The sequence below is a fragment of the Microvirga rosea genome, from assembly GCF_020595095.1.
GTDB lineage: Bacteria > Pseudomonadota > Alphaproteobacteria > Rhizobiales > Beijerinckiaceae > Microvirga > Microvirga rosea.
This window is the reverse complement of record NZ_JAJDOP010000013.1, coordinates 1-55,763: the sequence shown is the minus strand read 5'-3', so window position 1 is coordinate 55,763 and position 55,763 is coordinate 1. Positions and strand designations below refer to the sequence as shown.

Here is a 55,763-nt window from a genome sequence, read left to right as displayed (position 1 = left end):
GCCACAGGTTCAAACATTCTGTATCGCGGAGAGGGTCTCTGCCGCCACGATGTTGCTAGGCCGCGTCCTATTGCGCGATGACGTTAAGCTTGAATCGAATGTCGAAGATAATCTTTGGCACGTTCAAGCCGATCCGAACGATCTGGAACTGGCCATCATAGCCTTGTGCCTTATGCTCCGCGACAATCTCAGTCAAGGCGGCACACTTACTCTTGAGGCCCAGAATGTAGATGTATCGAAGGGAACGACTTCCGGGGCAAACCTTGAAGGCGATTTCGTGCGCATCACGATCGCAGCAAGCTCTCTCGGCAACGGGCCGGGTGCTTCGCAGGTGGATGGGGATAGCATCTTCACGATGCAGGATATGGATCTTGCGAGCTGGCTCGAGTTTAACAGTTTTTTCTATTTCTTACAGCCTCTTGGCGGAACGGCTGAAGTCACAACCAGAGGAGAGCAAACTGTCGTTGCAATCTATCTTCCGAGGGCTGTCGCTTCGATCCAGACGCCCTGCTCAGCACGGCAAGATGAGCGGCATGCTGAAGAGCGTGTTGCTGATCATAAGGACATTCTGATCTTTGATCCGGAGATTGAAGTGGCTCTCGCGTCGCAGGCGATGCTTGAAGAAATTGGATACGCGGTGCGCACAGCGACAAGACCAGATCAGCTTATGAGGGCATTAAAGGCCAAAACGCCCGACTTGCTTCTCTTGGATGTGGCCATGACCGGAGCTAAGAACGGCGTTAGGCTTGCGCATGACGTAAGGCAGATTCTTCCAGACCTGCCGATCCTCCTCATCTCCGGGGACACATCCGCAGCGGTAAATGAATTCCCGCTTTTGTATAAGCCTATCGTCAGTCGTGAACTTCAAACTGCAATAGAAAAGCAGATTGCCTCGATGAGCGGAAAAGTTGTCTCGCTTTCGTCACGAAGGTCACGACGCAGTCAATAATGTCATAGATTCGCAGCTGCGGCTTCGATTTTAGCTTTTGATACGGTGGCAGCCTGAGATAATGCCTGAAATAGGCGCTGCTGCTGCTTTTTCCAAAAGAGTAGCTCCGGATGCCACTGAACGCCAAGAAGGAACGCTGCGTTCGGATCCTCAATTGCCTGGACGATCCCGTTCTCGTCTTCTGCGGCGATGCGGAGGCCTTCGCCAAGGCGGTCTACGGATTGATGGTGCAAGGCATTCACTCGGCATGGATTGCAGCCGAGAATTTGGTCGAGTTTAGATTCAGGTAAAATCCGGATGCGCTTCTTCGGAAGGACTGTCCGCATTTTCGGTGCTTGGATATATACTTCATAGATGTCCGTATGCAGCGTCCCTCCCAATGCGATATTGATCATCTGAGAGCCTCGACAAATTCCCAGAACCGGCAGGCTCATCGGTAAAGCCATCTTCAGCAAGCTGAGTTCAAGCTTGTCCCGCTCTGGATCAATGCGCACGTCAGGCAGAACCTTGCCGCCATAAATTTCAGCTCCGATGTCATCTCCTCCACCGATAATAAGCCCCTGTAGCGGTTCTTGAGGAAGAGGCGTCCCGGCCATCAGCCTGACAGCGCGCGCTCCTGCACGTGCAAGGGCGAGGCGATGCATGAGGTAGCTGCGCCAACCACCCACACGCGAAGTTGTCACGCCGATCAAAGGTCGCGTCATGACAGAGCGATATGTTCGACAAGGTCGGCCCAACTTTTGCTCTCTCCTTCAAATGAAAGAAAGACCGAACCGACTGCGTTCAAGTGTTCATGGTCCTCCGCTAGACGTTCCACTGTGACCCATCGGTTCCAATCAGGCGCGATGCTCCAGCCGGCGTCGCTGATCCTCGCGTCTGGCAGACGGTAGTGAAAAGTTGGGCGACCGTTGATCTTTTCATTGGGGAGAGCTTTTCTGACTCTTACGCAATCAAAATGATACAAGAGTGGAAGAAGATCGAGATCGCGGTTCCGTGTTGGATTGGCGATGAGGTAATCGTCTATAAATTCATCGATTTCAGGCCAGTAATCAGGCGACACGATTCGACGCACATAGTCCTCTGGAAAAGGTGCGGCGAAGCCTAGAATATCGCGAGTTCTATCGGGAGCCACTTCCCGGCGTAGCCAGGAGTTCAGAAGAACGAAACTCTTCAGAAACGCAGCCGCCGTGCGAGCGTTTTGCCGCGGAATCTCTGGGTTGAAGTGCAAACCAAAAGCATAGAAAGGGGCGTCCTGGGTGCCTTTTGCACCAATGCCTCGCAAAATGGAGAGGACTTGATCGACTTCGCGAAGTCGATCGAAGGGAATTGGCTCGGTAACAAGCTCACACGGGATAACATAGCTCGCGGCTGAGCCGAACCATGAGGCAAGACGAGGGAGGAAGCCCAGTTTATTATTGTTTGGGCTAGGGTGTAACATCCGGCTGTCAAGTCCGATCGCTATGCTTCCTATGCTGGAACCGTCGAGTCGGTAAGCATGGGGGTCCTCTTCAATAACTGTGCCGCCCAATGCCTTTTGAAGCGTCCGCGCTGTTTCTTCCGCCGAAGGACCCGCAAATTCAACCTCAACCCCAACCGTTCTCGTTTCGCCAGCCTCGTTAAGGAGTGCCGGCGGTAGGGAAAACGCGATTTCGGTGGGTAGCGCCGGTTGCGCCATTGGGAACTCCTGACCAATTGCTCAGGTGAACGAGTGCAGCGCCGGGAGGTTCCGGCTAAATGCAACAATGATCCAGGCGAGAAGGATATGGCTTTTCGGCCGCGAGTCGGGCTAAAAGCACGCCATGAATGCCATTGATATATCAAAACCTGGAAAGTCTGCGTGGAGCGAAGAACTCCGTGCGATGCTCGCCCTGAGTTGGCCCCTCGTCTTGACCAATCTGGCGCAGAACGCGCTCATGACATCCGATGTCATTCTGATGGGGTGGCTGGGATCCGGCGCTCTTGCAGCAGGGGCCTTAGGAACCAATCTTTACTTCGCGTTCCTGATTTTTGGGATCGGATTGGTCAATGCAACCTCTCCTTTGATCGCTGAGGAGCTGGGCCGTAAACGGCATTCCGTTCGAGATGTGCGGCGCACAGTGAGGCAGGGATTCTGGGCGTCTATCACAGTGGCCGTTCCGATCTGGCTTCTGGCTTGGAATGGCGAGACGATGCTTCTCCTGATGGGCCAGGAGGCAACCCTTGCGCATGATGCCGGCATATACATCCGCGCCCTGCAATGGAGTCTGCTGCCTTTCCTGTTTTCCCTTGTTCTGCGTTCGTTTTTATCCGCCCTCGAAAGGCCCGGCTGGGCACTCGTCATTGGTGTGCTGGCAGTTCCGGTCAATTTCGGGGCTGCATACGTCCTCATGCTCGGCAAGTTGGGCCTCCCGGCACTCGGCCTCATCGGTGCCGGGATCGGTACGGTGATTTCAAGCATCTTCATGTTCGTGAGCCTTGCCTTGGTCGTCAGCTGGGACAAGCGCTTACGACGCTATCACCTCTTCGGCCGCTTCTGGCGACCGGATTGGGCCCGATACCGAACTTTATGGCGTATCGGCGCACCGATCGGTCTGACAGTGGCCTTCGAAGTGACGATCTTCAATGCTGCTGCACTCATCATGGGGCGCATTGGAGCCAATGAACTCGCGGCCCACGCGATTGCTCTGCAAATCGCATCGTTATGCTTCATGGTGCCGTTTGGGATCGGTCAAGCTGTAACCGTCCGCGTCGGCCGGGCACTTGGCGCGCAGGACGCCGGCGGCGTGGCTCGTGCCGGATGGACGGCCTTCGTGCTCGGGGTCGGATTCATGATAGTGACGGCGCTCTTGATGTTGCTTGCTCCCCAGCTATTGATTGCAGCGTTCCTTGATATCAGGGATCCCAGCAATGCAATCGTTCTCCAATTCGCAGTGTCGTTTCTGACCCTGGCAGCCATATTTCAATTGGCAGACGGGGCCCAGGCGGTGGGGGCAGGGATGTTGCGCGGTCTGCAAGACACCCGCGTTCCGATGATGTTCGCAGCTTTAGGCTACTGGGGAGTGGGTCTTCCCCTCGGTGTCATTCTGGCGTTTGGAACAAGTTTGCGAGGGGTCGGAATCTGGGTCGGGCTCGCGACGGGCCTTGCGGTTGTGGCGTCGCTTATGCTGTGGCGCTGGTTGCGTCGCGATCGGCTCGGATTGCTGCACCCGGCTCCTCAGGAGGCACTCTCAAGATGAGTGCTGAACTTCGAGAGATCGACAGGTGCGAAGCGCGTTCCTTCCTCCGTGACGCGAACTTCTTCTACCGTCACACTTCTCCAATGGGACAGTTGCTCAAGAGCTTGACGGATCATCTCTTCCGGTGCCGACGCTCCAGATGTCAATCCGATGACCGCAGCACCATCGACAAAGGACAAGGTTAGGTCGCTTGGACATTGCATGAGCAGCGCTGGCAGGCCGCTCTTTGCGGCAACCTCGCAAAGGCGGTTCGTGTTGGATGAATTGCGAGCGCCGCAAACGATAAAGCGATCTGCATGTTGGGCGATAACCTTCACGGCAAGCTGACGGTTATGCGTTGCATAGCAAATCGTTTTTGTGTCAGGCCCTTGAATCCCCGGGAACCGCGCGCGAAGAGCAGCAATGACTTGCCGGGTGTCGTCGACTGAAAGCGTCGTCTGCGTGACGTAGGCGACATCATTGGGATCGGAAACCTCTAGAGCTTCAACCTCGTCGGGGCCGAAAATGACATGGACTGTGCCATCAACCTGACCAAGTATACCTTCGACCTCGACATGGTCCCGATGGCCGATGAGGATCACCTCGCGCCCTGCCTGCACATGCCGCCGCGCCTCCAAATGAACGCGGCGCACAAGAGGACACGTCGCATCCAAGACGTCGAGTTTGCGTCCAGCCGCCTCCTCTTCCACCACGCGGGAGACCCCATGGGCGCTGAAAATCGCGATCGCCCCATCGGGAATATCGGATAGTCTATCGACAAAGACAGCGCCTTTAGCCTCTAAATGCCTGACGACTTGTTCATTATGTACGATTTGATGCCGCACATAGACCGGTCTGTTCGTATGCTCGATCGCATCTTCAACCGCCTTTATGGCGCGCTCGACACCTGCGCAGAAGCCTCGCGGCGCTGCAAGTAGGACCTTAAGAGGGGGAAGGACCGTGGTCACACTGCCTCCATATGAACAGAGTTGTTCTTTCCTGGGAGGTGCCTGCTGTAATCGGCAGAACTTAGAGCTGATATGGCCTCCTCTCCAGATGTCACAGCGCTCTCTATGGTCGCCGGCAAACGCCCGAGCCAGTCACCCGCAAGAGCAAGGTTGAGAAGAGGCCGGACAGGCGTCTGCGGAATGAGGCCTGCACTTTGCCGGATTGTGGCACGCCTTTCCTTGACAAGCTTCGCTGCGGGTTCTTCTCGACAAAGACCGCTCAGGCCCAGGTGCCTCAGAACAGGTACAATTTCTTTCCAGGTTCGCTTTATCAAGGTTCCCGGGTCTTGCTCGATGACCGCGCGGGCCGCGGAAATTGTGACGCTCACATGATCAGAGCGCACGAGAACCCACTGCGCCATTGTCCCAAGGAGCCCGACAAAGCGGGGGCGGGGAGCGCCGTCACAACGGAAATGGATGTTGATGATGGATTCAAACTCTGTGGGAACCGGAATCTTCGGAAGGAGGCGTTGGATCTCCCATGGCGGGAGAGCCAAGATAACTTGATCCTCCGGCCGAAGGATGAGAGTTCGATCGTTGAAAGCAAGTGCGACCGCACGTCCATCAGCCGTGTGTATTTGTCGAAGCCGCTGGCGAAGAAAAATCTTTGCCCCACGCGCTTCAAGCTCATGAGACGCAGGATCCGCAAGATCTTGAGAAAGGCTACGCTCAGCAACGAGCAGCTTTACAGACCCAGGGTACAATAAGCGCCGCAGTACTTCTCCCAAGCGCTGTGAGGACGCCTCTTCAACGGGCGTGTTCAGAACGGAAACAGTCAGTGGTTCCAGCAGATTTTTCAAGATCGGGCGGTTGCCAACCAAGGATTTGACGGGGCGGTCCGTCCTGCTGAATGCAAGCCGTACAAGCAACGGTAGGTCCGAAGCAGATAGGCCAGAGGGGCGTTGCGATGCCAAAAGCCAGGACCATGGAGACAAGCCTACCCGCTCTACCGAGCCAGTCGTCGAGTTATAAAGCGTGATTCCCTCCGGCTCCGGTTCCAGCCAGTGTTTCCTTGCTCCAACTGTCTTCAAGAATGCAAGTGTGCGTCGGTTGGCCGACAGTAGAGCATGTGTGCCGTTATCGTGTTGAAATCCGCCCGAGGTTTGAATCGTTCTGCAACGCCCGCCTATCTGCGGCGCAGCTTCGTAGAGGACCACCCTTCTGCCAAAGGATGTTGCTGAGAGAGCCGCGCTCAATCCCGCGATGCCTGCGCCGACGATGTGGGTTTGTCCAGCCATTAAGCTGCTCCCATAGCACGGCCGAGCAGATAAAGGCGGTCAAAGGTCTTGAGACGAAGTTTGTCCCCGCGTGTTCTCCAGCCGCGCGCTTGTAAGCGCCCTAAGATGCGCCGGTAATTTTCCATCATCAGGATAGCGGGCTTAACGGCTGTCCGATCAATTCGGGAAAGCGCCTCATCGGCTCTCGCGAAGCCGCAACTTGCTTCTGCAGCAAGTCCCTCGCAAAGGCTACAAAAGCGTGGGTCCGCTATCAAAACATGAGCGGGTGCATCTGCCAGACCTGCTTGAGAGAGACGAGACAGGGGGACATACACTCTATCGAGCTTGGCGTCCTCATCGATATCGCGAAGTATGTTGACGAGCTGCAGGGTCTTGCCAAGTTCAATGGCGAAACGCGTTTCTTGCGGCAGGCCGAAAATGTAAATCGACAGCGCTCCAACGGATCCGGCGACCTGTCTGGTGTAGCGCTCCAGGTCGTCTTCGGATTCGAGTCTCACTTGATCGCTGCAGTCTGTCTCCATGCCGTCGAGTAACGTGTGGAACTCGTAGGTCGGTAAATTGAAGTTCGCTGCTGCTCGTTGAAGTTCCCTGCCGACCGGCGACCTAGGAGACTTATGAATGGCATCGATCTCGCGTCGCCATTCATCCAGAAAACGACGTTTCTCATGAGCCGGCATGCCTCCATCTGCAATATCGTCCATACGTCGACAGACCGAGTAAACTGCATAGATCGCGCGGCGCCGTTCCTGGTCCAGGCTCCGCATGGCCACCTGGAAGGAGGAATGCGAGCCGGCAACAGTCGCTGCGACAAGCGAAGCGTCACGATTGAAGGTGTAGTTCAGACTGCCGGCGAGGCCTTTTAGAAATGCAAACCCAGCCTGAAGTTTGCTTGCCGAAACCCGTTGAATAAGCGGATCATGAACTCTCAGCTTTCGATGAAGGGATCTCGCCAGGTCGAGAGTTGCAATACTCTGAGCTCTTAGGCGCGGGTTCGAAAGATGGTTCGGGAGGCTTGCCGCAACATGCAGGAGGTCAGTGATGCGATCCAATACGGCATCAATAATCTGGCGTCGGGGAGCAAGTTGCGATGGATCGAAGAAGATCGCTTCCCCTCCGATCTTTGAGATCCATGTCGCGGGTATGTAAACACGATTCAGTCTCTTCTTGTCAGAAGAAAGATCCTGAAGATGATTCAGGATCTGAAGAGTGGTGCATAGCGCGTCTGCAGGACCGTTTGCTGTATGGCTCTCCTTATGGATCCTTAACAGAAACCGCCCAACTGGATTCGCAGACAGGCGACAATAATCGATCAGGTCATCCCAGTCATTGTAGCGTGAATGAAAGGCATCCTGCTTGAAAGCCTGCAAGAGAGCATACGCCTCTGCAACACCCGTTCCGAAACGCTCATTCACGGCATGGAGTGCGGAAACCTTGGGCTGCGGGCTTCCCGTATCAATTAACGCCGCTTCAAGGTCAGTTAGCCTTTCCAGCTTCTCTTGCGAGGAAAAATGTGGTGAATCCGCGATATCGTCGGCAAATCGGGCAAAGTTGTAAAAGGCCAGCACGGCGCTTCGATGGGAACGTGCAAGGATGAGTGAAGCGACGGGGAAACCCTCATCACTTGGTTGCTTTCCCGCGGAGTCGCTACTGCCTCTCATGAATCACCCGATGCGGATAATGTCGGCCTTTCCATCCTACTTTTCCGACGGCGCCAACTTTGAATAGAGCGCTCCATTGGATGCCTAAGCTCACCAGGATTGTGAGAGGATGAAACGGGATCGACAACATGTTCTCACGGGTCGCCACGGTCACGGCTGCACGGGTGCCGAGCGAGAGAACAACGGCTAAAAATACGAGAATAGATTCTGTATAGAATACGAGAGCGATTGGCAGTACATGCCCGCCGCACAGGAACATCGTCCAGATCGGGAGGCTCACGGGCGTCGCCATTCCCTCATGAGCATTTTTGCTAAAGCCGGCCCACGCCTCTCTAAGATTTGAGTACATCCGGCACGAGGCCAGTGACTCACCTGAAATCAGATCGGTCATGCGCCCTTTGCGACGAAACAGCCGAGCCAATTGAATGCCATCGTGAAGATGGAAGCGAATGGCCTTGTGCCCGCCGACGGCATGATACGCATTTCTTTCAACGCATATTAACTGTCCGCAGGCCGCGCCGAGCCCAGGATCAAGAGATAGCCGCATCAACCCTATGGGTAGGTAACCCAGCAGCACCAGATTGATGGTGGGAACAGTCAGAATTTCGCCAATTGACGCCATGACTTGTCGCGGAACGGCACTGACCAGTGCAGCGCCTGTGGCTTCAGAATGGCCGACGAGGTCGGCCGCGGCACGCGGCGAGATCCGTACATCGGCATCCACAAACAGGAGGTGGGTTCCGCGAGCGGCGAGAGAGAGATGATGGCAGGAGTGGATCTTCCCCGTCCAGCCTTCTTCGAGTGGTGGTGCCGTGAGAAGGCGAACCCGCCTATCTTTAGCACAATAGGCTAGGACAATTTCTGCCGTACTGTCTGTTGAGCCGTCATCCATGACCAAGATTTCGATCGGCACCCCAACACTGGCAAGAGCGGCATCAAGTGCTGCTCCGATGTTTTTCTCTTCATTGCGTGCGGGAATCAGAATGGAAACAAGCGTGCTTTCGGTCGGCCGGTAGCGGGCCGTGCGACGCAGGATCGTCAAGTTCGCCGCGACGAGGAGAGCCGGAATGGCAGAAAGCGCAAGGAGCATCACCTCAAGATAAATCATGTGGACCGGCCCTCATGCGAGGCGTCGAACCGACGTCCATGAAGAGCGGCCATCACGCGGCGCCAGCCGTCGTAAACGCCTCCAATTCCGGCTTTTCCTCCAGCGAGCGACGAGAAGCGTCCCGGATCTCGGCTTTCGACATCGGCGCTCAGACGCTCCATGGTTGCGGCTAAATGCTCCTCGAGGTGTCTCAGTCGCTCCTTGCGCGACATTTGGAGGAGATCATGGCCACGAAGGGAAGGGCCGAAAGCAAGAAAAGCTTCCGGGCCACGCTCGAGCCAAAAGCTATATTCGATCGCCAAGGGCAAGACTTGGCAGCCGGGCGCGAACTCGATCAAACGCGTCAGCCCAGCCTTCAGATCGAGGGGCCTCTCACGGACGTCTGCGAAGCGACCTTGGGCTGTGAGCCATAATGCTCGCTGCGGAGACGATAAAACGACACGACTTGCGTGAAGGAAGTCCGAAGTTCCACGGGAGGTGCCGGGTTGGACTGCGAAAGCTCCAATCCGTCTAAAGATGCCATATTGCTTTAGCATGTCTGCGTCGATCGGAGCGTAGCATTCGTACTTATGGAAAAGTACGTCTGAGCCAATGATATAGACGACGGCGTCCCACCAGGATGAATGGTTGGAATAGACGATGATAGGTCCCTTTGCGGGAATATCGGGAGCCCCCCACTTCGTAAGGCGCAGGGAGTTCATGTGCCGAGCAAAATAGCGGCGCATGTATCGGGCCATGAATTTTGAGATGATGGGCGAACGTTGTTCAACCGGAGATGCTATGCCTGATCCCCAGGGTCTGGCTTCTACGGTTTTGACAGCGTGGTTTTTCAAGAGACCTTCCGCATTGCACTGTTCTTGAGATCTGTGTCCATTGCGTCTGCGGCGATCCAGCCGGACATCATGACCATCGGCATTCCTGGGCCTGGATGAGCGGCCCCACCTGCCAAGTAGAGGCCTCGTACCTGTCGGCTTCGATTGCCTGGCTTGAAAGCGCCCATGAATTTGCCGTGGCTCGCAAGCCCATAAATAGCGCCATTAAGCACTTTGTATCGGTCATGAATGTCTTGCGGTGTGAGATGCCGCTCCATGACGATTCGATCTTCGAGATCTCTCATGCCGGCTGTCCGCTTCAGCTTGTCGAGGATCACCTGGCGATAATGGGGAAACATCTTTGACCAGTCATGATGCGGTCGAAGGTAGGGTGTGTGAACGAGCACATAAAGCGCTTCGCCGCCGTCTGGCGCGACGCTCGGATCGGTCACAGAGGGTGCCGCAATGTAACAGGTCGGATCCGGAGCAGGTTCACCCTGGCGGTAAATATAGTCGAATTCTATTTCCGGATCTTGCGAGAAGACAAAGTCATGGTGAAGAAGGTGGTCGTAGCGCTTCCGCAGGCCGAGATAGAGCACGACTCCCGAGCACGCCGGCTCGAAGTCTTTCTTGGTGTAGTGATCTCCAACCTTGCCCCCGATCAGCTCCCGGTAGGTCCTGATGGAATCCATGTTGGAAATGACGCTATCAAATGAGGTCGCCTTCCCATTTGCGGTCACTATTCCCTTCACTGCTCCAGCCTCTATGAGGAGCTCACGTACGTCCGTACTGGGGCGGATCACAACGCCGAGTTCTTCGGCGAGCTTGATCAAGGCGTCGGCGACCGCGCGGGTGCCGCCTATCGGATACCATACCCCTTCCGCCGCTTGCATATGAGCGATGGCACAGAGCACGGCCGGAGAGCCATAGGGAGATGAACCCACATATTGAGTAAAGTGATCCAGCATCTGCGCAAGGCGCTCATCTTTGACCTTGGAGCGGATTGTGCCGGCAACCGTGGACCCCATGCGCAGAGAGAGGACGTCGCGCAACGTCGCAGGATTCATGTTGGCGCGGAGGTCGATTGTGTCGAAGAGATCTTCGACCGGCTTCCAGAAAAAGAAGCGGTCTGAGATCTTATGCAAGTTCTCGGCGATGTTCTGAAATTTGCGGTATCCGCTCCCCGCTCCTTTGCCTGGAGCGAACCTATCCATGGTGTCCGCCATGGTACCGATATCCTCCACGAGGTCTATTCGCGATCCATCATCGAAAAAGCACCGCCACTGAGGGTCCAATCGGACAAGTTCCAAGTAAGCGGAGAGCTTCCTGCCTGCCTCCCCGAAAATGCGTTCAAGCACACGTGGAACGGTCAGAATGGTTGGCCCCATGTCAAACCGAAAGCCGTCTTGCTGGAGGATGGCCGCCTTGCCTCCAAGCCATTCGTTTTTGTCATAGAGGGTGACACGATGGCCGCGAGCGGCGCTTACGCATGCCGCGGCCAGACCTCCCAGGCCTCCACCGATGACCCCAACCGAGTGTGCCACAAGAGGTCTCCCATGATCCAGCGAGCTCTGAAGCACCGCTTTAGCGTCATTCCCGATATGTTGGTTCTAGGAAGCATGAAACCTAGTTCAAGACATTCGGGTCAGAATGGCGGTCGCCGTGCGCAGATCATCTGTACGGCCTGGCTGCCTGGGGCTCGGATTACTGGATTGAAGCCAACAGCCGCGAGCCGTGGTCTCAGTTTCTCGACGGTGCGCGTATTCCCGCCCCAAACAAGGTTCTTGAGGCGTACGATAACAGATGAAACATCGTGCCCTTCTCTGCCTAGGACGGCCATGAGCATCCAGGCTCCAGGACGCATGGCACGATAGAGACGGGCAATCGCTTCCTCAATGATGCTATCCGGCAGAAATATCTGCGGGACAAAAACCAGATCAAAGGCAGCAATATCCTCAATGTTCTCAACGTATTGCTGCCGGAAACGGACCCGATGCTCGAGCTTTGCGGCTTCAACACGCGCCGCTCCGAGCTTCGCTGGGTGAGGAGCGGGCTCCAAAGCGACCGCCGATAATTGAGGAAAGTTTTCGCACAAGATTATAGAAAGGCCCGCCGCACCAGCCCCGACATCCAGCAAAGCTGCGCCAGGGCTTTCCAGACGTGAGATAAGACCGGGCAAATAGCGAAGCTTAGAAAGTGAGTGTCGCGCCCACATCTGAGTGAGGTCAGCTTGCGCTTCAATGATGGTATCATCCGTATGGGTCCAACCCTCCAGAGTGAAGGATCCTTCTCGGACGCGACGATGGAAGGTTGCGGACTGCAGAAGCGGGGCGCGTAGTGACGCTCGGAACGCTCTGAAATTTTCAGATGCGGTAAACGGAAGAAGAGCCGTTCCCGAGACGACTTGCTCATCATCTTCATAAACCAGCCCAAGGCCGATCAGCAGATCGATGAAATTTCTCACAAGCGGCTGGGGAAGCGAGTGCTTGCGGGCCAAGACGTCAATCTTGATCGGCTCCGACAAGCTTAGGAGTAAACCGCATTCAGCGCAGAGCGACAGTGCACTCGCGAGCCAAATTGCCTCGTCGGCTTTCTCAAGAATTCGTAGAATGTCTTTCTCATTCTTGACGAGGGGCGGCCTCCGAGACGATCTACGCCTTTGCATTCCAATTCGATCTCTCCCATGAGAAAGGAATGCATAAGCGCGCCACAACATGGCTGCCTACCGGACCGGGATCGTAACAGTTGTTGAAGGCTCCTGAATAGTGACGAGAGCCTCCTGGAACGACGGGGGACCACGCCTGCCGGTATCGTTGGAGAAGCCGTAGGGTTCTCGAGGGAGGCCGATCAGATTGCGGTCAAGACTTCCGTTGCCATTGAGATCTTGGAAGACGGCGACTGCGTAGACACCGGGTTTGACGTTGCGGATGCGCATTTCCACAACGCCTGCCCGAGCAGGCTCGCGGTCCTTATAAGGGCATGAGGTTTCATCAAAGCTCTTGTCGCAGACACCTGCATAGACGGTTCCGTTTCCAGGCTGGATCCCTTCTGCCCGGATGACCAGGGTGGCAGCGTTCGACGGGAGAGCAGTAAGGAGGCATAGCCCAAGGTAGCCGGTCCTCAGCATAGTATTTCTCCTAAGCCAATGCTTCGCCTGCTGATGGCGTTTTCCGACGTGAGTCTACGCTCTTTGATTTTCGAAACCCCAGATCCTTTAAGAGCAAGCGGGTCGTAATGCGTGCACCTTCGAAGATAACAGGAAGGCCGCTGCCTGGATGCGTGCCGCCGCCGACAAGATAAACATTACGGCCAAAGCGGTTATGAGGGCGGAAGTAGAGCATCTGGGCCAAATTATGCGCGAGATTGAAGGTGGCGCCTTCATAAACCGAAAAGTCCTCTTCCCAGGATTGAGGGGTAATCATTCGTTCGAATTGAATGCGGTTCTCGATATCGCTCAATCCAAGCTGTCGGAGCCGATCGAGAATAACTTTGCGAAAGCGCGGAGCTTCCTGCGTCCAGTCGATGCCGCTTCGCAAATTCGGAACCGGCGCAAGAACATAGAGGCTGGTGCCATTCTCCGGCGTCAGCGAAGGGTCCGTGACGCCGGCGTTTTGGATATAAACAGACGGCTCGTCAGAAAGGATACCCTCTGTGATCTCTTGGATATTGCGTTCATAATCGCGAGCAAGAAAGATCGTATGATGAGCAAGGTTGTCGATCGATCCTTCAACTCCGAGATAGAGCATGAAAGTCGAACATGAGAGCTTGGCCCGATCAAGCTTCTTGTCCGGCCACGATTTCCGCATCTTTTCAGGTATCAGGCGGCGCATGGCCTGACCAAAGTCACCATTTACAATAACAGCTCGTGCCGCAATTCTCTCACCGTTTGTCTCAATGCCAATGGCTCTTCCGTTATCATAGAGCACGCGCTCGACAGCCGTGTTGAGACGTATGTCGACACCGAGCTTTCTTGCGACGGCCGCCATGGCCTCTGAGACAGCACCGCAGCCGCCGATGGGATGATAGACGCCATGCTCATATTCCAGGAACGACAGAATCGTAAATAAACTCGGGCACTGAAACGGCGACATGCCGAGATATTTTGTTTGAAACGAAAAGGCTAAGCGAACCCGGGGATCTGAAAAGTATCGACGAAGATCCTGATCGACGCTTGCGTGTGGTCGCAAGTGTGAAAGGGCAGCCAGCATGGCAGGAGAAAAAAGGTCGCGGACACTCGAAAAGGATTGTTCGAGAACTGGGCGAAATGCTTCCAGTTTACGCCGATTGTCGGCAAGGAAGCTGCGAACGTTTCGCGCATCGTCCGGCGATAATCGTGCGACTTCGGCTTCGAGGCGTGTCAAATCCGGTGTGGCTCGAATTTCACCACCTTCGCCGAAAATCAGGTGATACTGCGGGTCGAGTTTTCTTAGTTCGACATAATCTTCAAGACGTTCGCCGCAGGATTCGAAGATGTCTTTCAGAACACGGGGGTAAAGAAAGAAGGTCGGGCCTATGTCGAATTTATAGCCCCCAGGAGTCTGAATGGTCCTTGTCCGCCCTCCGACGGCTGCCTCTTTCTCAAAAACTGTAACTCGCAGTCCCTCTCGAGCGAGGAGCATGGCTGCAGCCAGCCCGCCCGGTCCTGCCCCAATAATGGCAACATGCTCCGGCGTTGGGGGCTGAGGCATGGGATTTGGTCCTTTTCCCTGGGGAGGTGCTTATGCTCCTGCCAAAGAACTAGTTCTGCCATGAGCAATGACCAGTGGGCCGCCGTTGGTTATGGCAATGGCCACGCGCCCAGATAAAAGAAACATTATCCAAGTTATTAAATTACAGTTTAACAGAGTTTTAAGCTATTCATTAGAACTAGCCCGTTGGAAAAAAGTAAGGTGCAGTAAGGGAAAAATGGTCTCGCCTTATTATTGCCTCTTTATCCGTCAGCTTCGCAGCAAGCATAAAAGGAAGGGGAGACAAATCCTTGAAGAACATCCTCGCCCGAGTGCCGCTCATAGCGCCACTTCTTTTCGTTGCTGCGTGCAACACGACTGCCGGCGGTCCAGCGACAACTGGATCGATCTCTCAGGTTGCTGACAAGGCGTTCCAGTCAGGGACGGCTTCTTGGTATGGGCCTGGTTTCCATGGTCGCCGCACCGCGAGCGGCGAAAGATTCAATTCCTTTGCCATGACGGCCGCTCATCGGTCTCTTCCGTTCGGTACGAAGGTTCGGGTCGTCAACGAGAAAAACGGCCGCTCAGTCGTCGTAACAGTGAACGACCGAGGTCCTTTTTCGCGGCGTCGCATCATCGATCTTGCAAAAGGTCCTGCTCAAGAACTCGGTTTGACGTCGAGCGGAACTGCCTACGTGTCGTTGCATCGGATCGGTGAGAATTAGGCGCTTCTTAATCCCTTCCCGCGATCCTTGGGCTGATTCGGACCAAGGGTTGCGTAGATGGAATCCCTATCTCTTCAGTCATCGAACGTCGTTCGCTTTCCAGGGGCGCGCTCGATGGCTTCCCCCCAATATGATCAGAAGAGCTTGATGGATGCCATCTATGCGGCAGGCTCTCTTCCAATCGCTGCAGAAGATTGCAAAACCAAGACACTTGCAACGCGTCTCACGATCTTTGGTTTCGTCGTGCTGGACGAAGTCCAAGGAGACGGAACGGTCCGCAGGTTACGTCCCTCGGAGGCGATCCATCTCTCCACGGCCCATCCCTGGCGTGTTTCCCGTCGCTCAAGCCGCTATACCGTCGACAACGACCTTCCCAGCTCGGATGTAGAGCTATTCCATAGCCAGATGGCTTGAGAAACTCGCCTTTTCGCAGACGCGCCCTAATCTGAGCTTCGGTGCCCATTCCCCATAGGATGGCGCCTTGATAGGGCAGGGTCATGCATTTGGTGCAAATTCTTCTACCATTGACGGACAATGCCGGCCGCAGATTCGCCGGATCGGACTATGGCCGTGTTCGCTCCGAACTATCGGAGCATTTCGGCGGGATCACCAGTTTCACCCGCGCGCCGGCCGAGGGCATGTGGAAGGAAGGCGGACATACGGCCCACGACGATATCGTCGTGTTCGAAGTTATGGTGCGAGAGCTGGATCATGCCTGGTGGGAAGAATACCGGGCCGATTTGGAGCGGCGTTTCAGCCAAGAGACAATCATCGTTCGAGCCCTGAAAGTCGAGATGCTTTGAGTGCGGAACATTCACGGCCCCGCTTCGCTTATTTTAAGACGGAAAGCAGAGTGTTCTCATGGCAAAGCCTCTTGTGGTATCGATCCCCCATAACCTCGGAAAAGTTGAAGCGACCCGGCGGCTTCACGGAGGCCTCTCCAGCCTGAAATCCCAGTTTGGCGACAAGATCGCGTCCATTGAAGAAACGTGGACGGGAGACACGATGGCGTTCAGAGTCGGGGCTATGGGACAGACGATCGCAGGGCATTTGGATGTGCTGGACGATCATGTGCGAGTGGAAGTCCAGTTGCCTTGGCTCATGTCGATGATTGCCGAGAAAGCCAAAGGGTTCATTCAGAAGCAAGGAACCCTGATGCTCGAAAAGAAGTGACCGTTTCGTTCCTGAACGGACGTTCATTTTTAGTGGCCGTTATGGAACCAAATTGCATCCTTGGCATTGATTAAGGGATTGCGACTGCGACCCACCTTGGCGGTCCAGTCCATCAAACACGATGATCTCATAATCCCCCGGACTGAGCGTTCTGTCCGTTCGTAACAACTTGTCTCATTTGAGGATCGCGCCATGCTTGAGCGTTCGACAACGCAGTCGCATGCCCATTATTCATCATTCAAATCTGCTGGTCGAATGCCCCTCCTCGTCTGCTTTTCCCATTTGCGATGGGATTTTGTCTGGCAGCGGCCACAACACTTGCTTAGCCGAGCGGCCAAGCACTTTAATGTGCTGATCATTGAAGAACCCCAAATCAAGGCGGGGGCGAAGCCCCATATGGATGTAAGCGAGCGTCCGCAAGGCGTTACGATTGCGGTGCCGATTCTGCCCGAGGGTTTAAGCCACCAGGATGCTATCGCCGAGCAGCATGATCTTATCGAGGAGCTGATCGGGCGTGAGGCAAGGACGCCGCGTGTTTTCTGGTACTACACCCCTATGGCGCTCGCCTTTACGAGCGATCTTGAGTGCGACCTGTGCATTTACGACAACATGGACGAGCTTTCTCTCTTCCGTGGCGCATCGCAGGAGCTTCTTTCCCTTGAGGAAGATCTATTTGCACGCTGCGATCTCGTGTTTACAGGAGGCATGAGCCTCTACGAGGCGAAGCGCGGCCGCCATCACAGCGTTCACGCATTTCCTTCATCCATCGATTTCAAGCACTTTTCCAAGGCGCGAAACACGAAGCAGGATCCCTCCGACCAGGCTGGGATTCCCCATCCGCGCCTCGGCTTCTTTGGCGTCATTGACGAGCGGATGGATATCGACCTTGTCGCCGCGGTTGCAGACCTGCGACCAGATTGGCAGCTTGTCATGATCGGTCCCGTGGTGAAGATCGATCCCGCCTCGCTGCCCCAGCGTTCGAACATTCATTGGCTTGGCGGCCGGTCCTACGCTGAACTTCCGCAATACCTTTCAGGGTGGGACATCGGCTTTATGCCGTTTGCTCTCAATGAATCGACCAAGTTCATCAGCCCGACCAAGACTCCGGAATTCCTTGCCGCTGGTGTTCCGGTGATCTCAACCCCCATCACGGACGTGGTGCGCCCCTACGGAGAGAAGGGGCTGGTTGAAATCGCCAGAGACGCGTCTGAGGTCGTCGAGAAAGCGGAGCTGATCTTCGGACGTCCGAACGAGGCTTGGCTCAACAAGGTTGACCGGCACCTTGCGACAGGATCCTGGGACAAGACATGGTCCTCCATGCACAAGCTGATGCTGGACGTCCTCGATGGCGCGGATGACAACCGTGTTGACACGAGCCTTCCGACATACGCAACGACACCTGCGGAGTGAATTGAATGTACGATTGGCTAATTGTCGGTGCGGGATTCGCAGGCAGCGTTCTGGCGGAGCGACTTGCGAACGAACGCAACGAGCGTGTTCTTCTCATCGATCGGCGGAATCATATCGGTGGCAACGCCTATGATCGCTACAATGACGATGGGCTCCTGATTCATCAGTACGGCCCGCACATCTTTCACACGAACTCGAAACAGATCTTCGACTATCTGTCACGGTTCACGGAGTGGCGATTCTACGAGCACCGGGTGCTGGCTGAAGTTGACGGGATGTTGGTTCCGATCCCGATCAACCTCGACACGGTGAACAAACTCTATGGGTTGAACCTCACATCCGAAGAGTTGCAGGGCTGGTTCGAGCAGAGGGCGGAAAAAGTTCCGGAGATCAAAACATCGGAAGATGTCGTTGTCTCCGTCGTGGGGCGGGAGCTCTACGAAAAATTCTTCCGTGGATATACGCGCAAACAATGGGGGCTTGATCCGTCCGAACTGGATAAATCCGTCACCTCGCGGGTTCCAACGCGAACAAACCGGGATGATCGCTACTTCGGCGACGAATTCCAGTTCATGCCAAAGTATGGATACACACGGATGTTCGAGAAGATGCTCGACAATCCGAACATCCATGTGATGACACAGACGGACTATGAGGACGTCAAGAACATCGTTCCCCATAAGAGAGTGATCTATACAGGCCCGATCGACGAGTATTTCGATTTCAGGTTCGGCAAATTGCCGTACCGGTCGCTGCAGTTCAAGCACGTCACTCTGGAGCAGGGTTGGTATCAGCCTGTTGCCGTGGTCAATTATCCGCAAACACAGGACTATACGCGGATCACGGAATACAAGCACCTGACCGGGCAGGAGCATGCCCGAACGGCTTTGACGTATGAATATCCATCAGCCGAGGGCGATCCCTACTATCCGATCCCCAAGCCCGAGAACCAAGAGCTTTTCAAGAAGTACGAACGTCTCGCGCTGGCAACGCCCGACGTCTGGTTCGTGGGGCGTCTGGCAACCTATCGCTATTATAATATGGATCAGATCGTCGGCCAGGCTTTGGCGACGTTCAGACGGATCAACGAAGCGCTTCCGCTTGAAGATGAGGCATCTCCTATGCAGGTCATCCCATCATCTGCGGCACTTGCTTCATAGTTTCACTCTCATCGAACAAATCCGTGTCGAAAAGATTGATCAATGATCTATGGCATCGCTCGGAGACGATGAATGAAACGACCTTTGGAGCTTTGGGGCGGAGTGGAATGCACCGTCGCTAGAATTGGCGATGACTTCCGCAACCAAAGCTTGGAGACAGGGCACGGCGAGCGCATCAGCGATATTGATCGCATCGCCGGCCTTGGCATCCGTACGGTGCGCTACCCTGTGCTTTGGGAGACGGTTTCTCCTGATGCTCCGGACCAGGCGGAATTTTCCTGGCACGACGAACGTCTGCGCAGACTTCAAGATCTCGACATGCGTGCCATCGCGGGCCTTTGCCATCACGGTAGCGGCCCCCGTTACACCGACATGCTCGATTCCGCCTGGCCTGAGCTTTTGGCGGATCATGCGGCGAAAGTGGCACGACGCTATCCGCACCTCGATCTTTACACCCCCGTGAACGAACCGCTGACGACAGCTCGGTTTTCGGGTCTGTACGGACATTGGTACCCTCATCAAACCAGCTACCCCTCCTTCTTGAGGATGCTGGTGAACGAGTGCAAGGCGACAGTGCTCTCCATGCGGGAAATCCGCAAGGTGCGAGCTGACGCCCAACTCGTTCAAACGGATGATCTCGGCAAGACCTTTTCGACACCGGCTCTTGCATACCAAGCAGAGCATGAGAACCAGCGTCGGTGGCTAACGTTCGATCTTCTCTGCGGAATGGTTGATCGCCATCACCCCTGGTGGTCCATCTTTCTCAAGAACGGGATCCGCGAAGAGGAACTTTCATTTTTCCTGGACGCCGATGCGGCGCCCGACATCATCGGCATCAATCATTATCTAACGAGCGAGCGCTATCTTGACGAGCGCGCGTCGCGCTACCCCGAGCATCACTCAGGCGGCAACGGCCGGCATCAGTATGCCGATGCCGAAGCCGTCCGCATGCCGCTCCCCGCTGAAGAGCTCGGGCCGTTGGCGCGCCTGCGTGAAACGTGGGAGCGATACAGACGCCCGATTGCCGTGACCGAAGCTCATCACGGATGCACGCGAGATGAGCAGCTGCGCTGGTTGCTGGAGGTCTGGCAGGCAGCCAGGACGCTCCAGGACGAGGGCGCGGATATTCGGGCGGTGACAGTGTGGTCGTTGTTCGGAACAGTGGATTGGAACAGCCTTCTGACGCAGCGAAATGGGTCCTATGAGCCCGGCCCATTCGACGTACGGAGCGGTGGCGACGAGCCGAGGCCGACGGCCCTCGCTCGAGCCGCGGAGGGACTTGCCAAGGAAGGCCACTTCGATCACCCGGTTCTTGATCGCGCGGGTTGGTGGAAACGCGACATCCGCTATTATCGTCGCCCGTCCCGGCGGTCGAACGCCTGCCGGCTGGTCAGCGACCCGCGTCAGATCCTGATTACGGGAGCAAATGGCACCTTAGGGCGTGCGTTCTCGCGGATCTGCGATATTCGGGGGCTCGACCATGTGCTGGTTTCTCGCCAGGAGATGGATATCGCAGACCTGGAGAGCGTGCAAAGTGCCATAAATTGCTACCAACCATGGGCTGTCATCAACACGGCCGGATACGTGCGCGTGGCACAAGCCGAGGAGGAGCCGGAGAGGTGCTTCCGTGAAAATACGCTCGGCGCCGAGAACCTCGCGCGGGTTTGTTCAGCGCAAAGCGTGCCTCTGATAACGTTCTCATCGGATCTTGTCTTTGATGGAACGCTCAACCGACCCTACGGCGAAAGCGATCCCGTGAACCCGGCCAGCGTCTACGGTGCGAGCAAAGCTGAAGCGGAGGGGCGTGTCTTGGCCGCTCACGAGAATGCGCTCGTCATCCGGACCAGCGCATTCTTCGGCCCGTGGGACCGCTATAATTTCGTATGGTGGGTGTTGAACACCCTCTCCAAAGGCGAGATCGTCGAAGCAAGTACCGATCAGGTTTCGCCGACTTATGTCCCTGATCTCGTGCATGAAGTCCTCAATCTCGTGATCGACGGTGAGCGGGGTCTGTGGCACTTGGCGAATTCGGGTGCAGTGTCGTGGTATGACCTTGCCGTGGAGGCCGCCCGGCGCGGGGGATACGATACGAGCCTTGTGGTGAAAGCAGGGGAGGCGCAGGCCTCACAAACGGTCCTGACGAGCGAGCGAGGCGTGTTGCTTCCGACGTTCGACAGTGCTTTCGATCGTTTTTTCAATGACAGCGAAATCGATTGGAGCTCGAACGAGCTCCGGACCGTCGCGGCCGAATAAGATTCGAGCCGCCCGCTTCGAAGGCGGGCGGCTCGAATTGCCAGGATCCGTGCCGGTATAGATTTATGCCGCTGCTTCGGCGGCGCGAACCGCTTCTTCCAACCGTGCCGCACGTGACTCGATTGAAAGCTCTACCAGGCTGTCCAGAAGCATGGTTGCGGTCGGATCCGCCAAAGGTTCGTCTCGGAAGAGGCGGAATGTTGAAGACACGATCCGCCCGCGCCCATAGGATCTCTCGACGCCGAGGGCGACGGGCTTGTGAATCCAGCCTACGACCAGCCCTGCAAAAACCCGCGCCTGGAAGTCCAGCAGATTGCAGCCTGAGATCACGTGGTCCGGAATAACCCTGTCCATGGTTTCATCCAGGAGAGGTCCGCTGGGGAAGCCGGAGAAGTGACCCGCGCGCCGCAGCCATGCGAAGGATGAAGCCCAATCCCCTCGCCACAATGTGCCATCGCGGGACTTGACCTGGACATTCTGCCAATGGGGGAAGAATGGATACAGGCTCATTTCGCCTTCCGGCAGGAGCAGAAGGCTCGCGCCCTGGCGTACATGGTCGGCGATCGCCTTGTCGTGGGTGCGGGACACGACGATCGCTGCCTCCTCAAGGCTCCGCGCGGCCGTATAACCCATCAGCTTGAAGCGCTCGCGGAGATCCTCATGCGGGGACCAGAGTAACTGTCGTGCCTGAGTGGGCCTTCCGCGCTTGGCATGGATCGCGAGATCCACGTGATTTTGCGCGACAAGTCGCCCATCCGATGTGCGAAGCTCGAGAGCGATCCGCCGCAAATCCGGTTCGGACATGTCGGGCACTGGAATATCCAGCGACCCGAGATCCAGGACGGCCGGCGCTTCGAGACGTGGGATCGGCAGGCGCTGAATATGATCGCCGAGCCGGATCTCGAGCTGACAATCCTCCAGGATCGGGCCGGCGCCGTGGGCGATAGCAAGGCGTAAGTGCGCCGTTTCTCCAGCCCAGTACGAGACACGCTCCCATTTCGGTACGATCACCGTATCTGCGTTGATGATCCGAAACAGCTCATGATAGACGCGCGGATTCCGGCGCATATCGAGAAGTCCGTTCGACTCCCAATGGCAATCGTGCAGTTCGGTAATCACGTAGCCGGCCAGGCTGGGCTTGCGCCGCATGGCCTCGATTTCATACTTCATCGCGCGAAACTGCTGCCATTGTGCGGCAATGACAAAGCGACGGAGGTCGCCGAAGACCCGGTCCAGACTCCAGTCCGAGAAGCGGTTTTCGACGCCGTGCGCGTACATGACGCCTTCGCCCCAGTCGTGGCCGGTTTCAAACCACCAGGGCTCCTCGCCCTTTGCATTTCTGAGGTCCTTCGGGTAGGGCAGCCCCCAATTGCCGAACTCGGAGCACATGAGAGGCTCACGCCCCGTAATGACCGCATCCCCATGGGGGGAATACAGCCAGGACGCTCTTCCGGCGAGCTCGTCCACGAACTTGTCCCACTCGTCCCGGTGATCGGGCACGGCGGCATAGAAATGGTAGTCCGCGATGTCCGATTCCACGTGGAAGCTCGGCGCCAGGGGAGAATTGTCGACCACGAGGCGGGTCGGATCATAGGCCTTCAGCCATGCAAAGGTGCGCTTGAGCCAGTCCCGGTGGTCCGAGTCGTTGACGAGGTCTACGCCCCAGTTCTCGTTGATGATCGTCCAGATGATGATCGAGGGATGATTGCTGTCGCGGTCGACGATGCCTTTGAGCAGCTTCTCCTTGCGTCCTCTCGAGCGATCCGTCGACATGCCGCCGTTAGGAAGTTCGGTCCAGATCAGGAGGCCCATCCGATCGGCGACCTCGTAGTAGCGCGGATCGGCCGCCTTGATGTGGCAACGAAGGCAATTGAGGCCGAGCTCCTTGGCCTTGCGGAACTGGTCTTCGAGGAATTCTACGGACGGGACGGTGCAAATCGTGTCCGGGTAGTAATCCTGGTCGAGGGCGGCGCGAAGGTAGAGGGGCTCCCCGTTAAGGTAGAACTTTCCGTTGCGGGTCTCGATCGTCCGAAAGCCGAAATGATCACTGATTTCGTCTTTGACGATCCCGTCACGGATGAGCGCGAGGCGGATGCTGTAGAGATTAGGCTCGTCCGGCGACCATGATTGAACGTCTTCGATCGTGAAGACGAACGGCATGCTCGTCACGCCGATCTGGGTTCCATGTGTTTCGTTGAAGACGACCGCCCCTGACGGGTCGCGCACTTCAATCAGAATTTCGGCCGTATCCGCAAGAGGACGGGCGAAGAAGACTCCGGAGGTCACCTGGCCGGTCTCGCGCTTCGGCACGAGACGGATGCGGGTCATGTGATCGGAGATGCGGCGCTCGAGCAGGACGGATTGCCAGATACCTGAAAGCGGGCCGTACCAACTCTGCTTGCCAAAGGGAATCTCGGCAAACGGAGAATCCGGAAATTCGGCGGGGTTATCGGTGGGGGAATCCACCCGCACCTTGATCTCGTTGGGACCCGGCTTGAGATGCGAGGTGACGTCAAAGGAGAACGGCAGGAAGCCGCCTTCATTCGTCCCGACCTGCTCACCGTTCACGAAAACACGGGAGTTGTGGAATACCGCTCCGAATCGGAGCCAGATGCTGTCGTGCAGCCATTCCTCCGGAATGACGATCGTCTTCCGGTAGATCCCGATCCCGGCGCGCATCCGGAGGTCGTGGAACTGGGCCTGCCAGGGGCTGGGAACGGTAATCTCGCGCACCTCCGCCGGACCAGACATGCGGTCGTCCGCTACGTGCAAAAATTCCCAGCTCCCATCCAAGCTGATGCGATTGTCCTGCATGACAACTCCTTGAATCAGCGCTTACCCAAGGGCACTCAAAACGGCGAAAACATGACTAAGACGGCACGGCACGATCACTTCGACACTAGCCATTATATTCCTGGCCTCAAAGCTCGCCTGGTCTGTCATCTTCGGTTCGCAGCTCCTCGTCCGACGCTATGCTTCTGGTCCGTCTCCATCAACGGTCGAACCCAAGGGTTAGATCCCCGCTATTAGAGGGGCGATCCCTCGTTGGCCCGGAAGGTATCCATTGAGGAACCGGCTGTGTGATGTGGCGTTGCCCTCCCACAGCCGAGCCTTGGAGCCCGGCGAATGCCTTCATTTTATAGCAACGAGGCTCACAATGGCTAAAATTGTTCCTGACGATCGTGCCCGGCAAGGTCCTTCGGGCCGTCCGGTGCTCGGCGTGCTGATCGGCGCCCTGCTTTTGTGCGGTATCGCCATCGGTGGCTACATGATTTGGGTCGGCGCCACATCCCCGGATAATCCCAATCAGGACGCTTCCCGAGCTGCCGTAACGGGATCTCCTTCCGGAACGGCATCGAATCCCACTGACCGGACGTCGCCGGCCAATCCGGCCTACCCGGTCCCGACCGATCCTTCGGCGACGGGCACAACCCAGAAGAAATAAACGTCATTTCCTCCCGCCTGACCCGGAGCGGCGGACGCCGCTCCGGGCGTCCCTTGCAAACCGCTTCCCGGGCGGCGACTTTTCGCCTTAATGATTCGCATAACGAGCCTTCAACGAATTGCGACGGGGCGAAACCGAATGAGAATAATCGCAAGAGGGCGGCTGCTTCTGGCCGCCATGCTGGCTTTTGGCATGACGACGGCCGCCTTGGCCCAACCCCAGAAGCCAACGGCGCCGACGGCCGTCCAGGCTCCAGCCCCAGCCCCAGCGGTCGCCCCTTCTCCGGCTCCAGCCCTTTCTGCCGACACCAAGGCCGCCAGGGCCAAGCTCGATGCGTTCAAGGCGGATCTCGACCAGAAGGAGCTGGCGATTCAGGGGCGAGCTCAGTCGGATACAGAGCTTCAAAACCTGCGCCAGCAAATCGATCCGATCATCGAGAGCATTCGGACGCTCATTGCCGAGCAGGCGCCTAAGCTTGATGCCAGCAAGGCTCGCCTCGCCCAGCTCGGACCCAAGCCCAAGGAGGGGGAGCCCGAAGAGAGTGCTGATGCGGCTCGGGACCGAAGCGAGCGGGAGGCCGCCGTTGCCGAGCTGGACGAGACCCAGCGGCTCGGTCGCGCCATCCTGGTTCAGGCCGAGCAGCTCGACACGCAAATCAGCGATCTGAGGCGAGCCGGGTTTACGCGGGCTCTGTTCGAGAAGAGCGACAGCATCCTCAGCCTCAGCCTGTGGCTGGACGTTATCCAGGCGATTCCACGGGAGCTCAGGGCCCAGAAGATCACCATCGGGGACACGATCGGGCAGATCCAGCGTAGCGCGACGCTCGGTGTCCTGCTGCTGATCGGCATATCCTTAGGCGTTGCCATTGCGCTTTATGTCGGCCGGCGCTCCATTGCGCCGAGGCTTGTTCGCCGTGACCCCGCCATCCTCGATCCTGCGCGACGGAGCCGCCTTCTTGCAGCTATCGCGGTTCTGCTGCTGGGCACCATTCCGGCTATTGCGGGCAGCTGGATCTTCTGGATCGCGTTCGACGCGGCTGATCTGTTTCCGCCCCGGCTGGAGCAGGTCGTGGCCGCGATCCTGCGGGGCTTGGCCTTCATCGCCTTCGTGCGGGCGCTGATCGACGCGATCGTTGCGCCGGACCATGGACCCTGGCGCTTGGTTTCCGTCAGCGAATTGTCGGCCGGACGGATCATGAGCTTTGGTGTCACCCTTGCAACCGTGATGGTCATTGGCAAGGTCCTCGATGCCTTCAACCAGGCCATTGCCGCCGCCTTGCCGATCACGGTCATTACCAGGGCGTTATTCGCGCTGGCTTCCGCGCTCATTTTCGCCGAGTTGCTGCGCCGGTTCGCGGCCAGAGCAAACCAGGACGAGGCCTGCCTTGGCCCCTATGTCGCCCCGGAGATCTCCGTCGGAGGGCCGCTTCGTACCGTTGGCTGGATCATTGTCGGCATCGTGATCGGAAGCGTGCTCGGGGGCTATGTGGCCCTTGCGTCCTTCATGGTCGATCAAGCCATGTGGATTTCCATTCTGGTGGCTTTGCTGATCCTGTTGATCGCCCTGGCGGACGAGTTCATCAGCAACACCTTCCGAACCCAGAGCCGCGTTTCGACAATGCTCCAGGCCAATACCGGCCTGCGCCGCCGCTCCCTTGAGCAGATCGGCGTCCTTGCAAGCGGTGCCGCTCGGCTGGCTCTGATCATCGTGGCGGTGCTGCTGGCGCTTGCGCCCTGGGGCATCGAGTCCACCGACGTAATGGGATCTCTCCGGGCGGTCTTCTTCGGCTTCAGCGTCGGAGATGTGACGATCTCCTTGTCGTCGATCCTGATCGCCGCCTTGCTGTTCACCTTCGGATTCACGATCACGCGGGTCATTCAGCGTTGGTTGGACAATACGTTCCTGCCGGCGACGGAACTGGACGCGGGGCTGCGAAACTCGATCAGGACCGCCGCCGGCTATGTGGGTATCATCTCGGCGGGTGTCGTTGCTTTCACCTATCTCGGCCTGAGCCTCGAGCGGGTCACGATCGTGGCCGGTGCGCTCTCCGTCGGTATCGGTTTCGGTCTTCAGTCCATCGTCAACAACTTCATTTCCGGGCTAATCCTGCTCTGGGAACGCCCCATCCGGGTCGGCGATCTGGTCGTTGTCGGGGATGGCGAGGGCTATGTGCGCCGGATCAACGTGCGCTCGACCGAAATTCAGACCTACGACCGCTCCACCCTGATCGTGCCCAACTCGAACCTCATTTCCGGCATCGTGCGAAACCGGGTGCGCAATGATCGTATCGGCCGTGTTCTGGTGTCGCTCCCGGTGCCGCGTGCGTCAGACCCGGACAAGGTGGCCGAGATCATGCGCCATGGGGCTCTCGCTCACCGCGAGATCATGAGCGAGCCCGCGCCACGGGTCTTGTTCAAGAAGGTGACGGAGAACACAATCGACTTCGATTTGATCTGCTTTGTCGACGACATCGATTCGGCAGGGCGTGTGTCGAGTGATCTTTACTTCGACATCTACCGCAAATTGCGGGAAGCGGGGATCGGCGCACCGGCCGCGCCGGCGCCTCCACCGGCAAAGGAAGAGGAGCCGGAAGCAAAGCCGAAGGCCCTCCAGGATGAAGAGGAAGGCTTAACCCTTCTCAAGGATAAGTAGGGTCATGAAACATTTGACCCTCCTGGGCCTCGTGGCGGTCGCGCTGGCGGCTTGCCAGAGCGCACCCCCTGTTGCCCGCCAGCAGACGCCGAGTTTCTATGCCTCGATGGCCAAGCCTGACGCCGCTGTCGATGTGGGAATGGCGCGGGACATGATCAGTGCCTATCGCCGCAATAAAGGTCTGGGCCCCCTGACGATCGACCCCGACCTGCAGGCGGCCGCCGAGGCCGAGGCCGAGGCCATGGCGAAAGCCGACAAGCCCAGTTCCGCCGACGCGTTCAAGGCCCGGCTCGTCGCTGGGGGGCACAAGGCCCCGGCGGCGAACCTCTCGGCCGGGTATCATACCCTTGCGGAGGCCTTTTCGGGGTGGCGTGAAAGCCCTCAGCACGACCGGGTGCTGACGGATCCGCAAGCGTCCCGGATCGGGATCGCAACGGCCTATACGCCCAATTCCAAATACAAGGTCTACTGGGCTCTCGTCGTGGCCGCCGACAAGCGCTGAACCTTCTGCCCGAACAAAGTCACGGCGTGGCCGTTGATTGTTGCAAGCTTCAGTTTATGAAGCATCTCCTCGGGCGGAGGAAATATGTCGATGTGGCGCCAGACCGTCATAGGCCTTGTGGGTAACCGCACATGTGGCTGATCCGTCTTTACGTCCGCGTTCTTGGCCAGCTGGGCTCGGACCTCCGAATTGGAGCGCTTCTGGCGCTTGCCAATGTCGCCTTGGCCATCTCGGCCTTCGCCGAGCCGATCCTCTTCGGCCGGATCATCGATGTGCTGACGCGAGCGCAAACCCCCAATGCTCCGCCGATCACGTTCTCGGTGCTCACGCCGCTGATCGTGGCGTGGGTGGCCTTCGGCTTCTTTTCCATCGGTGCCGGAGTCCTGGTGGCGCTCCATGCGGATAAGCTGTCCCACCGTCGGCGACTGGCGGTGATCGCCAATTATTTCGAGCACGTGCTCGAATTGCCCTTGGCGTTCCATACATCGACCCATTCCGGCCGCGTCCTGAAGGTCATGCTTGAAGGCTCGAATGGCATGGCGTGGCTATGGCTGGGCTTTTTCCGCGAGCATTTCGCGGCCCTTGTGGCGCTCGTCATCCTTCTGCCCCTGACGGTCTTCCTCAACTGGCGGCTCGGGCTGCTCCTCGTTGCGCTGATGGTGGTTTTCGCCATCCTGACCACCATCGTGCTCAGAAAGACCGAAAGCCTTCAGGGCGCTGTCGAACGCTATCACTCCAGCCTCGCGGAGCACGCGTCGGATGCTCTGGGCAACGTTCCGGTGATCCAGTCCTTCACCCGCGTCGAGGCGGAAGCGGGCTCCCTCCGCGCAATCATCGGACAGCTTCTCCAGGCCCAGAATCCGGTTCTGTCCTGGTGGGCCCTTGCGTCCGTCGCTTCGCGGGCTTCCGCGACGATCACGGTCACGGCCGTCTTCCTGGTCGGCACGGCGCTCCACCTGAACGGACTTGCGACGATCGGCGAAGTGGTCATGTTCATGAGCATCGCCACGATGCTGATCGCCCGGCTGGAGCAAGCGGTGAGCTTCGTCAACCAGCTCTTCATGCAAGCGCCGAAAATGCGGGAATTCTTCGAGATTCTCGATACGGCGCCGGTGGTTCACGACCGGCCCAACGCCAAGCATGTGCAGCGCTTCAACGGTCAGGTCGGCTTCGAAGACGTCAGCTTCTCCTATGACGGCAAACGTCCCGCCATCCAGGACGTGACCTTCACGGTTCAGCCGGGCGAGACGGTCGCGCTCGTGGGCTCAACCGGTTCGGGCAAATCGACCACGCTCGGACTTCTCCATCGGGCCTTCGACCCCCAATCGGGCACGATCCGGATCGACGGCGACGATATCCGGGATCTGAGCTTGGCCTCTCTCCGGCGCAACATCGGCGTGGTCTTCCAGGAGCCGATGCTGTTTGCGCGCTCGATCCGTGAGAACCTGCAGGTCGGGCGTCCCGATGCGACGGATGCCGAGATGATCGAGGCCCTCGAACGCGCCCAGGCAATCGAGTTCATTGCCCGTCAGACATCGGGACTCGATACGCTGATCGGCGAGCGAGGGCGTTCCCTTTCCGGCGGTGAGCGCCAGCGCCTTTCGATTGCGCGGGCGCTCTTGAAGAATCCGCCCATTCTCATTCTTGACGAGGCAACGAGCGCCCTTGATGCGGCAACCGAGCGCAAGCTGCAGCTGGCGCTCGACGAGGTCATGAAGGGCCGGACGACCTTCGTGATCGCCCACCGCCTCGCCACGATCCGCAATGCCGACCGGATCCTGGTCTTCGATCAGGGCAGGATCATCGAAGCCGGTGCGTTCGATGAGCTTGTGGCCCGAGGCGGCCGGTTCGCGGAATTGGCCAAAGCCCAGTTCATGGCGAGCGACACACCGTCGGAACCGGCGGCGCCCGAACCTGTGGCGATTCCCGCCCAGTAGGCCGGTGCCCGCAAGGCCGGAAATCAGGTTTGCGCCCGGCGCGCGCCTGAAGCCTCGTCAGCCTTCCTGGCAATCGCCAGGGGCATGATGCGAAGCGCCGTGATCCGGTTGCGCGACTTGCGCAGGACCTGGAAGCGGAATCCATGGAAGGTGAAGATCTGCCCCGTATCAGGGATGGCCTGCGCCTCGTGGATCACAAGCCCGGCGATGGTGGTTGCTTCCTCATCCGGCAGGTTCCAGTCCATGACCCGGTTGAGGTCGCGGATCGGGACGGAACCGTCGACGTTGACGGATCCGTTCGGTTGGGGACGGACACCCTGCACCGAGAGATCGTGCTCATCCTTGATGTCGCCGACGATCTCCTCGAGAATATCCTCGAGGGTAATAAGGCCCATGACCTCGCCGTATTCGTCCACCACGAGGGCGAAATGGGTTTTCTTGGCAAGGAAAGCCTTGAGCTGGTCACGCAGCGAAGTGGTGTCGGGCACGAACCAGCTTTCGAGCGCAATGGTCTCGACCTCGAGCCTTCCCGCATCGCCGCCGACCGCGTCCAGCGCCCGCAGAAGATCCTTGGCGTGAAGGACGCCGATGATGTTTTCCTGGCTGCCGCGCCAAAGCGGCATGCGCGTATAGGGTGAGGACAGGACCTCCCGGACGATTTCTTCGGAGGAGAGATCGGCGTTGATGGTCCTCATCTTCGTGCGGTGGACCATGACCTCGGACACAGTGAGCTCTTCGAGATCGAGAAGGCCTCCCATCATGTCCCGCTCGACCTTCGCGACGTTTCCTTCCTTGTGGAGAAGGTCGAGCTGCCCGCGCATCTCCTCGCTCGCGGACAGAATCGGCGTATTGGCGCCGATATGGATTCCGAAGGGGCGCAGCATCAGCCGCACCAGACGCTCGATGGCGATCGCCAGAGGGCCGATAATGGCAACGACCCACGACATGGGCCGCGACAGGGCCAGGGAAACCGTATCGGGAGACGAGATGGCGATGGTCTTCGGAAGCACTTCCGCAAAGACGATTACCAGGACCGACATGATCACGGTCGCGTAGAGCGCTCCGCCATCGCCGAAGATGGCCACGAGAACGCTCGTGGCAAAGGCCGAGACGCCGATATTGACGATGTTGTTGCCGATCAGGACGGTGCCGATGAAGCGCTCCCGCATTAAGAGCAGGCGGGTCACCAGAGTGGCACGCTTGTCGCCGCTCTTTTCCAGAAACAGCATCCTGGCCCGGGACGCGCCGGTAAAGGCCGTTTCTCCGGCGGAGAAGAAGGCTGACAGGAGCAGGCAGAAGACCACGACCAGGGCCGCGATCCAGAGCTCGCTGGAAGAATCCTCAATCATGGTTACGCTATGTTGCTTTCACGCGCGAGAAACGACCGAACCTTATCGACTGCGATCCCGGAGGCGATGAAGCTTTGGCCGATTCCCCGGGCCAGGATGAAGGTGAGGGCGCCGCCCTTGACCTTCTTGTCCTGGGCCATGGCCTCGAGCAAATCCTCGACCGTGCCGCAGCCGCCCGGAACATGGTCCAGACGCGTGGGAAGTCCAGTGGCCGCAAGATGGGCCTCGACCCTCTCGGCATCGGCGGCGGGGCAAAGACCCAGCGCGGCGGAGAAGCGGAAGGCGAGACACAGGCCGATCGCGACGCCTTCCCCATGAACGAGTCTGGCCGAATCGTAGCGGGTGATCCGCTCCAAGGCATGGCCGAAGGTATGGCCCAAATTCAGGAGGGCCCGGTCTCCATCCTCACGTTCGTCGCGCACCACGACGGCCGCCTTCGCGCGGCAGCTCTGGGCCACCGCTTCGTCCCGCTCCGGCCCGCCGGAAAAAACCCCACGCCAATGGGTCTCGCACCAATCGAAAAAAGGAGCGTCGTCGATCAGGCCGTATTTCACGACCTCCGCATAACCGGCGCGCATCTCGCGAACCGGGAGCGTGTCGAGCGCCGCCGTGTCGGCCAGGACGAGACTGGGTTGGTGAAAGGCTCCGACCAGGTTCTTTCCGTAACGCGAGTTAATGCCGGTCTTGCCGCCGACGGAGGAATCGACCTGGGCCAGAAGGGACGTCGGCACCTGAACGAAGCGCACGCCTCTGCGAACCACCGCCGCCGCGAAGCCGGCCAGATCCCCGACGACGCCGCCGCCGAGAGCGATCACGAGATCGCCCCGTTCGATCTTGGCCCCCAGCAGGAAGTCGCAGACCTTTTCCAGCGAGGCGTAGGATTTCGTGGCCTCTCCGGGCGGAAGTGCGATGGTCGCCGTTTGCAGGCCCTGCCGCTGCAGCGCCTCCGTCAAGGCTTCCGCATAGAGCGGCCCGACATGCTCGTCCGTCACGATGGCGGCCGCGCGGGCCCCGAGCGCTGCGATCCGCATTCCGGCTCCGGACAGCAGGTTTCTCCCTACGAGAATGTCATAAGCCCTGTCGCCGAGGGGTACCGAAACCGTGATCGCCGGAGCGCCCGACAGCTTCGCCGTTACGCTGTTCACTTGGAGGAACTCCCTTGTGCCTCGAACCAGTCATGGAGGGCCTGAACGATCTCGGCGACGACCCGGTCGTGCGGGACCTCGTGCGAGTAAACCGTGATGTCGGCCGTTGCGTAGATCGGATAACGGATGTCCATGAGGTGGCGCATGGTTCCTTCCGGATCGGGGGTTTTCAGCAGGGGCCTGGTCGATCTTTTGCGAACCCGGCGCATCAGGACGTCGAGATCGGCCTTCAGCCAGACGGAAATCCCGGTTGCGGCGATCGCCGAGCGGGTTTCCTCGTTCATGAAGGCTCCGCCCCCCGTCGCCAGCACCATGGGGCCCTCGTGAAGCAGGCGGGCGATGACGCGCCGTTCCCCGTCCCGGAAATGCTCTTCCCCATGGGTGGCGAAGATGTCCGGGATCGTCATGCCTGCCGCGGCCTCGATTTCGTGATCCGCGTCCCGGAACGGGAGGCTGAGCTTCTGGGCAAGCCGACGGCCCACGGTACTTTTTCCGGCGCCCATCAGGCCGACGAGCACAAGGGAGCGCGAGCCGAGCTGGCGGGTGAGGGGATGGCCTCCCTGGCTTCGAGTGCCTTGCCCGCCGGCTTCATCCAGCGCGTTGAAGCGGCTGATCGTGTTCATGCTCCTGTCCTAGCACGAGGTCTCTGCCCTGTCACAGGACTGGATGCAGACATGGTCGAAAGGCTTGCGTTTCAACTCTCTGCATGGTTGTTGCAGGGAAACCTTGAAGAGAGCGCCGTGCCGACCCTATTCCGGTTCCTTGTTGTCGTTGCCGTCCTCGTTGGGATTGGCTTTGCCATTGTCTTCGCCTTGGCGACCTTTGTTGAACCCGAACCTCGGGAAATGACGGTGCCTATCCCGAGCAATCGCCTGACCTCTCCATGAGCGGCGCCCGGCACGCCAATCTCTTTCTGGATATGCTTGCCGCCGAGCGCGGCGCATCAAAGAATACGCTCGATGCGTATCGGCGTGATCTTGAGGATTATCTGGCTTTCCTGGCCGAAGAGGGCGCCCAGCCGGACGGAGCCTCGGCCGCCACGGTGCGGGGTTTCATGGCCAGCCTGGAGGAGAGAGGTCTCAAGGCCTCCTCGGCGGCCCGGCGCCTTTCCGCCGTACGACAATTCCACAAATTTCTTTACGTCGAGGGCTATGCTTCGGCGGATCCGACGGCGGCCGTGTCGGCTCCCAAACGCGCGCGAGCCTTGCCCAAGGTCCTCTCGGTTGATCAGGTCGATAACCTCCTGCGGGTCGCCCATCAGATGGCCGACCACGAAGACGCTCCCCCGGCGGAACGTCTTCGTGCCGCCCGCATGGCCTGCCTGCTGGAGCTTCTCTATGCAACCGGCCTTCGCGTTTCGGAACTCGTGTCCCTGCCGCGCAGCGCCGCGAAAACCCGTGATCGTTTCCTCGTCGTTCGGGGAAAGGGCGCAAAGGAACGCCTCGTTCCTCTGACCGAGGCGGCCCGGGCGGCGAGCCGCGCCTATCTGACCCTGCTCGAGGCGCGGGGCCGCGTGGACGGTCCTTGGCTTTTTCCGTCCGACAGCGAAAGCGGTCATCTGACGCGCCAGGCTTTCGCCCGTGACCTGAAGGCCGCCGCAGCGGCCGCCGGTCTTCGAACCGACAAGGTCAGCCCTCACGTCCTGCGCCACGCTTTTGCCAGCCATCTTCTCCAAAACGGCGCCGATCTGCGCATCGTGCAGGAGCTTCTCGGTCATTCCGACATCTCGACCACGCAGATCTACACCCACGTTCTTGACGAGCGCCTGAAGAGCATGGTGCGCGACCTGCACCCCCTTGCCGCACACGGGGCTCAAGAAGAGCAGGAACAATCATGAGGAAGGGGACAATGGGCATGTCCGGGACGAAAAGCGGCTTGACTGGGGAAGCAGAAGCAAATGCCTCTCCCTCTCGCCTGATCGATGCGAGGATCGAGGAGTTGGGCGATTGGCGCGGTGAGACCCTTGCTCGGATTCGTCGTCTCATCAAGCAGGCCGTCCCCGAAGTGGTCGAGGAATGGAAGTGGCGAGGAGTTCCGGTGTGGTCGCTCGCCGGGATTATCTGCACGGGCGAGACGTACAAGAACGTGGTGAAGATGACCTTCGTCAAGGGAGCCTCTCTGGAGGATCCTTCCAGCCTCTTCAACGCCAGCCTCGAGGGAAATACTAGGCGAGCCATCGATTTTCATGAGGGCGCCAGCTTCGATGAAGAGGCGCTGAAGGCGCTCATTCGTGCCGCCGTGACCCTGAATACGTCCAAGGCGGACCAGCGGCGTAAAAGTGCGCCGGTTCGTCCCGGTGCTTGAGCCCATAGGCGACAATAAGGAATGCGTATTCGGACCAAGGTCCGGCAGGAAAATTGCGAGGCTCGCCCCCACCAATGGCAAGCACCGTCAAGATCGCTCGTGCGACAGTATGCCGTTCGTGGATAAGCTAGAACCGACCTCCCCTCCTGACGTTACACGTGTCCAAGATGAATCATCATGGAGCTGTTATGATGGCTAGTCGTTCTGGATCTTCGAACCGTGGCTTCGGCTCGATGGACAAGGAGAAGCAGCACGAGATTTCACGCAAAGGCGGGGAAAGCGTGTCTGCGGAAGACCGGTCCTTCTCGAAGGACCGTAATCAAGCCAGCGAGGCCGGCCGTAAAGGCGGTCAGAATTCGCGCGGCGGCAACCGCTAGCCGTTGCCTTTTCTCGCACATCGCCACTTGGGAGGGCCGCCGCCGGGCGGCCCTTTCACTTCCTGATCCGTGTCAGAAGAAAAACACCCTGTTCCCCTAGGAGATTCCATACCCACCAGGGCAGGGTGACACGAACCGGATGCCCGCCGGCGTCAAGGGCGGCCGCCTTTTCCATCCGGGCTCCGACTTCCCGGCAGAGTTCGACGAAGTCCCGGATGGTGCAGAAATGGATGTTCGGCGTGTTGTGCCACGCATAGGGCAGGTTCTCCGTGACCGGCATCCTCCCCTTCAGCAAAAGATCCAGGCGGACCCGCCAATGGCCGAAGTTCGGAAAGGACACGATGGCGTGCCGCCCGATGCGGAGCAATTGCTCAAGAACGATCTTCGGTTGGCGCGTCGCCTGGATTGTCTGGGACAGGATCACGTAATCGAACGCATCGTCCGGATAATCGGCGAGGTCCGTGTCGGCGTCCCCCTGAATGACCGGCAGACCTTTGGCGAGGCAGGCATTGACGCCCTCACGGGAAAGTTCGATCCCGCGCCCATCGACACTCTTGGTGTCGCGCAGAAGGGCGAGCAGGGAGCCATCGCCGCAGCCGATATCGAGAACGCGCGATCCGGGCGCCACCATATCGGCGACAAGAAGGAAATCGAGCCTTGCCCCGTCTGAAATGGCGTCGGGAGAGGAGAATGTCGCGGCGTCCGTCATGCAAGGCCTCTGGCACGGGCGGCCGCGTCGATGAAGCCCCGGGTTGCCGCAAACATCTCCGGCTCGTCCAGCAGGAAGGCGTCATGACCCTTGTCGCTGTCGATCTCGACAAAGCCGACAGAGGCCGCGGCCGCGTTCAGGGCGTGGACGATCGCGCGTGAATCGGAGGTTGGGAACAGCCAATCCGACGTAAAGGAAATCACGCAAAAGCGCGTTGCCGATCCTTTGAAGGCACGGGCCAGGCTGCCGTCGTGCTCGGCCGCGAGGTCGAAGTAGTCCATCGCCCGAGTGACATAGAGGTAGGAATTGGCATCGAACCGCTCGACGAAGGAAAGCCCCTGGTAGCGCAGGTAGCTCTCGATCTGGAAATCCGCATCGAACGAGAAGGTGGGAGCGCTTCGGTCCTGGTAATTGCGTCCGAACTTCCGGTGCAGCGCCATCTCGGACAGATAGGTGATGTGCGCTCCCATGCGGGCGACGGCGAGGCCCTTGGTCGGCCGGGTCCCCTCGACCAGATAGCGGCCGCCGCGCCAGTCGGGATCCGCCATCACCGCCTGCCGGCCCACTTCATGGAATGCGATGTTCTGCGCCGAGTGGCGAGCGGCCGTGGCGATCGGCAGAGCCGCGAAGACCCGGTCCGGATAGCTCGCTGCCCATTGCAGCACCTGCATGCCGCCCATGGAGCCGCCGACGACGCAAAAGAGGGTCTCGATGCCGAGCCGATCGATCAAGGCCGCTTGCGCCCTGACCATGTCCCGGATGGTGATCACCGGAAAGTCCACCGCGTAGGGCAACCCCGTCCGCGGATCGGTCGACGCCGGACCCGTCGTGCCCATGCAGCCGCCGATGACGTTGGCGCAGATAACGAAAAACCGGTCCGTATCCACAGGCCGTCCCGGCCCGACCATGGTGGTCCACCAGCCGGGCTTCCCCGTCACCGGACTGACATTGGCCACATGTTGATCGCCCGTCAGAGCGTGACAGATCAGGACAGCGTTCGACTTGTCGGCATTCAGGGCCCCATAGGTCTGATAGGCGATCTGCCAAGGGCCGACCGGCACGCCGGCATCGAGCATGAGCGGTTCGTCTGCGGAAAACCGCGCCACAAGGCTCGATGGATCATCGACCTGGCTTCGGGGCTCCGGCGTTTGAAAGGCGCTGTTCATGCTCGACATAGCGGAAGCGTTCGACATTCCGAACAGCGGTAAAGCGGAGACGGGCCGAGGTCAACGAACATAAGGCCTCAGCAGCGGCCCAGCCATGCGATTTGAGACTTGGCAGGGGGGCGGGAGGCTGCGAAGAAGAACGCCAGCGTTCAGGAACGACCATGTCCACCGATAAGCCCATTCCCAATCTTGCAGAGTTGCGCCAGGAGATCGACCGGATCGACGAAGCCATGCATCGCCTCCTGATGGAGCGCGGCACCATCATCGACAGGCTGATCTCGGTCAAGAAGACATCCGAATCCGGCTCGGCTTTCCGGCCCGGCCGTGAAGCTTCGATGATGCGGGCGCTGGCGGGAAGGCATGAGGGACTTCTGCCCCTCGACACCGTGGAGAGCATCTGGCGGGTCATCATCGCGACCTTCACCTATGTGCAGGCTCCCTACGCAGTCCATGCGGATATCTCCGGCGGTGATGCCCCCATGCGGGATTCCGCCCGGTTTCACTTCGGGTTTACCGTGCCGTATGTCAGCCATCCCAGCGCCTTGGCAGTCATCGAGGCGGTTGCCGGCGGGCGAGGGGACCTGGGTATTTTCCGGATCGACCAAGGAGCCTCGAGCGGTGCCTGGTGGCGCACCCTGGCCGACAAGGACCAGCCCAAGATCATCGCGCGCCTGCCGTTCATCGAGCGTCCCGACCATCCGGCGGGGACGCCGGTTTTCGTCATTTCGAAGCCATTGACGGATGCCGCCGTGCGCGACGTGGTTCTCTATGCCGCGCAGTTCGAGCGCTGGCACAAGGATGTCACCGGCGCTCTGGCCGCTCTCGGCGGCGAGGCGGTCGCCAGTGCCGCGGATGCCTATGGACTCTCGGTCCTGATCGCCGCCCCCGGCGCGCTTCCGGCGGCGCAGCTGCAGACCGCCCTCACCGATGCCGGCGCGAGCCTCGCGCAGCTCGTCGAAATCGGCAGCCACGCCGAACGTTTCCACGTGAAATGATCGCAAAGCTGCGCTAGAGCCAGACCCGACAACCATTCCCCTCTAGGAAAGCGTCCCATGCCCGCCCGTCCCGAACCCCGTCCAGGTGTCATGAAGATCGATGCCTATGTGCCCGGCAAGAGCAAGGCCTCGGGGGTGGCGAAGATCCACAAGCTCTCGTCCAATGAAACGCCCCTCGGACCGTCGCAGAAGGCCATCGAAGCCCTTCGCAGCTTCGATCACCTCGAGCTTTATCCCGATGGAACGGCAACGCAGCTGCGGGAGGCGATTGGCGCAAAGTACGGCCTCGATCCCCATCGGATCATTTGCGGATCCGGCTCGGACGAGCTCTTGTCCCTGATCACGAGCACCTATGTGGGGCCGGGAGACGAGGGCATCTTCAGCGAGCACGGCTTCCTGGTGTACCGCATCGCCATTCTGGCCGCCGGCGGCGTTCCCGTGGTGGCGAAGGAAAAGGACTACCGCGCGGATGTCGATGCGATCCTCGCTCAGGTGACTCCGAAGACCAAGATCGTCTTTCTCGCCAACCCGAACAACCCGACCGGCACCTACCTGCCTTTCGACGAGGTGAAGCGGCTGCATGCGGGCCTGCCCTCCCACGTGGTGCTGGTGCTCGACGCCGCCTATGCGGAATATGTGCGCCGGAACGACTACGAGGCGGGCCTGGAGCTCGTCGCGACGGCCGAAAACGTCGTGATGACCCGGACGTTCTCGAAAATCTACGGCCTGGCCAATCTGCGCATCGGCTGGATGGTGGCGCCGGCTCACATCATCGATGCGGTCAACCGGATCCGGGGCCCCTTCAACGTCAACGGGCCGGCCATGGCGGCGGGCGTCGCGGCGATCCAGGACGATGCGCATATCGCACGAGCCATCGAGCACAACGAAACGTGGCTCGCGTGGCTGACGCGGGAGCTCGAAGCCCTGGGCCTGACGGTCACCCCCAGCGTCGGCAATTTCCTCCTGGTTCACTTTCCTCAGCAGGATGGCCGGACGGCCAAGGATGCCGATGCGTTCCTCACGAGCCGTGGCCTGATCCTGCGCCGGATCGATGCCTATGGGCTGCCCCATGCCCTTCGGCTGACCATCGGCGACGAAGAAGCAAACCGGCTGGTGGTCGAGACCTTGCGCGAATTCCTGGGGCAGGGCGACCATGCCTGAGCGTCTTGGTCCGCCGCGTGAAACGCCCCTCTTCGACCGGGTGGCGCTGATCGGCATCGGCCTGATCGGCTCCTCCATCGCCCGCGCCGTCCGCCATCTGAACCTTGCGCGCACCATCGTGGCGGTCGACCGCGATGAAAACGTCGTCGCGCGCGTCAGGGAGCTGGGCTTTGCCGACGATGCGACATCCGATGCCGCAGCCGGCGTGACCGGCGCCGATCTGGTGATTCTGTGCGTGCCGGTGGGTGCCTGCGGGGCGGTGGCCGCCGTTATTGCGAAGAGCCTGAAGCCGGGAGCCATCCTGTCGGACGTCGGCTCGGTGAAGGGCTCCGTGATCGCCCAGGTTCAGCCTCATCTGCCGGAGGACGTGTCCTTCGTCCCCGCGCATCCCGTCGCAGGGACGGAGCATTCAGGGCCCGATGCGGGCTTCGCGACGCTGTTCTTCAATCGCTGGTGCATTCTGACCCCGCCGGAGAACACCCCGGACGGTGCCGTCGAGCGCGTCCGGGAGTTCTGGTCGGCCATGGGGTCGAACGTCGAGGTCATGACGGCACAGCACCATGACCTCGTGCTGGCGATCACGAGCCATGTGCCGCATCTCATCGCCTACAATATCGTCGGGACGGCGGCCGATCTCGAAACGGTCACCCAATCGGAAGTGATCAAGTTCTCGGCCGGCGGCTTCCGTGACTTTACCCGCATTGCCGCGTCCGACCCGACCATGTGGCGGGACGTCTTCCTGCACAACAAGGAAGCCGTGCTCGAGATGCTGGGGCGTCTGAACGAGGACATCGCGCTCCTGGCCCGCGCCATACGCTGGGGCGAGGGAGACAAGCTTTTCGATCTGTTTACCCGGACCCGCGCGATTCGCCGGGGCATCATTTCCGTCGGGCAGGAAACGCCGGAGCCCGATTTCGGACGCCGGCGCGACGGTCAGTAGATCGCCGGCAGCTTGACGCTCGGGATCACGAAGGGGCCAAGCGCCAGAAAACCGTTGTCGAAGCGCAAGGGGGGCAGCGGAGTCAGGGCCGGCTGATCGGTCCCGGCATTGTTTCGGCGGCCTTGGCCGAGGAGCGCTCCCAGCAGCGCTCCGCCGGAGCGGTTGCCCGTGAGGGCTCCGAGAAGACCGTCCAGGCCGGAGGCCGAGACATTGAGCATGCCCGAGGGGCGGTGCTCCGGGTCGAGGCCAAGCTCACCCTTCGCTTCGACCCGGCGCGTGCCTTTGCTCAGAGCCAGCATTTCAACCGCGAGCCGCCCGCCGTCGCTGCGCCAGCGCTCCAGCTCCTCCGCGATCGGCCGTCCACGAAATCCCTCTGCCTGGGTGATCGTGAGATCCGCCCGCAGGTCGGTCGGTTCCGAGCCGCCGAGCAGGCTATCGAGGGCCGGGACCTGGGCCTTCTCCAGGGACAGGGCCACGTCGTAGGCTTGTTCCTGTCCGCGCGAGGGATCCGGACGCAGGTGAAATTCCGTTTCCTTGTTCTTGAGCACGATCGGATCGGGGGTCAGGCCCGTGACCGTGAAGGTGGGGTTGTTGGCGACGGCCGAGAGGCGCTGGAGGCCCGTGGCGCTCGCATGAACGCTGGTCTGGAGAAGGTCCCAGCGGCCTTCCAGGGTCGATCTGCCGTCGGTCAGGCGCAAGGGCCCCTCGATTTCCGTGATGATGAACCGGGGCTGATACACCTGTGCCACCGACTCGACCCGCCCGAACGAGGCGTTCACCGTTCCATGGGTCAGCCCGAGGGAGCCGCAGGTGACCTCGATCCGGAACGGGAAACCGCGAACGGTTCGATCCTGGCAGGTCCATTGCCGGCCGGCCTTCGCCTCCAGACCGAACCAGGTGTCGATGGACTCTGTGGTCCTGCTACGGATGACGAACCATCCGATGCTCCAGGCGATCGCCACCAGAAGCAGAAGGGCGAACGGGGTATAGAGCCAGAAGCGGCTGGAGCGGGCATTCTCTGCGGCGGCCTTGCCCATTGCGGGTCTCCTATTGTGTCGCTTCCGTGTAACTGCTAGCGCAGGGATCGCCATCTGGATTGACGGTTTTGGCGGTCCACAGGCTTCCATAAGGGAGAGCGGGACCAGAGGCAAAACCGATCCCTGATGCGGCTCCAGTTCTAGTGCCCGATCCGGGCAAGGTTCGGGCATATCGGTCGAAATGCAGGACGCCAGCGCATTATGGGTTTTCGGGTACGGTTCGCTCATGTGGCGGCCGGGGTTTCCGTTCATGGAGCGGCATCATGCCCGGCTCTATGGCTACCATCGTTCCCTTTGCGTCTTCTCTCACGTCCATCGCGGCACACCCGAGCGTCCAGGTCTGGTGCTCGGGCTCGACAGGGGTGGACGCTGTCACGGGGTGGCGTTCAAGGTTGCTCCTGAGGAGGCGGACGCCACGATCCATTATCTGCGGGAGCGCGAGCAGGCGACGGCGGTCTACCTGGAAAGGCGTCTGCCGGTGCGCCTGGAGGACGGCCGCAAAGTCGAAGCTTTGACCTATATCGCCGACCGAAAGCATAACCAGTACGCGGGCCGCCTGTCCTTCGATGACATCGTCGCGCTGGTTCGGCATGGCGAGGGCATTTCAGGCCGCAATCCCGACTATGTCCGGTCGACCTATGAACACCTGCTCGGGATGGGAGTCCACGACCCCCTGTTAGAGCGGCTGACCGAGGCGGTCGCTTAAGGCGCCGAAGCATTATCCTCGCGCAGATCTTCGACCACGGCTTTCCGCTCCCGCTCGTCATGGGCCAAGCGGTGAACGTGCATCTCGTTGGCGCCGCGATTCTGCACCTCCGCCATCCACCGCGCCCGGGCCTGTTCGCCGGGATAGGAGCTGGCGGTGGCGATGTCGATCACATGGGCCGTCCCGGCCTCGTCCCGCTTTACCGCAAGAATCACCGCATCCGTGGTGACCTCGAAAACCTCCGCCTCGATGAGAGGATGGACCCCGACGATGTAGCGCCGGCCGGAGCGGCCCCGCCAGGAGCTCAACGTTTCGGATGACCGCAGGCCTGCCGTCGCTCTGAGACGCTCCTCGCGCACGCCTGCTCTCCGGGCTCGTTCATTGCGGAGATCCCGCATGGCCATCGACCATGCTATGGTTCGTTTGTTCGCCATTTGTTCTTAAGATAAGAACCGGAACCGGCACCGTCAAGAATCCTTCAAATCCTTGTGACGTCAGGCGTTGGTCAAGTTTGTCGCAGGTCTGTCCGCCGGCAGCCCCAACTCCCGCCGTCCTTCGGCGACCAAGCGCTCCGAGGCGCTCTCGATGGCATGCTGCATCTGCCTGAAGAACTCATCCCGGGGAAGCCCCGGCGCGATCGGCTCCAGGATCTCGACACGGATGGTGCCGGGCCGCCGGATGAACTGGCGTCGCGGCCAGAAAAGACCTGAGTTGAGGGCAATAGGCAGGCAGGCGACCCCCAGGTTCACATAAAGGTGGGAAACGCCGAACTTGTAGGCCGGAGGGGCACCGGGCGGACGCCTGGTGCCTTCGGGGAAGATCACGATCTGGCGGCCCTCGACGACTTCCTCCCGCGCTCGCGTCATCATCTTGATGAGGGCCATGGAGCCCGCCTTGCGGTTCACAGGAACGCAATCGGCCTTCCGCGCATACCAGCCGAAGAACGGAATCCACATGAGTTCCTGCTTCAAGATAAAGGTGGGATCTTCGAAAAGAGGCAGGAGCGCGAAGGTCTCCCACAGGGATTGATGCTTGGCGGCGACCAGAAGCCCGCCCGGCGGGATCCTTTCGCGGCCTTGGATCTCGACCCGAATTCCGGCGATCACGCGCAAAAGCCACAGGGACGACCGTGCCCATGCCTGCGCACCGCGCATGAAGGCCCGCCGGGGCATGGCGAAGGTCGGCAGCAACATGAGCATCCAGAGGATGATGTTCACGTAAAAGGCGATGTTGAACAGCAGGGACCGGAGAATCAGCATGGCGAGGACAAAAAAGCGGGGCCAGATACCCCGCAGGCCGTCACTCTAAGCCACGATCCGGCGGGCGCCACAAGGTAAAAGTGGAGGCGGCGCCTTAGCGCCACAGCGGCCCGGCAGAGACGTGCTGGATGGGACGTCCTCCGCTCAAGATCTTCGCCGCCGAGGAATGCTCGGGATCCTTCTCGAAACGGGTCCGAACCCAGACGATGAGGAACTTGAGATATTCGGAGAAGATCACCTTGGCGGTCGCGGGATTGTGCCACCAATCGTGAGGATCGATCGTTGCCGCAACCGGATAGGGGATCTTCTGCAGGTTCGGGAGAGCGTGATCGAGCTCCACGAGCGTGCGCGGCATGTGGTAATTCGACGTGACGACGATCAGGGCGTCGAACTGGTGCTGTTCGGCCCAGCGGCGGGTCTCGATCGCATTGCCGATGGTGTTCCGCGCCCGGTAATCCAGATCGACGCAGCAATCGAACAAACGCCGCTGTCCCGGGTTGAGGCGGAAAATCTCGTCCCGGCTCGTCTTTTCATTGACCCCGGAAATCAGAAGCCGCTTCGCATAGCCTTGCGCAAGCAGATCGATGGCGTCCCCGATGCGTTGGGCTCCCCCGGTCATGGCGACGATGCCGTCCGCGCGCGTTTCGGGCTTTTGCTCGAAACGATCGAGGGAATAGACGAAAACGAGAAAACCGGTGAACAGGAGGAAAAAGCCCGCAAAGGCCGCCACCAGACCCACTCGGAACATACGGTTTCTGAGGGATCGCGTCGCCGGCAGAGAAGGCGAGCCTGACATCGTCCAGCCCCAACCCAAGGCCTCTGTCGTGTTCATGGCGTTGGTAAGCGCCAGGTTCTGCGTTTGCGAGGTCATCTCGGCGGAAGATACGGCAGAATGCGGCAATGGAGAGGCAATCCTTTTGACCACCGGGAAATATCAACCATTTCCGTTAAGGAATCGTCTCACAGTCAAACGTGAGACGATTCCTGTGATCAAGGCCACGGCCAGGGCGATCAGGATCACCACCGCATAGCCGCGCCAGCCGATGCTGAACGATCCGAAGAGCGCTTCCAGCTGATCGCCCGCCGGGCTCGCCCGCCAGGACCGGGTGACGAACCCCAACGTGACGGTCATCGCCAGGGCTGCCCCGGCCCCGACCATACTGCCTCTGAGACCGAGCTTGAAGAACCGGCGCTGGAACTCCCTGGCGATGAAATCGTCGCTGGCTCCCACGAAATGCAGCACATCGACCACTTCGCGGTTGCCCGCCATGGCGCCCCGTGTCGCAAAGGTGACCGCGAGCCCTGCCGCCAGCAGAACGAGGGCAACCAGAATGACCCCGACGCCGATGATGGTGTTGGCCATGGTCGAGAGACGCGAAACCCAAAGGGCGTGATCGTCGAGGCTTGCTCCGGGAATCTGATCGCGAAGAGCCTGTCTGAGCTTGGTGAAATCGGGTTTGGCCTCGGCCTGAAGCTTGAGGACGATCAGGCGCGGAACCGGCAGGTCGTTGAAGTCGAGCCCCGTTCCCAGCCACGGCTCCAGAAGACGCTCGGATTCCGCTTTCGAGAAGGCCTGGGTTTCCTCGACGCCCGGGGTCTGACGCGCGAGCGCCACGGCCCGCGCCACATCGTCCTCGATCGAGCGTTGCGGGTTCGGCCGGATCTGGATCGTAACTTCCCGGGCGATGTCCGAACGCCATTGGGTCGAGCTCGATGCCACGAGCTCCGCCCCACCGGCGCACAGGGCCGCCAGAAACGTGAGAATCGCGATCACGGCCGCGAGGGCTTGTCCGCCCGCGGAGTCGACCGGAACGAGGGGGGCGTTGCGGCGCAAGGAGGCGGGAAGGGGACGCTTGTCTCCTTCCGGGGCGGAGGAGCGCGAGGCGCGCGCATGGGAAAGCTCGCTCATGGCGCCTACTCGTCGATATGCAGCCGGCCGTCGCCGAGCACGAGACGCCGCACATCGAGTTGGTCCATGAGGCTGAAATCGTGGGTCGCGATGACAACCGAGGTGCCGAGCCGATTGAGCTCGATGAACAGGCGAAGAAGCCTTCGCGCCAGCGACGGGTCGACGTTACCCGTCGGCTCGTCGGCCAGCAGAAGATCCGGACGCACGATCAGGGCCCGGGCGATCGCCGCACGTTGCTTCTCGCCGCCGGACAGGACCGGCGGAAGCACGTGCATCCGGTCGCCGAGGCCGACCCAGCGCAGCAGCTCGACCACTTCGGCCCGGTAGCTCGCTTCCTCTTTCCCCTGCACCCGCAGGGGAAGCGCCACGTTTTCATAGGTCGTCAGATGGTCGAGGAGGCGAAAATCCTGGAAAACCACGCCCATCCGCCGCCGGACATCGGTCAGGGCATTCTTGGAAATGCCGGACACATCCTCTCCGAAAAGGGAGATCAGGCCCCGAGTGGGCCTGACGGCCAGCAGGATGAGGCGCAGGAGGGTGGTCTTGCCGGCGCCGGAAGGACCCGTGAGAAACTGAAAGGAATGGGGCTCGATCGAGAAGGTCAGATCGCGCAGGACTTCGGGACCCATGCCATAGCGCACGCCCACATTCTCAAAATGCACGACCGGAGGCGCATCCTCCGCAAATTCGTTGTCGTAAAAAGCTTCCACGAGCAGCCAGGTATCCTTGGCGAGGTTTGAGATGAGCGGCGGGCCCCTTCGGCCGATGCCTTCGATTCGCGTTGCTTATGGTCCACATCTACGAGCCAAGTCCATAAGGTCCCCTTAACTCGAGCGATGGCCGTGGCGATGCTAGCGGAACTTTTGGACCGGATGAACCTGTCCCCTCGTGCTTCCGGTGGACTTTAAGGCCGCAGGCATGGAAGTTCGTTTGACTTCGCCGCGTCCTCATGGTCACCAAAGAAGAAACAGTCCAGGTCCCGGTTTCTTGCCGCAGGGCCCTTTTCTGAATGGATCAATGATGACAGGCACGCCGCGCATCCGGGTTCTTTTCGATCAGGAGACGATCGCGAAACGCATCGAGGAACTCGCCCGCGAGATCGCGGCCTCGAAGCCCGAGAACCTGCTCGTTGTCGCTGTCCTGAAGGGCAGCTTCATGTTTGCCGCGGATCTGATCCGGGCTCTGCACCGGGCGGGATTGGAGCCGCAGGTCGAGTTCGTGCACCTGTCGAGCTATCTGGACGGCACCGTCTCGTCGGGGCAGGTCGCCATTCTGCGCGACGTGGAAAGCGACGTCAGAGGGCGGGACGTGCTTCTCGTGGACGATATCCTCGAATCGGGACGCACGGTGACCTTCGCGAAGGACCTGCTGATGGCCCGGGGGGCAAAGCGGGTCATGACGACCGTGCTTCTCGAAAAGCCAGGAAAGCGGGCCGTTTCCATCGATGCGGATTTCGTCGGCTTCACCTGCCCGGACGTCTTCGTGGTCGGATACGGCATGGACGTCGCCCATTCCTATCGCCAGCTGCCGTTCGTCGGCGTTGTCGACCACCTCGACAAGAATCCCGACCTTTTCGACCAGAAGGCGTGACACCTACCCGTTGAGGCGCCAGACGGCGGCGTTCAACGCCGTCGCATAGCCGACCCAGGCCAGATAAGGCACCAGCAGAAGGGCCGCCGCTCGATCGAGCGGCCAAAAGGCATGGATCGTCGCAAGGATCGCCACAAGAAGAAACGCGATCACCGCGAGACCGGCTAGGGGCGAGTGGGCTCCGAAAAATACCCAGGACCAGAGGGCATTGAGGGCCAGCTGAACGAAGAAGGTCGTTACGGCCGTTCCGCGTCCGGGCGTATCCTTGCCGAGGAACAGAATCCGCCAGAGCGCATAGGCCATCATGGCATAGAGCAATGTCCAGACCGGGCCGAAAAGCCAGTTCGGGGGCGTGAAGCCCGGCTTCACGAGGCCCGCGTACCAGGTCGGGATGTTGGGGGTCGTGGCGATCGTCCCGAGAATTCCGGCCGCGGCAACCGGCAGAACGGCAATCAGGAGCCTTTGAAGGGGAGGCGTCGGTCGGTCTGGCAAAGTGGTCTCGCCGGGATGCATGACGGAGGGATTCCCTGTAAAGGCATGAATGCTGCCGTTTCGGCAACCGTCAAGCTGTCTGGAGGTTCCCATGTCGTCATCGCATCCGCTCTGGTCCAAGCGCTCCCTCACGGCGCAGGCCATGGGGCACGTGGATCCGATCACACGGGCGGTTGTGCCTCCGATCCATGTGGCGACCACCTATATTCGTGACGAGGACAACGGCTACTCGTCGGGTTTCGTCTATGGCCGCCCGGACAACGCCACGATCCGGGAGGCGGAGGGCGTGCTGGCGATGCTGGAGGAGGCCGATGCCGGGGCCCTTCTGTTTTCCTCCGGGATGGCGGCGGCCACGACGGTCTTCCAGGCGCTGGATCCCGGCGACCACGTGGTGGCGTCCAAGGTCATGTACTGGGCGCTGCGCAGCTGGCTCATGACGGAGGCGACGCGCTGGGGCCTCAAGGTCGATTTCGTCGAGACGGACGATCTCGATGCCCTGCGCCGGGCCGTCATTCCCGACCGGACGAAACTGCTCTGGATCGAAACGCCCTCGAACCCGCTCTGGACAATCACCGATATCGCCTCAGCCGCCGAGATTGCCCATGCGGCGGGCGCGCGCCTCGCGGTCGACTCGACGACGGCGTCTCCCATCCATACTCGGCCGCTGGCACTGGGAGCGGACATCGTCATGCATGCCGCGACCAAAGTTCTGAACGGGCATTCCGACGTCGTGGCCGGCGCTCTCGCCGGCGCGAAGGCCGATGCCTTCTGGAGCCGGATCGTGTCCATCCGGAAGATGCAAGGGGCCATCCTCGGACCGTTCGAGGCCTATCTTCTCATGAGGGGAATGCGGACCTTGCACCTGCGCACCGCGGCCCAGGCGAAAAGCGCCATGACCCTTGCCGAGCGTTTCAGCGAGCATCCCATGATCGCACGGGTGCTCTATCCGGGGCTGCCGCAGCACCCGGGCCATGACATCGCAGCCCGGCAGATGGAGGGAGGCTTCGGCTATATGCTGTCGATCCAGCTGATCGGGGGCGAGGCCGCCGCCATTCGGGCGGCCGCCCGCGTCGGACTCTGGAAACGGGCGACCTCGCTGGGGGGCGTCGAGAGCCTCATCGAGCATCGCGCCTCCATCGAGGGGCCCGGAACGCCTTGCCCTCCGGATCTGCTCCGGCTTTCCAGCGGGATCGAGGACGTCAACGACCTCTTTACGGATCTCGACGAGGCATTGCGGGCAGCCTGATCGCATCCGTGTTGATCTTGTCATGAAACTTGTGTTCTCCTCGGCTCAAGAAATGCTTTCCGAGAGAAACAAAATATGACCTCGTCCCCGATCACCCGCCGCCGTGTCCTGCAAACCGGCGTTGCCGCCGTGGCCGTCGCGGCTCTGCCCCAGGCGAGCTTCGGCGCCGAACCGACGGTGAAGGTGCGCATCATGGAGACCACCGATCTCCATGTGAACATCATGCCTTACGACTATTATCGCGATGCGGCGGACGACACCGTCGGACTCGCGCGCACGGCCACGATCGTCAAAGCCGCCCGGGGCGAGGCGAAGAACAGCCTTCTGTTCGACAACGGCGATCTCATCCAGGGCTCCCCGCTTGGTGATTATGTCGCCTATCGGCGCGGCATGAAAAAGGGCGACGTGCATCCCATGGTCGCCGCCATGAACACCCTGAACTATGATTGCGGCACCCTCGGCAATCACGAGTTCAACTATGGGCTGGAATTCCTGGAGAATTCACTGGGCGAGGCGAAATTCCCTCTCGTCTGTGCGAACGTCATCAAGGCGAACGGCGAAACCCTGCGCAAGCCCTGGCTCATTCTCGACCGGGAATTCGTCGACGAGGCGGGGGCCAAGCAGAATCTGAAGATCGGCGTCATCGGCTTCGTTCCGCCGCAGATCGTGCAGTGGGACAAGGCCAATCTCGACGGGAAGGCGACGACGATCGATATCGTCGATGCGGCGCAAAAATATGTCCCGGACATCAAGAAGGCGGGAGCCGACATCGTGGTCGCCCTTTGCCATTCGGGCATTGCCGGCGGCGAGCGCAAAGGCGGCGAAGAGAATGCGGCCCTGCATCTGGCAAAAGTCGATGGGATCGACGTGATCCTCACCGGCCACCAGCATTTCACCTTCCCGGGTGGCAAGGAATTCAACAACATTCCGGGCGTCGACGTGAAGGCGGGAACGCTGCACGGGAAGCCGGCGGTCATGGCCGGCTTCTGGGGCAGCCATCTTGGCGTGATCGACCTGGAGCTGGCGAAGGACGGAAACACCTGGAAGGTGGCGGGCTTCCGGACCGAACTCCGGCCGATCTACGATCGCGTCGACCGCAAGGTCGTGGCGAAGGTGGAGAGCGACGCCCTTGTGGTCGCCGCCGTGAAGGCCGATCACGAGGGAACGCTGAAATATGTCCGCGAGGCGGTCGGCACCACAAGCGTCCCGATCCATTCCTACTATTCGCTCGTTGCGGACGATGCCTCGGTCAAGATCGTTGCCGAGGCTCAAGCCTGGTATGTGGCCGATCTGCTCAAGACGACGGCCCACAAGGATCTTCCGCTGCTCTCCGCCGCCGCGCCATTCAAGGCGGGTGGACGCGGGGGGCCCAATTACTACACGGACATTAAACCCGGACCGCTGGCCATCAAGGACATGGCCGATATCTACATCTATCCGAACACGATCCGCGCCGTGAAGGTGACGGGCGCGCAGGTGCGGGAATGGCTGGAACGCTCGGCCGGAATCTACAACCAGATCGATCCGTCGAAGAGCGGTGAACAGGACCTCATCAACCCCGCTTTCCCGGCCTACAACTTCGACGTGATCGCAGGGGTGCAGTACAAGATCGATCCGACCCAGGCCTCGCGCTACGACAATGACGGCAAGCTGATCAACCCTGGTGCCCACCGCATCAAGGAGCTGACCTATAACGGCAAGCCCGTTGCAGATGATCAGGTCTTCATCGTCGCGACGAACAACTACCGGGCGGGCGGCGGCGGCAACTTCCCGGGCAACGATGGAACCACCATCGTGCTCGACGCGCCGGATCTCACGCGGGATGCGATCATGCGCTACATCATGGACCGCAAGGAAATCGCCCCCAAGGCGAATGGCTCCTGGTCCCTGCTTCCTCCGGCCGGCAACGCAACGGTTGTTTTCACCACGGGTCCCAATGCGGCAGCCTATCAGCCGGCCGGCATCAAGGTGGAAAAGCTCGGTGACGCGCCCGAGGGGTTCATCAAGTATCGTCTCGTGAGCTGAGGACGTCTCGAAGGCCCCACGAGGCGGCAAGGCACGGCCTTGCCGCCTTCTTTGCGCCCGTCCTGCTTAAGGGAGCTTCACCACATCCTCGACTTGGTCGTAGTTGTGGATCTCGTGAAGACGTCCGCGCTTTGCTGCGAGGATCGTTCCGTTCAGCTCGCCGCCGAACAGAAAGATCGCGCCGAGGGTATAAAGGAAGATGAGGGCCACCATGGCGGTCGAAAGGCCGCCATAGGTTGACGCATAGGCGCCCGGATAGAACTCGAGATACCAGCCGAAGCCGAGGCCGCCGAGCAGCCACAGCAGCAGCGTGACCCCCACGCCCGGAAGCACGGACAAGATCGTGCGCCGCCCAGCGGGAATGAGTTTGTGCGCGACGATGAGCCCTGCGACGATGATCAGGGTGGCGGTTCCGATCCGCACGAGGCCGATCAGGGTATCGAGGGGTTGGAGAGCCGGAACCCAATAAAGCAGTCCACGCCAGACGAACGGGCCAAGCACCACCAGCAGGGCCAGGGCGAGCATGACCAGGGCGCCCCCCATGACAAAGGCCAGGGATTCGAGACGCGTCAGCCACCAGGCCCGCGTTTCGCGAATTCCATAGGCGCGGTTGAGGCCGACCCGCAGGCCCTCGACGCCGCTCGAGGCGAAATAAAGGGCCAGGACGAGGCCGAGGGTCAGGACGTCGCTGCGTCGCCCGGTGAGGATATTATGGATCTCGCCGGCGATGGGCTCTGCGATTTCCCGGGGCCATGCCTCCAGGATGATGGTCGCCGCCTCGTCGGCCAGGGTCCCGGTTCCGAAAAGTCCGGCCAGGGCCGTCAGCAGGATCAGAAAAGGAAACATCGACGTCAGGACCGATAGGGCGATATGACTCGCGATCGCCCAGCCGTCATGCAGCAGAAAGCGATTGGCCGCGATTGCGAGGACTTCGAAATACAAACGCAGGCGATTCAAACAGGACCCCAGGGCGATGGACACAGGACAGGGAACTTAGAATGCTTTGGTTCGGAATCGATAGGTCAATCTTTCCCAAGCGGAGGCTTGGCGTTGGAAAGAGCTGTCTCTAGAGTGGAGAAATTCTGTCGCCGCTGTCGGCGGACAGCCGATCTTCCCCGCTATTGAACGATTCTCTCATGTCTTTCGACACTCTCATGGCGCGCATGGCGCCGCCTGTTTTCGTGGTGATCTGGGCAACCGGCTTCATCGTTGCGCGCATCATCGCGCCGCATGCGGAGCCGCTCACTTTTCTGCTCGTGCGCTATCTCCTGGCCCTCGCCGTCCTGTTGGGCGTGATCGCCATCGCCCGCGCCCCCTGGCCCCGGAGCCCGCGGGACTGGAGAAACAGCCTGATCGCCGGAATGCTGCTGCATGGCTTCTATCTCGGAGGCGTGTTCTGGGCCGTGAAGGACGGGCTGCCGGCGGGAATCATGGCTCTGATCGCCGGGCTCCAGCCCTTGGCGACGGCCGTCCTGTCGAAGCCCCTGCTCGGAGAGCGCGTATCGTCCCGAGGCTGGCTCGGGATCGGCGTCGGCTTCCTGGGCGCCGCTTTGGTCGTCCTGCCGAAGCTGGGAGACGGCGGAGTGCCGGTGCTGGCCCTCCTGGTCGGCCTTCTGGCGATGGTGTCGATCACCTGCGGCACCATTTGGCAGAAGCGAACCGGCGGGAAGCTCGATCTGCGCGTGAACGCCGCCATCCAGTATGTCGGGGCGTCCCTGGTCACCATCCCGATGGTGCTGCTCACCGAAGAGGGCCGGATGGACTGGACGCTGCCCCTCATCGGAGCGCTGGCCTGGGCCGTGCTCGGCCTTTCCATCGGCGCCATCGGCCTGTTGCTCTATCTCATCCGCCGCGGTGCGGTGGTGGGCGTCGCCACCCTGCTTTATCTGGTGCCGCCCGTTGCCGCGCTCATGGCCTTCGCCCTGTTCGGCGAGACCTTGAGCCTCGTTCAAATCGTCGGCATGGGGCTCGCGGCTTTCGGCGTCGCGATCGCGAGTCGGAGCTGACGAGCAAAAAGCCCCAGACGCGGGTGCGCCTGAGGCTTCGTCTGGAAAAGCGCAACCTATTTCGTAATCTTGACGGAAACCGGATCGCTGGCCGGAAATGTTTCTTCCACGCCGTGATCGAGCTTGTCGTCGAGGTTCTCTTTCGAGTTCTCGGGCAGCTTCTTGTCCTCGCCCTCACTCTTGTTCTGGTCCGACCCGTGGGCCTTCGACTTGTCGTTCATGGGAGATCTCCCGCTCAAGCATCGTTTCTCTGTTCCACAAGACAACGCCCGAGCTGTTGATCCGATCCCTTGAAATCGTCAGCGCGGTTGACCCTGCTGCGTGTAGACATAGTAGTCGAAAGGCAGCTCGGCGATGCGGAACCAGGTGTATTCCTTCTCACGGAAGGCGTTCCAGGAGTCGTAGATCTTCTTGAACTTCGGGTTCGAGGCCGCAATCTCGTTGTAGAACTTGTAGGCCTCCCGGAAGCTTGCATCGAGAATATCCTTCGGGAACGCGCGCAGCTGTGCCCCTTGCGCGACCAGACGGCGAACGGCCTCCGCGTTTTCCGCATCGTACTTCATCACGCATTGCGCATTGGCTTCCGCGCAGGCTGCTTCGAGAATGGCCTTGTAGGAAGCCGGGAGGCCGTTCCACTTGTCGAGATTGACATAGAGCGAGGGCTGCGCCGAGCCTTCCCAGAAGCCGGGGTAATAGTAGTACTTGGCGACCTTCACGAAGCCGAGCTTCTCATCGTCGTAAGGGCCGGAGAACTCCACCGCATCGAGAGTGCCCCGTTCAAGGGCCGGATAGATGTCGCCGGCGGCAAGCACTTGCGGAACGACGCCGAGGCGCGACATGATCTGCCCGCCCATTCCGGCGATCCGCATTTTCAGGCCGCTCAGATCTTGGGCGGATTTGATCTCGCTGCGGAACCAGCCGCCCATCTGGGCGCCGGTCTGGCCAGCCGGGAAGGGCATGACGTTGTAATCCTTCATGAACTCCCGCACGAGCTGCAGGCCGCCGCCATATGCCATCCAGGCATTGTGATGGCGGACGTTCATCCCCCACGGCATCGATGTCTCGAACTGGAATGTCGGATCCTTGCCGATGTAGAAGCTCGAGAGCGTGTATCCGCACTCGATGGTGCCGTTCTGCACGCTGTCGAGCACCTGCAGGCCACTCACCAACTCACCGGCCGCGAAGGATTGGATTTGGAATTTGTTGTCCGTGGCTTCCGCGACGCGCTTGGCGATCTGGGCGCCGGCACCATAGAGAGTATCGAGGCTCTTCGGATAGCTTGAGGCCATGCGCCAGCGAATCTCCGGCTGGGCCTGGGCGATCGCCGGTGACGCGACGCCCGCCGCCGCTGCTGCCAATCCGGCTCCTTTGAGCACTGTTCTTCTATCCATGGGGTTTCCTCAAGGCTTGGATGATTTGCCGTCCATCCATAGGCCCGAGGAAACGCTCTGTCACCCTGTCTTACGTATGGGAAAGAACCTTACAAAACGGCAGGCCCGCTCGAAATTTCAGCCAATTTCGCCGATTGTCGATACCTTGGCCTGCAGTGTTCTCCCGGTAGGCTGCGCATAAAAAATCCCTCCCCGGCGGGGAGGGATCTGGAAGCACCGGTTTTTAGCGTTCCTCGCTGCCGCCCTTGGAGAGAGGCCGGCTTGTCTGAGGACCGTCGCCTCTGGCGGAACGTTTGGGTGGCTTTTCGTCGCCTGTCGAGGATTGCGAGCGGCCGCCGGACTGAGAAGCCGTCGGATGACCACGGACGAAGGTCCCTTTCGGAGCCGACACCGCGTTTCCCGGCGCCGGTACGCGCTGGCGTCCCGAATCGGGCGTGATGGGTTGCGGTGACTCCGTTGCGGTCTCCGTGCGCGCCGGAGCGGCGGCCGGACTCTTGAGAGCCGTTGTCGGCACACCCTCGGCGATTTCGGCGTTGGAGAGGGTGAGGCCGGCATCTTCGGCGCCGCGTTCCGGTGGAACTTCGCCAAAGCTGTGAATGCCGGCGCTGGAGCCGCTTTTCACCCGGCCATCGTCCACGTGATTGATATCGAGATCAGGATCGAGCTTCTTGGATGCGCCCATGATGCCCGTGGCTTTCGCAGCAGCGCGCTTGGTGTCGCCCACATCGTTGCGTTGGGTCGGGCCTGCCACGAAATCCTGTCCCCCTTCTTCGGCTTGCAGTTCGTTGAGAACCTCGTCCACATCGGGTTCGGGAGGGCGGCCGCGCTTGTCCTGCGCCATGGAATGCTCCTCTTCTGGGTGTTGACGGGCGGAAAGCCCGCCTCTCATTGGGGCCAACGCCCCTCCGGGAAGGCGGGTTCCGACCTGATGCGCGGCAATTGGATCAGCGGCCAAGCTCCTTCTGCATATCCTGCAGCAAGGCGATGTGTTCCTTGATCTGGCCGCGTGCGAGCTTGGCGACGTTCGTCAGTTCGCGGTTACCGGAATTTTCCTGCAGATAGCGCTCCTGGATCGCGAGAAGATCCTGGTGCCCCTTCAACTGCATGGTCACATAATCCTTGTCGAAAGCCGCTCCCGCCTGGGCTTTCGACATGCGCTCCATGACGGCTGCATCATTCTGCGAAAGGTCCGGCGCGGTGGAGGCCGCCTGCTGTGCCCCTTGAGTCGTGGAGGCTGTCGCCGCAGGATCGGCCATGGAATGCAGAACTTCGGACAGCGTATTCTGCTCCGCCACCTCGAAGGTCGCGAACTGTTTTACGCGTGGGTTCTCGGCCTTCGATACGGCAAAGTTTGAAGCCTGTAGCGCAACGGTACCGGCCGCCAATGTCTGCTGAATGTACTGGTGGTCGGCTTGGGATTGCTGCTGTCCCATCTGCGCGGGAGCGCTGGCCTGACCTTGACGGTTCTGCGTCTGCGTATCCTGTGGCGCGCCGCCCTGCTGAACCCGCTGCTGGCGCTGTTGCGCATTCTGTCCAAGGCTGGGATTGCTCTGCGATTCGGTGTTTTGCGGTGCGACCGAAAAGGGAATCGACTGGTTCTGCTGCACGCCTTGGGCAAGCACCGGAAGGCTGACGACGGTCATGAGACCGGCAACGACGAGACGGCGGGACATCAACGTTCTCCTGCTGGATATGGACAGGGCGAACGCGCCGAATCGTCCTTTGTTTCGAAAACGCCGCTCACCTGCCGGGCCATGAAGCCTCACGTGGGGACGGAGCAGGAGCGACATTTGTCGTGCCAAGCTCTCGCGGTTCCCGCCCGGAATTCGCAGGCGAGCCATTTGCGGAAGTCGCATAAGCTCCGCATTGACGAGGGCTTTCGGCAGCCGAGATCGTTCAGGCTCACGCAAGTTGCCGAGCCTGAACGATCCTGCGGCGTCTTACAGGATGAAGTCGGTTGCGGCGAGCGCGAGCTTGGTGCCGACGAGATCCACATGGGTCGTGAAGTTGCCGGCATTGGCGTAAAGATGCGTCACGTTGGCGGCTGCGTCTTCCACCGCCCAGAT

At 60.1% G+C, this 55,763-nt stretch carries 54 protein-coding genes (1 of these 54 running past the window's edge); 25 read left to right on the top strand and 29 right to left on the bottom strand.

The genetic code is table 11. The annotated features are described in order from the left end of the window. Nucleotides 1-949 carry the 3' portion of a response regulator gene (locus tag LJD17_RS20930; protein WP_227386138.1) on the top strand. It extends 470 nt beyond the left edge of the window, so only the last 949 of its 1,419 coding nucleotides appear in the window; the start codon falls outside the window, past its left edge; it ends in the stop codon at nt 947-949. A 2-nt stretch (nt 950-951) separates the two neighbouring features. Here LJD17_RS20930 and LJD17_RS20925 read toward each other — a convergent pair whose 3' ends face one another. Continuing rightward, nucleotides 952-1,653: a gamma-glutamyl-gamma-aminobutyrate hydrolase family protein gene (locus tag LJD17_RS20925; protein ID WP_227386137.1), complete on the bottom strand. Its 702-nt coding sequence runs from the start codon at nt 1,651-1,653 to the stop codon at nt 952-954. After that, nucleotides 1,650-2,624, bottom strand: a complete 975-nt coding sequence (locus tag LJD17_RS20920; protein WP_227386136.1) for an amidoligase family protein — start codon at nt 2,622-2,624, stop codon at nt 1,650-1,652. Before LJD17_RS20920 ends, LJD17_RS20925 begins: the two co-directional genes overlap by 4 nt. A gap of 124 nt (nt 2,625-2,748) precedes the next feature. On the opposite strand from LJD17_RS20920, the gene LJD17_RS20915 reads away from it, so the two are divergent. Further along, complete coding sequence (locus LJD17_RS20915; protein WP_227386135.1) at nt 2,749-4,164, top strand: MATE family efflux transporter; 1,416 nt, start codon at nt 2,749-2,751, stop codon at nt 4,162-4,164. Here LJD17_RS20915 and ispH read toward each other — a convergent pair. From ispH to LJD17_RS20870, 9 genes are all read right to left on the bottom strand, one after another. Then, entirely contained in the window at nt 4,143-5,111 is a 969-nt protein-coding gene (gene ispH / locus LJD17_RS20910) for a 4-hydroxy-3-methylbut-2-enyl diphosphate reductase (protein ID WP_227386134.1), read from the bottom strand. The two genes, LJD17_RS20915 and ispH, sit on opposite strands and share 22 nt — an antisense overlap. Next, a complete protein-coding gene (locus LJD17_RS20905; RefSeq protein ID WP_227386133.1) occupies nt 5,108-6,388 on the bottom strand; it encodes a hydroxysqualene dehydroxylase in 1,281 nt (426 codons plus the stop codon). The genes ispH and LJD17_RS20905 overlap by 4 nt, the downstream gene beginning before the upstream one ends. Further along, on the bottom strand, nt 6,388-8,046 hold the full coding sequence (locus LJD17_RS20900; protein WP_227386132.1) for a squalene/phytoene synthase family protein: 1,659 nt from the start codon (nt 8,044-8,046) through the stop codon (nt 6,388-6,390). The genes LJD17_RS20905 and LJD17_RS20900 overlap by 1 nt, the downstream gene beginning before the upstream one ends. Further along, a complete protein-coding gene (locus LJD17_RS20895; protein WP_227386131.1) occupies nt 8,033-9,154 on the bottom strand; it encodes a glycosyltransferase in 1,122 nt (373 codons plus the stop codon). The genes LJD17_RS20900 and LJD17_RS20895 overlap by 14 nt, the downstream gene beginning before the upstream one ends. Then, nucleotides 9,151-9,879, bottom strand: coding sequence for a lysophospholipid acyltransferase family protein (locus tag LJD17_RS20890; protein WP_227386130.1), 729 nt, complete (start codon nt 9,877-9,879; stop codon nt 9,151-9,153). Before LJD17_RS20890 ends, LJD17_RS20895 begins: the two co-directional genes overlap by 4 nt. A gap of 104 nt (nt 9,880-9,983) precedes the next feature. Continuing rightward, nucleotides 9,984-11,510, bottom strand: coding sequence for a phytoene desaturase family protein (locus LJD17_RS20885; protein ID WP_227386129.1), 1,527 nt, complete (start codon nt 11,508-11,510; stop codon nt 9,984-9,986). A 101-nt stretch (nt 11,511-11,611) separates the two neighbouring features. Next, nucleotides 11,612-12,463: an SAM-dependent methyltransferase gene (locus tag LJD17_RS20880; protein ID WP_227386128.1), complete on the bottom strand. Its 852-nt coding sequence runs from the start codon at nt 12,461-12,463 to the stop codon at nt 11,612-11,614. A gap of 225 nt (nt 12,464-12,688) precedes the next feature. Beyond that, complete coding sequence (locus tag LJD17_RS20875) at nt 12,689-13,093, bottom strand: DUF2141 domain-containing protein (protein ID WP_227386127.1); 405 nt, start codon at nt 13,091-13,093, stop codon at nt 12,689-12,691. 10 nt (nt 13,094-13,103) lie between these two features. Then, nucleotides 13,104-14,654, bottom strand: a complete 1,551-nt coding sequence (locus LJD17_RS20870) for a phytoene desaturase family protein (protein WP_227386126.1) — start codon at nt 14,652-14,654, stop codon at nt 13,104-13,106. A 386-nt stretch (nt 14,655-15,040) separates the two neighbouring features. On the opposite strand from LJD17_RS20870, the gene LJD17_RS20865 reads away from it, so the two are divergent. The 7 genes from LJD17_RS20865 to LJD17_RS20835 all read left to right on the top strand — a co-directional run bounded on the left by LJD17_RS20865 (nt 15,041) and on the right by LJD17_RS20835 (nt 21,354). Continuing rightward, the gene (locus LJD17_RS20865; protein ID WP_227386153.1) at nt 15,041-15,358 is read left to right on the top strand and encodes a septal ring lytic transglycosylase RlpA family protein; all 318 of its coding nucleotides are present in this window, start codon (nt 15,041-15,043) and stop codon (nt 15,356-15,358) included. Between the two features lie 147 nt (nt 15,359-15,505). Beyond that, nucleotides 15,506-15,772, top strand: coding sequence for a hypothetical protein (locus tag LJD17_RS20860; protein WP_227386125.1), 267 nt, complete (start codon nt 15,506-15,508; stop codon nt 15,770-15,772). 83 nt (nt 15,773-15,855) lie between these two features. Further along, nucleotides 15,856-16,161, top strand: a complete 306-nt coding sequence (locus LJD17_RS20855; protein ID WP_227386124.1) for a hypothetical protein — start codon at nt 15,856-15,858, stop codon at nt 16,159-16,161. A 58-nt stretch (nt 16,162-16,219) separates the two neighbouring features. After that, nucleotides 16,220-16,531: a polyhydroxyalkanoic acid system family protein gene (locus LJD17_RS20850; RefSeq protein ID WP_227386123.1), complete on the top strand. Its 312-nt coding sequence runs from the start codon at nt 16,220-16,222 to the stop codon at nt 16,529-16,531. Between the two features lie 396 nt (nt 16,532-16,927). Then, nucleotides 16,928-17,941 (top strand): glycosyltransferase, encoded by a 1,014-nt coding sequence (locus LJD17_RS20845; protein ID WP_227386122.1) that lies wholly within the window; start codon nt 16,928-16,930, stop codon nt 17,939-17,941. 5 nt (nt 17,942-17,946) lie between these two features. Continuing rightward, a complete protein-coding gene (gene glf, locus LJD17_RS20840) occupies nt 17,947-19,101 on the top strand; it encodes a UDP-galactopyranose mutase (RefSeq protein WP_227386121.1) in 1,155 nt (384 codons plus the stop codon). Nucleotides 19,102-19,173: 72 nt separating this feature from the next. Then, a complete protein-coding gene (locus LJD17_RS20835; RefSeq protein ID WP_227386120.1) occupies nt 19,174-21,354 on the top strand; it encodes a family 1 glycosylhydrolase in 2,181 nt (726 codons plus the stop codon). A gap of 63 nt (nt 21,355-21,417) precedes the next feature. Here LJD17_RS20835 and LJD17_RS20830 read toward each other — a convergent pair whose 3' ends face one another. Then, nucleotides 21,418-24,168, bottom strand: a complete 2,751-nt coding sequence (locus tag LJD17_RS20830; RefSeq protein WP_227386119.1) for a glycoside hydrolase family 2 protein — start codon at nt 24,166-24,168, stop codon at nt 21,418-21,420. A gap of 343 nt (nt 24,169-24,511) precedes the next feature. Here LJD17_RS20830 and LJD17_RS20825 point away from each other — a divergent pair, with 343 nt between their 5' ends. From LJD17_RS20825 to LJD17_RS20810, 4 genes are all read left to right on the top strand, one after another. Continuing rightward, nucleotides 24,512-24,799 (top strand): hypothetical protein, encoded by a 288-nt coding sequence (locus tag LJD17_RS20825; protein WP_227386118.1) that lies wholly within the window; start codon nt 24,512-24,514, stop codon nt 24,797-24,799. 138 nt (nt 24,800-24,937) lie between these two features. Next, nucleotides 24,938-27,451 (top strand): DUF3772 domain-containing protein, encoded by a 2,514-nt coding sequence (locus tag LJD17_RS20820; protein WP_227386117.1) that lies wholly within the window; start codon nt 24,938-24,940, stop codon nt 27,449-27,451. A gap of 4 nt (nt 27,452-27,455) precedes the next feature. After that, the gene (locus LJD17_RS20815) at nt 27,456-27,953 is read left to right on the top strand and encodes a CAP domain-containing protein (protein WP_227386116.1); all 498 of its coding nucleotides are present in this window, start codon (nt 27,456-27,458) and stop codon (nt 27,951-27,953) included. Nucleotides 27,954-28,084: 131 nt separating this feature from the next. Beyond that, nucleotides 28,085-29,890, top strand: a complete 1,806-nt coding sequence (locus LJD17_RS20810; RefSeq protein ID WP_227386115.1) for a glucan ABC transporter ATP-binding protein/ permease — start codon at nt 28,085-28,087, stop codon at nt 29,888-29,890. A gap of 23 nt (nt 29,891-29,913) precedes the next feature. On the opposite strand, the gene LJD17_RS20805 is transcribed toward LJD17_RS20810, so the two are convergent. From LJD17_RS20805 to LJD17_RS20795, 3 genes are read right to left on the bottom strand one after another with little or no spacing between them, the layout of a single operon-like run. Next, a complete protein-coding gene (locus tag LJD17_RS20805; protein ID WP_227386114.1) occupies nt 29,914-31,239 on the bottom strand; it encodes an HlyC/CorC family transporter in 1,326 nt (441 codons plus the stop codon). A 2-nt stretch (nt 31,240-31,241) separates the two neighbouring features. Next, nucleotides 31,242-32,384, bottom strand: coding sequence for a 3-dehydroquinate synthase (gene aroB / locus LJD17_RS20800; RefSeq protein WP_227386113.1), 1,143 nt, complete (start codon nt 32,382-32,384; stop codon nt 31,242-31,244). Then, the gene (locus LJD17_RS20795) at nt 32,381-33,007 is read right to left on the bottom strand and encodes a shikimate kinase (RefSeq protein ID WP_227386112.1); all 627 of its coding nucleotides are present in this window, start codon (nt 33,005-33,007) and stop codon (nt 32,381-32,383) included. Before LJD17_RS20795 ends, aroB begins: the two co-directional genes overlap by 4 nt. A 117-nt stretch (nt 33,008-33,124) precedes the next feature. Between LJD17_RS20795 and LJD17_RS20790 the strand changes: the two genes are divergently transcribed. The 4 genes from LJD17_RS20790 (at nt 33,125) to LJD17_RS20775 (ending at nt 35,065) form a co-directional block, all read left to right on the top strand. Beyond that, nucleotides 33,125-33,271, top strand: a complete 147-nt coding sequence (locus LJD17_RS20790; RefSeq protein WP_227386152.1) for a histidine kinase — start codon at nt 33,125-33,127, stop codon at nt 33,269-33,271. Next, complete coding sequence (gene xerD / locus LJD17_RS20785) at nt 33,268-34,221, top strand: site-specific tyrosine recombinase XerD (RefSeq protein WP_227386111.1); 954 nt, start codon at nt 33,268-33,270, stop codon at nt 34,219-34,221. The genes LJD17_RS20790 and xerD overlap by 4 nt, the downstream gene beginning before the upstream one ends. Further along, complete coding sequence (locus LJD17_RS20780; protein ID WP_227386110.1) at nt 34,218-34,688, top strand: DUF1801 domain-containing protein; 471 nt, start codon at nt 34,218-34,220, stop codon at nt 34,686-34,688. Before xerD ends, LJD17_RS20780 begins: the two co-directional genes overlap by 4 nt. Nucleotides 34,689-34,855: 167 nt before the next feature. Then, nucleotides 34,856-35,065, top strand: a complete 210-nt coding sequence (locus LJD17_RS20775; protein ID WP_319799715.1) for a con-10 family general stress protein — start codon at nt 34,856-34,858, stop codon at nt 35,063-35,065. Between the two features lie 55 nt (nt 35,066-35,120). Here the strand turns inward: LJD17_RS20775 and metW are convergent, their stop codons facing one another. After that, entirely contained in the window at nt 35,121-35,774 is a 654-nt protein-coding gene (gene metW / locus LJD17_RS20770) for a methionine biosynthesis protein MetW (RefSeq protein ID WP_227386109.1), read from the bottom strand. Then, complete coding sequence (gene metX, locus LJD17_RS20765; RefSeq protein ID WP_227386108.1) at nt 35,771-36,949, bottom strand: homoserine O-acetyltransferase MetX; 1,179 nt, start codon at nt 36,947-36,949, stop codon at nt 35,771-35,773. Before metX ends, metW begins: the two co-directional genes overlap by 4 nt. A 152-nt stretch (nt 36,950-37,101) precedes the next feature. On the opposite strand from metX, the gene LJD17_RS20760 reads away from it, so the two are divergent. From LJD17_RS20760 to LJD17_RS20750, 3 genes are read left to right on the top strand one after another with little or no spacing between them, the layout of a single operon-like run. After that, nucleotides 37,102-37,935 carry a chorismate mutase gene (locus LJD17_RS20760; protein WP_227386107.1) on the top strand — a complete coding sequence of 278 codons (834 nt, stop codon included), beginning with the start codon at nt 37,102-37,104 and terminating at the stop codon, nt 37,933-37,935. A gap of 57 nt (nt 37,936-37,992) precedes the next feature. Continuing rightward, complete coding sequence (gene hisC, locus LJD17_RS20755; protein WP_227386106.1) at nt 37,993-39,096, top strand: histidinol-phosphate transaminase; 1,104 nt, start codon at nt 37,993-37,995, stop codon at nt 39,094-39,096. Beyond that, entirely contained in the window at nt 39,089-40,036 is a 948-nt protein-coding gene (locus LJD17_RS20750) for a prephenate/arogenate dehydrogenase family protein (RefSeq protein ID WP_227386105.1), read from the top strand. Before hisC ends, LJD17_RS20750 begins: the two co-directional genes overlap by 8 nt. On the opposite strand, the gene LJD17_RS20745 is transcribed toward LJD17_RS20750, so the two are convergent. Beyond that, nucleotides 40,030-41,073, bottom strand: a complete 1,044-nt coding sequence (locus LJD17_RS20745) for a DUF2125 domain-containing protein (RefSeq protein WP_227386104.1) — start codon at nt 41,071-41,073, stop codon at nt 40,030-40,032. The genes LJD17_RS20750 and LJD17_RS20745 overlap by 7 nt on opposite strands. Nucleotides 41,074-41,254: 181 nt before the next feature. Between LJD17_RS20745 and LJD17_RS20740 the strand changes: the two genes are divergently transcribed. Beyond that, nucleotides 41,255-41,779, top strand: a complete 525-nt coding sequence (locus LJD17_RS20740; RefSeq protein ID WP_227386103.1) for a gamma-glutamylcyclotransferase — start codon at nt 41,255-41,257, stop codon at nt 41,777-41,779. Here LJD17_RS20740 and LJD17_RS20735 read toward each other — a convergent pair. From LJD17_RS20735 to ftsE, 5 genes are all read right to left on the bottom strand, one after another. After that, nucleotides 41,776-42,138 carry a hypothetical protein gene (locus LJD17_RS20735; protein WP_319799713.1) on the bottom strand — a complete coding sequence of 121 codons (363 nt, stop codon included), beginning with the start codon at nt 42,136-42,138 and terminating at the stop codon, nt 41,776-41,778. The genes LJD17_RS20740 and LJD17_RS20735 overlap by 4 nt on opposite strands. A 135-nt stretch (nt 42,139-42,273) precedes the next feature. Further along, entirely contained in the window at nt 42,274-43,038 is a 765-nt protein-coding gene (locus LJD17_RS20730; RefSeq protein ID WP_227386101.1) for a lysophospholipid acyltransferase family protein, read from the bottom strand. A 94-nt stretch (nt 43,039-43,132) separates the two neighbouring features. Next, complete coding sequence (locus tag LJD17_RS20725) at nt 43,133-43,786, bottom strand: YdcF family protein (RefSeq protein WP_227386100.1); 654 nt, start codon at nt 43,784-43,786, stop codon at nt 43,133-43,135. Between the two features lie 186 nt (nt 43,787-43,972). Then, complete coding sequence (locus LJD17_RS20720; RefSeq protein ID WP_227386099.1) at nt 43,973-44,947, bottom strand: cell division protein FtsX; 975 nt, start codon at nt 44,945-44,947, stop codon at nt 43,973-43,975. A 5-nt stretch (nt 44,948-44,952) separates the two neighbouring features. Beyond that, nucleotides 44,953-45,657, bottom strand: coding sequence for a cell division ATP-binding protein FtsE (gene ftsE, locus LJD17_RS20715; protein WP_227386098.1), 705 nt, complete (start codon nt 45,655-45,657; stop codon nt 44,953-44,955). Between the two features lie 307 nt (nt 45,658-45,964). Here ftsE and hpt point away from each other — a divergent pair, with 307 nt between their 5' ends. Continuing rightward, nucleotides 45,965-46,537: a hypoxanthine phosphoribosyltransferase gene (gene hpt, locus LJD17_RS20710; protein ID WP_227386097.1), complete on the top strand. Its 573-nt coding sequence runs from the start codon at nt 45,965-45,967 to the stop codon at nt 46,535-46,537. A gap of 3 nt (nt 46,538-46,540) precedes the next feature. Here hpt and LJD17_RS20705 read toward each other — a convergent pair whose 3' ends face one another. Further along, nucleotides 46,541-47,122 carry a TspO/MBR family protein gene (locus LJD17_RS20705; RefSeq protein ID WP_406600859.1) on the bottom strand — a complete coding sequence of 194 codons (582 nt, stop codon included), beginning with the start codon at nt 47,120-47,122 and terminating at the stop codon, nt 46,541-46,543. On the opposite strand from LJD17_RS20705, the gene LJD17_RS20700 reads away from it, so the two are divergent. After that, a complete protein-coding gene (locus LJD17_RS20700) occupies nt 47,121-48,275 on the top strand; it encodes a trans-sulfuration enzyme family protein (RefSeq protein ID WP_227386096.1) in 1,155 nt (384 codons plus the stop codon). The two genes, LJD17_RS20705 and LJD17_RS20700, sit on opposite strands and share 2 nt — an antisense overlap. 75 nt (nt 48,276-48,350) lie before the next feature. Further along, nucleotides 48,351-50,300: a bifunctional 2',3'-cyclic-nucleotide 2'-phosphodiesterase/3'-nucleotidase gene (locus tag LJD17_RS20695; RefSeq protein ID WP_227386095.1), complete on the top strand. Its 1,950-nt coding sequence runs from the start codon at nt 48,351-48,353 to the stop codon at nt 50,298-50,300. 66 nt (nt 50,301-50,366) lie between these two features. On the opposite strand, the gene LJD17_RS20690 is transcribed toward LJD17_RS20695, so the two are convergent. Beyond that, nucleotides 50,367-51,257: a YihY/virulence factor BrkB family protein gene (locus LJD17_RS20690; RefSeq protein WP_227386094.1), complete on the bottom strand. Its 891-nt coding sequence runs from the start codon at nt 51,255-51,257 to the stop codon at nt 50,367-50,369. Nucleotides 51,258-51,436: 179 nt separating this feature from the next. Between LJD17_RS20690 and LJD17_RS20685 the strand changes: the two genes are divergently transcribed. Beyond that, nucleotides 51,437-52,306, top strand: a complete 870-nt coding sequence (locus LJD17_RS20685; RefSeq protein ID WP_227386093.1) for a DMT family transporter — start codon at nt 51,437-51,439, stop codon at nt 52,304-52,306. A 56-nt stretch (nt 52,307-52,362) separates the two neighbouring features. Here LJD17_RS20685 and LJD17_RS20680 read toward each other — a convergent pair whose 3' ends face one another. The 4 genes from LJD17_RS20680 to LJD17_RS20665 all read right to left on the bottom strand — a co-directional run bounded on the left by LJD17_RS20680 (nt 52,363) and on the right by LJD17_RS20665 (nt 55,370). Next, nucleotides 52,363-52,527 (bottom strand): hypothetical protein, encoded by a 165-nt coding sequence (locus LJD17_RS20680; protein ID WP_227386092.1) that lies wholly within the window; start codon nt 52,525-52,527, stop codon nt 52,363-52,365. Nucleotides 52,528-52,605: 78 nt separating this feature from the next. Then, complete coding sequence (locus tag LJD17_RS20675; protein WP_227386091.1) at nt 52,606-53,697, bottom strand: TRAP transporter substrate-binding protein; 1,092 nt, start codon at nt 53,695-53,697, stop codon at nt 52,606-52,608. Nucleotides 53,698-53,920: 223 nt separating this feature from the next. Then, the gene (locus LJD17_RS20670; RefSeq protein WP_227386090.1) at nt 53,921-54,538 is read right to left on the bottom strand and encodes a hypothetical protein; all 618 of its coding nucleotides are present in this window, start codon (nt 54,536-54,538) and stop codon (nt 53,921-53,923) included. Between the two features lie 103 nt (nt 54,539-54,641). Beyond that, entirely contained in the window at nt 54,642-55,370 is a 729-nt protein-coding gene (locus LJD17_RS20665) for a DUF4142 domain-containing protein (RefSeq protein WP_227386089.1), read from the bottom strand. Nucleotides 55,371-55,763: the final 393 nt, after the last annotated feature.

What these genes read in the sequence shown, in the direction of transcription:
- LJD17_RS20665 (WP_227386089.1), bottom strand. Translation starts at nt 55,370, where the DNA reads ATGTCCCGCCGTCTCGTCGTTGCCGGTCTCATGACCGTCGTCAGCCTT.
- LJD17_RS20810 (WP_227386115.1), top strand. Translation starts at nt 28,085, where the DNA reads ATGTGGCTGATCCGTCTTTACGTCCGCGTTCTTGGCCAGCTGGGCTCG.
- LJD17_RS20695 (WP_227386095.1), top strand. Translation starts at nt 48,351, where the DNA reads ATGACCTCGTCCCCGATCACCCGCCGCCGTGTCCTGCAAACCGGCGTT.
- LJD17_RS20890 (WP_227386130.1), bottom strand. Translation starts at nt 9,879, where the DNA reads ATGCGCCGCTATTTTGCTCGGCACATGAACTCCCTGCGCCTTACGAAG.
- LJD17_RS20820 (WP_227386117.1), top strand. Translation starts at nt 24,938, where the DNA reads ATGAGAATAATCGCAAGAGGGCGGCTGCTTCTGGCCGCCATGCTGGCT.
- LJD17_RS20915 (WP_227386135.1), top strand. Translation starts at nt 2,749, where the DNA reads ATGAATGCCATTGATATATCAAAACCTGGAAAGTCTGCGTGGAGCGAA.
- LJD17_RS20870 (WP_227386126.1), bottom strand. Translation starts at nt 14,654, where the DNA reads ATGCCTCAGCCCCCAACGCCGGAGCATGTTGCCATTATTGGGGCAGGA.
- LJD17_RS20685 (WP_227386093.1), top strand. Translation starts at nt 51,437, where the DNA reads ATGTCTTTCGACACTCTCATGGCGCGCATGGCGCCGCCTGTTTTCGTG.
- LJD17_RS20875 (WP_227386127.1), bottom strand. Translation starts at nt 13,093, where the DNA reads ATGCTGAGGACCGGCTACCTTGGGCTATGCCTCCTTACTGCTCTCCCG.
- LJD17_RS20730 (WP_227386101.1), bottom strand. Translation starts at nt 43,038, where the DNA reads ATGCTGATTCTCCGGTCCCTGCTGTTCAACATCGCCTTTTACGTGAAC.
- glf (WP_227386121.1), top strand. Translation starts at nt 17,947, where the DNA reads ATGTACGATTGGCTAATTGTCGGTGCGGGATTCGCAGGCAGCGTTCTG.
- LJD17_RS20850 (WP_227386123.1), top strand. Translation starts at nt 16,220, where the DNA reads ATGGCAAAGCCTCTTGTGGTATCGATCCCCCATAACCTCGGAAAAGTT.
- LJD17_RS20700 (WP_227386096.1), top strand. Translation starts at nt 47,121, where the DNA reads ATGTCGTCATCGCATCCGCTCTGGTCCAAGCGCTCCCTCACGGCGCAG.
- LJD17_RS20825 (WP_227386118.1), top strand. Translation starts at nt 24,512, where the DNA reads ATGGCTAAAATTGTTCCTGACGATCGTGCCCGGCAAGGTCCTTCGGGC.
- metW (WP_227386109.1), bottom strand. Translation starts at nt 35,774, where the DNA reads ATGACGGACGCCGCGACATTCTCCTCTCCCGACGCCATTTCAGACGGG.
- LJD17_RS20845 (WP_227386122.1), top strand. Translation starts at nt 16,928, where the DNA reads ATGGATGTAAGCGAGCGTCCGCAAGGCGTTACGATTGCGGTGCCGATT.
- LJD17_RS20815 (WP_227386116.1), top strand. Translation starts at nt 27,456, where the DNA reads ATGAAACATTTGACCCTCCTGGGCCTCGTGGCGGTCGCGCTGGCGGCT.
- metX (WP_227386108.1), bottom strand. Translation starts at nt 36,949, where the DNA reads ATGTCGAGCATGAACAGCGCCTTTCAAACGCCGGAGCCCCGAAGCCAG.
- LJD17_RS20680 (WP_227386092.1), bottom strand. Translation starts at nt 52,527, where the DNA reads ATGAACGACAAGTCGAAGGCCCACGGGTCGGACCAGAACAAGAGTGAG.
- xerD (WP_227386111.1), top strand. Translation starts at nt 33,268, where the DNA reads ATGAGCGGCGCCCGGCACGCCAATCTCTTTCTGGATATGCTTGCCGCC.
- LJD17_RS20855 (WP_227386124.1), top strand. Translation starts at nt 15,856, where the DNA reads ATGCATTTGGTGCAAATTCTTCTACCATTGACGGACAATGCCGGCCGC.
- LJD17_RS20920 (WP_227386136.1), bottom strand. Translation starts at nt 2,624, where the DNA reads ATGGCGCAACCGGCGCTACCCACCGAAATCGCGTTTTCCCTACCGCCG.
- LJD17_RS20860 (WP_227386125.1), top strand. Translation starts at nt 15,506, where the DNA reads ATGGATGCCATCTATGCGGCAGGCTCTCTTCCAATCGCTGCAGAAGAT.
- LJD17_RS20740 (WP_227386103.1), top strand. Translation starts at nt 41,255, where the DNA reads ATGCAGGACGCCAGCGCATTATGGGTTTTCGGGTACGGTTCGCTCATG.
- LJD17_RS20925 (WP_227386137.1), bottom strand. Translation starts at nt 1,653, where the DNA reads ATGACGCGACCTTTGATCGGCGTGACAACTTCGCGTGTGGGTGGTTGG.
- LJD17_RS20725 (WP_227386100.1), bottom strand. Translation starts at nt 43,786, where the DNA reads ATGTTCCGAGTGGGTCTGGTGGCGGCCTTTGCGGGCTTTTTCCTCCTG.
- LJD17_RS20705 (WP_406600859.1), bottom strand. Translation starts at nt 47,122, where the DNA reads ATGGGAACCTCCAGACAGCTTGACGGTTGCCGAAACGGCAGCATTCAT.
- LJD17_RS20775 (WP_319799715.1), top strand. Translation starts at nt 34,856, where the DNA reads ATGAATCATCATGGAGCTGTTATGATGGCTAGTCGTTCTGGATCTTCG.
- hpt (WP_227386097.1), top strand. Translation starts at nt 45,965, where the DNA reads ATGATGACAGGCACGCCGCGCATCCGGGTTCTTTTCGATCAGGAGACG.
- LJD17_RS20805 (WP_227386114.1), bottom strand. Translation starts at nt 31,239, where the DNA reads ATGATTGAGGATTCTTCCAGCGAGCTCTGGATCGCGGCCCTGGTCGTG.
- LJD17_RS20675 (WP_227386091.1), bottom strand. Translation starts at nt 53,697, where the DNA reads ATGGATAGAAGAACAGTGCTCAAAGGAGCCGGATTGGCAGCAGCGGCG.
- hisC (WP_227386106.1), top strand. Translation starts at nt 37,993, where the DNA reads ATGCCCGCCCGTCCCGAACCCCGTCCAGGTGTCATGAAGATCGATGCC.
- LJD17_RS20830 (WP_227386119.1), bottom strand. Translation starts at nt 24,168, where the DNA reads ATGCAGGACAATCGCATCAGCTTGGATGGGAGCTGGGAATTTTTGCAC.
- LJD17_RS20750 (WP_227386105.1), top strand. Translation starts at nt 39,089, where the DNA reads ATGCCTGAGCGTCTTGGTCCGCCGCGTGAAACGCCCCTCTTCGACCGG.
- LJD17_RS20745 (WP_227386104.1), bottom strand. Translation starts at nt 41,073, where the DNA reads ATGGGCAAGGCCGCCGCAGAGAATGCCCGCTCCAGCCGCTTCTGGCTC.
- LJD17_RS20780 (WP_227386110.1), top strand. Translation starts at nt 34,218, where the DNA reads ATGAGGAAGGGGACAATGGGCATGTCCGGGACGAAAAGCGGCTTGACT.
- LJD17_RS20905 (WP_227386133.1), bottom strand. Translation starts at nt 6,388, where the DNA reads ATGGCTGGACAAACCCACATCGTCGGCGCAGGCATCGCGGGATTGAGC.
- LJD17_RS20895 (WP_227386131.1), bottom strand. Translation starts at nt 9,154, where the DNA reads ATGATTTATCTTGAGGTGATGCTCCTTGCGCTTTCTGCCATTCCGGCT.
- LJD17_RS20720 (WP_227386099.1), bottom strand. Translation starts at nt 44,947, where the DNA reads ATGAGCGAGCTTTCCCATGCGCGCGCCTCGCGCTCCTCCGCCCCGGAA.
- LJD17_RS20795 (WP_227386112.1), bottom strand. Translation starts at nt 33,007, where the DNA reads ATGAACACGATCAGCCGCTTCAACGCGCTGGATGAAGCCGGCGGGCAA.
- LJD17_RS20900 (WP_227386132.1), bottom strand. Translation starts at nt 8,046, where the DNA reads ATGAGAGGCAGTAGCGACTCCGCGGGAAAGCAACCAAGTGATGAGGGT.
- LJD17_RS20835 (WP_227386120.1), top strand. Translation starts at nt 19,174, where the DNA reads ATGAAACGACCTTTGGAGCTTTGGGGCGGAGTGGAATGCACCGTCGCT.
- LJD17_RS20760 (WP_227386107.1), top strand. Translation starts at nt 37,102, where the DNA reads ATGTCCACCGATAAGCCCATTCCCAATCTTGCAGAGTTGCGCCAGGAG.
- LJD17_RS20670 (WP_227386090.1), bottom strand. Translation starts at nt 54,538, where the DNA reads ATGGCGCAGGACAAGCGCGGCCGCCCTCCCGAACCCGATGTGGACGAG.